52 protein-coding genes (2 of these 52 only partly in view) are annotated in these 57671 nt (G+C 63.3%); 35 read left to right on the top strand and 17 right to left on the bottom strand.

Annotation, left to right across the window (positions count from 1 at the left end; all coding sequences use genetic code 11):
• From gyrB to EYV96_RS17905, 6 genes are all read left to right on the top strand, one after another.
• Positions 1-880: the end of a DNA topoisomerase (ATP-hydrolyzing) subunit B gene (gene gyrB, locus EYV96_RS17930; RefSeq protein WP_131152965.1), read on the top strand. The gene continues 1535 nt to the left of window position 1, outside the view; 880 of the gene's 2415 nt are visible here — the last part of the coding sequence; the start codon falls outside the window, past its left edge; it ends in the stop codon at positions 878-880.
• A 368-nt stretch (positions 881-1248) separates the two neighbouring features.
• Complete coding sequence (locus EYV96_RS17925) at positions 1249-2541, top strand: tetratricopeptide repeat protein (RefSeq protein WP_205746206.1); 1293 nt, start codon at positions 1249-1251, stop codon at positions 2539-2541.
• A 328-nt stretch (positions 2542-2869) separates the two neighbouring features.
• Positions 2870-3415 carry an energy transducer TonB gene (locus tag EYV96_RS17920; protein WP_425478757.1) on the top strand — a complete coding sequence of 182 codons (546 nt, stop codon included), beginning with the start codon at positions 2870-2872 and terminating at the stop codon, positions 3413-3415.
• 47 nt (positions 3416-3462) lie between these two features.
• Positions 3463-4215, top strand: coding sequence for a MotA/TolQ/ExbB proton channel family protein (locus EYV96_RS17915; RefSeq protein WP_131152963.1), 753 nt, complete (start codon positions 3463-3465; stop codon positions 4213-4215).
• Between the two features lie 11 nt (positions 4216-4226).
• Positions 4227-4640, top strand: coding sequence for an ExbD/TolR family protein (locus tag EYV96_RS17910; RefSeq protein WP_131152962.1), 414 nt, complete (start codon positions 4227-4229; stop codon positions 4638-4640).
• Between the two features lie 6 nt (positions 4641-4646).
• Positions 4647-5054, top strand: coding sequence for an ExbD/TolR family protein (locus EYV96_RS17905; protein ID WP_131152961.1), 408 nt, complete (start codon positions 4647-4649; stop codon positions 5052-5054).
• A gap of 1033 nt (positions 5055-6087) precedes the next feature.
• On the opposite strand, the gene EYV96_RS17895 is transcribed toward EYV96_RS17905, so the two are convergent.
• Both EYV96_RS17895 and EYV96_RS17890 read right to left on the bottom strand, forming a co-directional pair.
• On the bottom strand, positions 6088-6831 hold the full coding sequence (locus tag EYV96_RS17895; protein WP_131152959.1) for a pyridoxine 5'-phosphate synthase: 744 nt from the start codon (positions 6829-6831) through the stop codon (positions 6088-6090).
• 79 nt (positions 6832-6910) lie between these two features.
• Positions 6911-7558 (bottom strand): 4'-phosphopantetheinyl transferase family protein, encoded by a 648-nt coding sequence (locus tag EYV96_RS17890; protein ID WP_131152958.1) that lies wholly within the window; start codon positions 7556-7558, stop codon positions 6911-6913.
• 97 nt (positions 7559-7655) lie between these two features.
• Between EYV96_RS17890 and EYV96_RS17885 the strand changes: the two genes are divergently transcribed.
• Positions 7656-11114 carry a hybrid sensor histidine kinase/response regulator gene (locus EYV96_RS17885; RefSeq protein ID WP_131153087.1) on the top strand — a complete coding sequence of 1153 codons (3459 nt, stop codon included), beginning with the start codon at positions 7656-7658 and terminating at the stop codon, positions 11112-11114.
• Positions 11115-11259: 145 nt separating this feature from the next.
• On the opposite strand, the gene EYV96_RS17880 is transcribed toward EYV96_RS17885, so the two are convergent.
• The gene (locus EYV96_RS17880; protein ID WP_131152957.1) at positions 11260-11931 is read right to left on the bottom strand and encodes a response regulator transcription factor; all 672 of its coding nucleotides are present in this window, start codon (positions 11929-11931) and stop codon (positions 11260-11262) included.
• Between the two features lie 172 nt (positions 11932-12103).
• A complete protein-coding gene (acs, locus tag EYV96_RS17875; RefSeq protein ID WP_131152956.1) occupies positions 12104-14044 on the bottom strand; it encodes an acetate--CoA ligase in 1941 nt (646 codons plus the stop codon).
• Between the two features lie 217 nt (positions 14045-14261).
• On the opposite strand from acs, the gene EYV96_RS17870 reads away from it, so the two are divergent.
• From EYV96_RS17870 to EYV96_RS17810, 13 genes are all read left to right on the top strand, one after another.
• The gene (locus tag EYV96_RS17870) at positions 14262-15728 is read left to right on the top strand and encodes a hypothetical protein (RefSeq protein WP_240732649.1); all 1467 of its coding nucleotides are present in this window, start codon (positions 14262-14264) and stop codon (positions 15726-15728) included.
• A 125-nt stretch (positions 15729-15853) separates the two neighbouring features.
• Positions 15854-17515 (top strand): MFS transporter, encoded by a 1662-nt coding sequence (locus EYV96_RS17865; protein WP_131152955.1) that lies wholly within the window; start codon positions 15854-15856, stop codon positions 17513-17515.
• A gap of 757 nt (positions 17516-18272) precedes the next feature.
• The gene (locus EYV96_RS17860; protein ID WP_131152954.1) at positions 18273-20474 is read left to right on the top strand and encodes a hypothetical protein; all 2202 of its coding nucleotides are present in this window, start codon (positions 18273-18275) and stop codon (positions 20472-20474) included.
• A 44-nt stretch (positions 20475-20518) separates the two neighbouring features.
• On the top strand, positions 20519-21598 hold the full coding sequence (locus EYV96_RS17855) for a PA0069 family radical SAM protein (RefSeq protein ID WP_131152953.1): 1080 nt from the start codon (positions 20519-20521) through the stop codon (positions 21596-21598).
• A gap of 353 nt (positions 21599-21951) precedes the next feature.
• Entirely contained in the window at positions 21952-22290 is a 339-nt protein-coding gene (locus tag EYV96_RS17850) for a toxin-antitoxin system YwqK family antitoxin (RefSeq protein WP_165488730.1), read from the top strand.
• A 72-nt stretch (positions 22291-22362) separates the two neighbouring features.
• A complete protein-coding gene (locus tag EYV96_RS18830; RefSeq protein ID WP_165488729.1) occupies positions 22363-22539 on the top strand; it encodes a hypothetical protein in 177 nt (58 codons plus the stop codon).
• Between the two features lie 506 nt (positions 22540-23045).
• Positions 23046-24113, top strand: a complete 1068-nt coding sequence (locus EYV96_RS17840; protein ID WP_131152951.1) for an NHL repeat-containing protein — start codon at positions 23046-23048, stop codon at positions 24111-24113.
• Between the two features lie 273 nt (positions 24114-24386).
• Positions 24387-24665, top strand: coding sequence for a hypothetical protein (locus EYV96_RS17835; RefSeq protein ID WP_131152950.1), 279 nt, complete (start codon positions 24387-24389; stop codon positions 24663-24665).
• Between the two features lie 155 nt (positions 24666-24820).
• Positions 24821-25435 carry a hypothetical protein gene (locus EYV96_RS17830; RefSeq protein ID WP_165488728.1) on the top strand — a complete coding sequence of 205 codons (615 nt, stop codon included), beginning with the start codon at positions 24821-24823 and terminating at the stop codon, positions 25433-25435.
• 61 nt (positions 25436-25496) lie between these two features.
• Positions 25497-26297: a hypothetical protein gene (locus EYV96_RS17825; RefSeq protein WP_131152948.1), complete on the top strand. Its 801-nt coding sequence runs from the start codon at positions 25497-25499 to the stop codon at positions 26295-26297.
• 145 nt (positions 26298-26442) lie between these two features.
• Positions 26443-26739 (top strand): hypothetical protein, encoded by a 297-nt coding sequence (locus EYV96_RS17820; protein ID WP_131152947.1) that lies wholly within the window; start codon positions 26443-26445, stop codon positions 26737-26739.
• An 847-nt stretch (positions 26740-27586) separates the two neighbouring features.
• Positions 27587-27766 carry a hypothetical protein gene (locus tag EYV96_RS17815; protein WP_131152946.1) on the top strand — a complete coding sequence of 60 codons (180 nt, stop codon included), beginning with the start codon at positions 27587-27589 and terminating at the stop codon, positions 27764-27766.
• Positions 27767-27843: 77 nt separating this feature from the next.
• Complete coding sequence (locus tag EYV96_RS17810; protein WP_131152945.1) at positions 27844-28752, top strand: DUF2167 domain-containing protein; 909 nt, start codon at positions 27844-27846, stop codon at positions 28750-28752.
• A gap of 41 nt (positions 28753-28793) precedes the next feature.
• Here the strand turns inward: EYV96_RS17810 and EYV96_RS17805 are convergent, their stop codons facing one another.
• The 5 genes from EYV96_RS17805 to EYV96_RS17785 all read right to left on the bottom strand — a co-directional run bounded on the left by EYV96_RS17805 (position 28794) and on the right by EYV96_RS17785 (position 39725).
• Positions 28794-30011, bottom strand: a complete 1218-nt coding sequence (locus EYV96_RS17805) for an SGNH/GDSL hydrolase family protein (RefSeq protein WP_131152944.1) — start codon at positions 30009-30011, stop codon at positions 28794-28796.
• Between the two features lie 462 nt (positions 30012-30473).
• The gene (locus EYV96_RS17800) at positions 30474-32507 is read right to left on the bottom strand and encodes a S9 family peptidase (protein ID WP_131152943.1); all 2034 of its coding nucleotides are present in this window, start codon (positions 32505-32507) and stop codon (positions 30474-30476) included.
• Between the two features lie 264 nt (positions 32508-32771).
• Positions 32772-33677: a patatin-like phospholipase family protein gene (locus tag EYV96_RS17795; protein WP_131152942.1), complete on the bottom strand. Its 906-nt coding sequence runs from the start codon at positions 33675-33677 to the stop codon at positions 32772-32774.
• Between the two features lie 135 nt (positions 33678-33812).
• Positions 33813-38555 carry a dermonecrotic toxin domain-containing protein gene (locus EYV96_RS17790; RefSeq protein WP_131152941.1) on the bottom strand — a complete coding sequence of 1581 codons (4743 nt, stop codon included), beginning with the start codon at positions 38553-38555 and terminating at the stop codon, positions 33813-33815.
• Positions 38556-38708: 153 nt separating this feature from the next.
• On the bottom strand, positions 38709-39725 hold the full coding sequence (locus tag EYV96_RS17785; protein WP_131152940.1) for a class 1 fructose-bisphosphatase: 1017 nt from the start codon (positions 39723-39725) through the stop codon (positions 38709-38711).
• A 191-nt stretch (positions 39726-39916) separates the two neighbouring features.
• Between EYV96_RS17785 and EYV96_RS17780 the strand changes: the two genes are divergently transcribed.
• The 6 genes from EYV96_RS17780 (at position 39917) to EYV96_RS17755 (ending at position 43260) form a co-directional block, all read left to right on the top strand.
• Complete coding sequence (locus EYV96_RS17780) at positions 39917-40291, top strand: VOC family protein (RefSeq protein WP_131152939.1); 375 nt, start codon at positions 39917-39919, stop codon at positions 40289-40291.
• Between the two features lie 310 nt (positions 40292-40601).
• Positions 40602-41213, top strand: coding sequence for a DJ-1/PfpI family protein (locus EYV96_RS17775; protein ID WP_131152938.1), 612 nt, complete (start codon positions 40602-40604; stop codon positions 41211-41213).
• A 31-nt stretch (positions 41214-41244) separates the two neighbouring features.
• On the top strand, positions 41245-41457 hold the full coding sequence (locus EYV96_RS17770; protein ID WP_131152937.1) for a hypothetical protein: 213 nt from the start codon (positions 41245-41247) through the stop codon (positions 41455-41457).
• Positions 41454-41858 (top strand): GFA family protein, encoded by a 405-nt coding sequence (locus EYV96_RS17765; protein ID WP_131152936.1) that lies wholly within the window; start codon positions 41454-41456, stop codon positions 41856-41858. The genes EYV96_RS17770 and EYV96_RS17765 overlap by 4 nt, the downstream gene beginning before the upstream one ends.
• A 7-nt stretch (positions 41859-41865) precedes the next feature.
• Positions 41866-42495: a glutathione S-transferase family protein gene (locus EYV96_RS17760; protein ID WP_205746210.1), complete on the top strand. Its 630-nt coding sequence runs from the start codon at positions 41866-41868 to the stop codon at positions 42493-42495.
• Between the two features lie 60 nt (positions 42496-42555).
• A complete protein-coding gene (locus tag EYV96_RS17755) occupies positions 42556-43260 on the top strand; it encodes a helix-turn-helix transcriptional regulator (protein WP_131152934.1) in 705 nt (234 codons plus the stop codon).
• A gap of 2 nt (positions 43261-43262) precedes the next feature.
• On the opposite strand, the gene EYV96_RS17750 is transcribed toward EYV96_RS17755, so the two are convergent.
• From EYV96_RS17750 to EYV96_RS17740, 3 genes are all read right to left on the bottom strand, one after another.
• Entirely contained in the window at positions 43263-44258 is a 996-nt protein-coding gene (locus tag EYV96_RS17750) for a YheT family hydrolase (protein ID WP_131152933.1), read from the bottom strand.
• Entirely contained in the window at positions 44255-45055 is an 801-nt protein-coding gene (locus tag EYV96_RS17745) for a lysophospholipid acyltransferase family protein (RefSeq protein ID WP_131152932.1), read from the bottom strand. The genes EYV96_RS17750 and EYV96_RS17745 overlap by 4 nt, the downstream gene beginning before the upstream one ends.
• Positions 45056-45238: 183 nt before the next feature.
• A complete protein-coding gene (locus tag EYV96_RS17740) occupies positions 45239-45829 on the bottom strand; it encodes a TetR/AcrR family transcriptional regulator (protein WP_131152931.1) in 591 nt (196 codons plus the stop codon).
• A 68-nt stretch (positions 45830-45897) separates the two neighbouring features.
• On the opposite strand from EYV96_RS17740, the gene EYV96_RS17735 reads away from it, so the two are divergent.
• Positions 45898-47181 carry an MFS transporter gene (locus EYV96_RS17735; RefSeq protein WP_131152930.1) on the top strand — a complete coding sequence of 428 codons (1284 nt, stop codon included), beginning with the start codon at positions 45898-45900 and terminating at the stop codon, positions 47179-47181.
• 13 nt (positions 47182-47194) lie between these two features.
• Here the strand turns inward: EYV96_RS17735 and EYV96_RS17730 are convergent, their stop codons facing one another.
• The gene (locus EYV96_RS17730) at positions 47195-47671 is read right to left on the bottom strand and encodes an Lrp/AsnC family transcriptional regulator (RefSeq protein WP_131152929.1); all 477 of its coding nucleotides are present in this window, start codon (positions 47669-47671) and stop codon (positions 47195-47197) included.
• A gap of 153 nt (positions 47672-47824) precedes the next feature.
• Between EYV96_RS17730 and phhA the strand changes: the two genes are divergently transcribed.
• The 3 genes from phhA to EYV96_RS17715 all read left to right on the top strand — a co-directional run bounded on the left by phhA (position 47825) and on the right by EYV96_RS17715 (position 50378).
• Entirely contained in the window at positions 47825-48718 is an 894-nt protein-coding gene (phhA, locus tag EYV96_RS17725) for a phenylalanine 4-monooxygenase (RefSeq protein WP_131152928.1), read from the top strand.
• A gap of 76 nt (positions 48719-48794) precedes the next feature.
• On the top strand, positions 48795-49607 hold the full coding sequence (locus EYV96_RS17720) for a hypothetical protein (RefSeq protein ID WP_131152927.1): 813 nt from the start codon (positions 48795-48797) through the stop codon (positions 49605-49607).
• A 162-nt stretch (positions 49608-49769) separates the two neighbouring features.
• On the top strand, positions 49770-50378 hold the full coding sequence (locus tag EYV96_RS17715) for an OmpW/AlkL family protein (protein ID WP_131152926.1): 609 nt from the start codon (positions 49770-49772) through the stop codon (positions 50376-50378).
• A 180-nt stretch (positions 50379-50558) separates the two neighbouring features.
• Here EYV96_RS17715 and EYV96_RS17710 read toward each other — a convergent pair whose 3' ends face one another.
• The 4 genes from EYV96_RS17710 to EYV96_RS17695 all read right to left on the bottom strand — a co-directional run bounded on the left by EYV96_RS17710 (position 50559) and on the right by EYV96_RS17695 (position 54840).
• Entirely contained in the window at positions 50559-51248 is a 690-nt protein-coding gene (locus tag EYV96_RS17710; protein WP_131152925.1) for an RES family NAD+ phosphorylase, read from the bottom strand.
• Positions 51249-51363: 115 nt separating this feature from the next.
• Positions 51364-51762, bottom strand: coding sequence for an MbcA/ParS/Xre antitoxin family protein (locus EYV96_RS17705; RefSeq protein ID WP_131152924.1), 399 nt, complete (start codon positions 51760-51762; stop codon positions 51364-51366).
• 78 nt (positions 51763-51840) lie between these two features.
• Positions 51841-53082, bottom strand: a complete 1242-nt coding sequence (locus EYV96_RS17700; protein ID WP_131152923.1) for a hypothetical protein — start codon at positions 53080-53082, stop codon at positions 51841-51843.
• A 39-nt stretch (positions 53083-53121) separates the two neighbouring features.
• Positions 53122-54840 carry a DUF885 domain-containing protein gene (locus EYV96_RS17695; RefSeq protein WP_131153085.1) on the bottom strand — a complete coding sequence of 573 codons (1719 nt, stop codon included), beginning with the start codon at positions 54838-54840 and terminating at the stop codon, positions 53122-53124.
• A gap of 207 nt (positions 54841-55047) precedes the next feature.
• On the opposite strand from EYV96_RS17695, the gene EYV96_RS17690 reads away from it, so the two are divergent.
• The 5 genes from EYV96_RS17690 to EYV96_RS17670 form a co-directional block, all read left to right on the top strand.
• Positions 55048-56139 carry a PQQ-dependent sugar dehydrogenase gene (locus EYV96_RS17690; RefSeq protein ID WP_131152922.1) on the top strand — a complete coding sequence of 364 codons (1092 nt, stop codon included), beginning with the start codon at positions 55048-55050 and terminating at the stop codon, positions 56137-56139.
• A gap of 11 nt (positions 56140-56150) precedes the next feature.
• Entirely contained in the window at positions 56151-56777 is a 627-nt protein-coding gene (locus tag EYV96_RS17685; RefSeq protein WP_131152921.1) for a YbhB/YbcL family Raf kinase inhibitor-like protein, read from the top strand.
• 177 nt (positions 56778-56954) lie between these two features.
• Positions 56955-57110 carry a DUF1328 domain-containing protein gene (locus EYV96_RS17680; RefSeq protein ID WP_114240942.1) on the top strand — a complete coding sequence of 52 codons (156 nt, stop codon included), beginning with the start codon at positions 56955-56957 and terminating at the stop codon, positions 57108-57110.
• A gap of 67 nt (positions 57111-57177) precedes the next feature.
• Complete coding sequence (locus EYV96_RS17675) at positions 57178-57540, top strand: ElaB/YgaM/YqjD family protein (protein WP_131152920.1); 363 nt, start codon at positions 57178-57180, stop codon at positions 57538-57540.
• A 21-nt stretch (positions 57541-57561) separates the two neighbouring features.
• On the top strand, positions 57562-57671 hold the 5' portion of the coding sequence (locus EYV96_RS17670) for an ABC transporter ATP-binding protein (protein WP_131152919.1). The gene runs 367 nt beyond the window's last position; 110 of the gene's 477 nt are visible here — the first part of the coding sequence; it begins with the start codon at positions 57562-57564; its stop codon lies beyond the right edge, outside the window.

Genomic DNA, 57671 nt, shown 5'->3' with positions numbered 1-57671 from the left:
CTTCTTCTACCGCCAGATGCCCGAACTCATCGAGCGTGGTCACGTCTACATCGGCCTCCCGCCGTTGTACAAGGTGAAGCAGGGCAAGCAGGAGCTGTATCTGAAGGACGATGCCGCGCTCAACGGCTATCTGATCTCCAGCGCCGTCGATAACGCTGAGCTGATCTACAGCCCGAGTGCACCGCCGATCAATGGCGAGGCGCTTGAGAAGCTGCTGCGTGACTATCAGGTCGCGCTCGATCAGATCGAGCGTCTGGGCCATCGATTTGATGCCAACGTGCTGACGGCCCTGCTCGAGCACACGCCCGTTGAGCCTTCGCTCTGGACCGATGAAGCGGCCATGCAGGCATGGCTGCAGGGCGCGGAAAAGCGCCTCGCTGCCAGCGGTCTCGGCAAGCCGCGCTATCGCCTCGCGTTGCGTCCGGCCCACGACGAACAACCCGCAGCCGTCGAAGTCGTGCGCGATCAACACGGTCTGAGCCACACCTGGCTGCTGCCCCAGCCGTTCTTCACAGGTTCGGAATTCCGACCCATCCTGCAGATCAGCCAGCAAGTGGCGGGCCTGGTCCAGGCGGATGCGGTCGCCCGTCGCGGCAATGCTTCGCGTGGAGTACTCAGTTTTGCTGAAGCCCGCAGCTGGCTCCTCGACGAAGCCAAGAAGGGGCGCACGATTCAGCGATTCAAGGGCCTGGGCGAAATGAACCCGGAACAGCTGTGGGAAACCACCGTCAATCCGGAAACGCGCCGCATGCTGCAGGTGGGCATCGAAGACGCCTTCGCCGCTGACCAGATGTTCTCGATGCTGATGGGCGAGGCCGTGGAACCTCGTCGCGACTTCATCGAAGCCAATGCGCTGAAGGTCGCCAACCTGGACATCTGATCGACCCGGGTGCGTGCTGCTGGTGTCCTGCGACGCCGGCGCCACGCACCCTTTTATTTCCGGGGCTGTACCAACGCATTAGTGCATTAGCTCAACCAGAGGCTGAATCAAGGCTTCGCCACATCCGCCGATATGCTTGCGGCCCGGTGTTCCCGTGAGGCAAATCAGACTAATCCATGGGATGTCCGAACATCCCTACATGGCATCCGTGACAGCCATTAGTCGTAGGATCAAGGGTCTTTGATGCAACTTATTGATTTTTAACAATCTTTAATGTCGCGCTGCGACTTGTTATCTGGGGCGCTATCAGGTTACGCTCATTGATCCCCCACGCACCCATGTGCGTGAAACCTTACACGAGGACTGCCATGAAGCACGCTCCCCTGGTCAAGATGCTTGCCGGTGCAACGCTTGCGTTGACGTTGGCCAGCAGCCCGGTCATCGCGCGCGACAGCGCCCCTTCGAAAGAAAAGAAGGAAGTGCTGTACCCGAATGCAACGCGTACCGAGCCGAAGCTGGACCTCACCAGCGAGAAAGATCAGAAGGCCCTGAACGACGGTCTGGACGCGGTCAACGCGCAGGACAAGGCCAAGGCTGAGCAGATCCTCCAGCCGATCATCGACAGCAGCAAGAGCAAGTACGCCCAGGCGCTCGCCCTCCAGGGCCTGGCCAACCTTCACTACAACGAAGGTGACGTGAAGGGTGCGATCGACCTGCTCAAGCGCTCGCTCGACAACGGCATCCTCCCGAACGACACGTACTTCCAGCTGCAGTACATGCTCGCCCAGTTCTATCTGAACGACGAGCAGTACCAGCAGTCGATCGACACCATCAACAAGTGGCGCGCCGACGGCAAGAAGGAAACCGCCGAGTCGTACGCGCTGCAGGGCAATGCCTACTATCGCCTCGAGAAGTACCCGGAGGCGATCCAGGCCATCCAGAAGGCTCAGTCGCTCACCGACAAGCCGCAGGATTCCTGGAACCAGATCCTGATGGCCAGCTACTCCGAGTCCGGCCAGGGTGAAAAGGCCGCCGAGCTCGCCCAGAAGCAGCTCGCCGCCAACCCGAACGACACCACTGCCATGAACAACGCCGTGGCCGTGCTGATGCAGTCGCAGAAGTATCCGGAAGCGATCAAGCTGATGGAGAGCGCGAAGGCCAGCGGTGCGTTCAAGACCGAAAAAGACTACGTCAACCTTGCCAAGCTCTACCTGGTCACCGGCCAGGACAGCAACGATCCGAAGCCGAACGCCGCCAAAGCCGTCGCGGTTCTGGACGAAGGCATGAGCAAGGGCGCGGTCCCGGCCAGCTACGACAACTACAAGCTCCTCGGCGACGCCGCCTATGTGGCGGAGCAGCCCAGCAAGGCGCTCGACGCCTACAAGAAGGCCATGCCGCTCGGAAAGGATGGCGAAGTCGCCGTTCGTGCCGGCCAGCTGATGCTGAGCGAAAACAAGTTTGGTGAAGCAAAGACGCTGATCCAGCAGGGCATCGACAAGGGCGTGCAGCGTAAGGGCACCGCCTACATGTTGTTGGCCGAAGCCTGCCGCGGGCTCAAGGACAAGCCGGGCGCCATTGCAGCGATGCAGAAGGCTGCTCAACAGCCCGAGACTGCCGACAAAGCCAAGGCTTGGCTGAAGCAGGCAAACGCGGGCAAGTAAGGCTCGCCTAAGGCGATTGCAAGCCTCCTGGGGTGAGCAGATAGACGTCCATTTATCTGCCCCTCAGGTGCTATACAAACGCCATAGGCTGTTGTACCGTTGAAACCTTTCCGTGTTCGTGTCCAGTGGCAAATGTCATCCCAAAGTGGATGGGGTTCGCCGCTCCGTGTCGTGACCACGTCATATCGATTGTCTAGCTCCAGATTAGTGACAGATGGCCTCAAGTAACGAAGCAACCGGCCAAGGGCCGTTCAATTGGAGGCGTACCTGGGCGCTGGCTGTTGCCATCGCGCTGCATGCGTTCGCGTTCCTGTTGCTGGTGGCGCCTATGGCCCCGCCGAAGCAGGAGCAGAAGCAGAAGGAACGCATTGTCCAGGTGAATTTCATCGAGCCGCCGCCGCCGCCACCGCCGCCGCCGCCGCCGCCGCCGGAACCGCCGAAGGCACCGCCGCCGAAGATCATTCAGCAGGTGAAGCCGCCGCCGACCCCGCCGCCGCCGGCACCGCCGCCGGCTGTGGAGGAAGCGTCGACCAACGCGATCCCGGCACCGCCGCCCGCGCCGCCTGCTCCTCCGGCTCCGCCTGCGGACATCACCGCCAGCTCCGATCTCAGCTATAACAGCCGTATTCAGCCCAAGTATCCGCCGCAGGCTATCCGCCAGCGTCACGAGGGCACGGTCACGCTGATGATCCTTGTTGGTGTCGATGGTTCGCCTAAGGACATCAAGGTGGAAACGTCCAGCGGTTACCGTGAGCTGGATCAGGCCGCGATCGAGACAGCGCGCAAGTGGCGCTTCAACCCGACGATGAGAAATGGTCAGAAGGTTGAGGGCTATGCCCGCGTCCCAGTTAACTTCAATCTCTCTCAGCTGTAATTTCGATTACAGACCCAGTTCACGCTTGACTTTCCAAGGGTAGCGTTATGTTCCAACAGACTCCTTCTCCGACCCCGGGCGCGGGTGGCACCACCAACGCCGAAGCCATGAAGTCGATGGGCTTCGACCATCTGATCCACAACTTCGATCCGCTCGGCTGGATCGTGTTCGTGGTGCTGGTGGTGATGTCCTTCGCCTCCTGGTACTTCATCATTGCCAACACCATCCGCAACGCCATGGTTCGTGGCCGCGCCGACAAGGTGATCAACGGCTTCTGGACCAACGGTTCGACGCAGGATGCCATCCGTGAGCTGGAAGCCCAGCCCAAGGGCGAACCCTTCTCGAAGATCGCGCTCGACGCCGCTTCGGCCGTGGCTCACCACCAGCAGGCTTCGGCCGGCGGCGGTCGCCTCGCTGAGTCGCTGAGCCGTTCGGAGTTCATCGACCGCGCCCTGCGCCAGGCCGTGGCTCGCGAGAGCCTGCGCCTCGAAGGCGGCCTGACCCTGCTCGCCACGGTCGGTTCGTCGGCACCGTTCATCGGTCTGCTTGGTACGGTGTGGGGCATCTACCACGCGCTGATCAAGATCTCCGCTTCGGGCAACGCTTCGATGGAAGCTGTGGCCGGTCCGGTGGGTGAAGCTCTGATCATGACCGCCTTCGGTCTGTTCACCGCTATCCCGGCCGTGCTTGCTTACAACTTCTTCAACCGCTCGAACCGTCTGACCTACGCTCAGTTCGACGAGTTTGCGCACGACCTGCACGACTTCTTCGCCACCGGCGCTCGCGTCGAAGGCAAGTGAGGGATTGACCCATGGCGATGAGCACTGGAGATAGTTCCGGCGGACCGATGTCGGAAATCAACGTCACGCCGCTCGTCGACGTGATGCTGGTGCTGCTGATCATCTTCATGATCACCGCGCCTCTGATGTCCCACCGTATTACCGTCGACCTCCCGACTGCCAACCCCAAGACGGCAGACAACGAGTTTGTCGAACCCATGGATCTGGCCGTGAAGCCCGATGGCACGATGTACCTCAATGACGTTGAGGTGACGGAAGCCGAGCTGAAGGCCCAGTTTGCGGTTGCGGCGGCCAAGTCGCCGCAGCCCGAACTGCAGATCCGTGCCGACAAGACGACGGAATACAAGGTCGTCAAGAAGATCCTGGCTAGCGCCAAGGAACAAGGCATGGTCCATGTCGGTTTCATTACGACCGGCAAGGAGTAAGCAGAGATGGCATTCAGTTCTGGAAGTGGCAAGGGCCCGATGGCTGACATCAACGTCACGCCGCTGGTCGACGTGATGCTGGTGCTGCTGATCATCTTCATGATCACGGCCCCGATGCTTACGCACAAAGTGAAAATCGATCTTCCGCAGCCGAATCCGAATGTGATTCAGCCGGAAAATCCGCCGGACCCGATTCGTCTGAAGATCGACCAGTCGGGCGCGTTGTACTGGAACGATACGCCGGTCGACGAGCTGGGCCTCAAGGCTCAGATCGCGGTGATCGCCAGCCAGGCCAACCAGCCCGAACTGCAGATCAATGCCGATGACGGCGTGGCTTACGAGCATGTGGCCCGCGTCCTGGCCGATGCAAAGAGCTACGGTCTGACGAAGATCGGCTTTACGGAAAGTCAGTGATCCGGTAACGGATCAATGCAACACTACCCGGAGAAACCCCCGCGCAAGCGGGGGTTTCTTTTTGCGCGAAAGGAAAGTCCTGGGCCAGCCCCGCGTTTCCGCCAACCCGTTCCATGATGGCTGACCCGCACGGTCGCCCATGAAAGAGCGTGCCGAGGTCCGATCACGTGGCCGCCGCTCCCCTTACCGCCCCGGCAAATCAGTGCGCCCATGACGAACCCGGGATGGGGCGCCGTCGGGTTGCTCCCCATTTTCGCGCAGCCCTCACTGGTCAACATTCCGCCTTTGGAATCGGCACCCACGGGCACTCCTCGTTCTCAGCTCGCAGCCTTGTCCGGCCCACTCCCGTCCCGGGACGCATAGGGGGCTCTCCCCACTTTCCAAACCCAGCGCTCCTGGCTCTCCCCTATTTCTGCCACGGCACTTGCAGACCTCCTCCCCATTTTTGAGCCTTTCCCCGCTTTCCCCGCTTTCCCCGCTTTCCCCGCTTTCCCCGCTTTCCCCGCTTTCCCCGCTTTCCCCGCTTTCCCCGCTTTCCCCGCTTTCCCCGCTTTCCCCGCTTTCCCCGCTTTCCCCGCTTTCCCCGCTTCTCGCCATCCCTGCCGCCCCGGGCCTCCTCGAATTTGCAGACACTTTCTGCAGCATTTTCCGGCACTTGCGCGTCCCCTCCCGACGGGTCCACGCTATGGATGCGGGTACGGGCACTCATTTGGGCGCATCGACAAGGAAGGCCATCCATACGGCTATCCGTCCATACGGATAAACGGCCAAATGCCTGGTGCGCTGCAACAGGCAATACCTGGCAGCTCCGCTCGCCAAACCGTTGGATTGGCCGTCTTTACGGCCAGTAGAAAGCGCCAGGCTGAGGCCAGGGGCTCCACGCGCGCGCGATGCCTCGTCACTCCCGCCCTTGCGAGAATGCCGGTATGAGTACCTGAGGTCATGACGCCAGCCCCGCTACTGCGGGGCGGCTCCAAGCTGTGGCGTTCGATGCTCCGACGCGTTGGGTACGCCCAACGCCAACCCACTCAATTCAGCGCAAGATCTGCAGATACTTGCGGACGGTGGTCGACATCCCCTCGTACAGCGCTTCCCCGATCAGCGCATGTCCGATGGATACCTCAGCCAACCCCGGAATCGCCGCCTTGAACGTGCCAAGGTTCGCCTGACTAAGATCGTGCCCTGCATTCACCGCCAGGCCGGCCTGTTGCGCGCGACGTGCCGTCTCAACGCACAAACCCAGTGCCTCTCGCGCGTCGCCCTCGGCAAACGCCTCCGCATAAGGCCCGGTATAGATTTCGATGCGCTCCACGCCGATGGCGATGGCGTGCTCGAAACCATTGGCGCCAGCGTCCACAAACAGACTCACGCGACAGCCGATCTCACGCAGCTGTGCCACTAGCGGACGCAGGCGCTCGGCATCCTTCTCCAGCTCAAAGCCATGATCGGAGGTGATCTGCCCGTCGCCGTCCGGCACCAGCGTCACCTGCGTGGGCTTCACCATCCGGGCCAGCTCGATCAGGCCGGGATAGCTTCCGCGCGCGGGCGCGAACGGGTTGCCTTCGATGTTGTATTCCACCCGTCCGCGCAGCACCTGCGCCAGGGCCGTCACATCATCCGGACGAATATGTCGCTGGTCGGGGCGCGGATGCACCGTGATGCCACCGCAACCTGCTTCGATGCAGGTCTGCGCAGCCTGGATAACGCTCGGTTCGGTGCCACCGCGGGAGTTGCGAAGTACGGCGATCTTGTTGAGGTTGACGCTCAGCAGGGTCATGGAATCTCGAACGGGCAGCCAATGGGGAATGCTGACGCCGGCACGTGCGCGGCGACGCATGGGACCCGAAACATTGCGCCTATTGGGCTAGCGGAGCAAGTGCGCGCATCTCGATCACGCGCGGCTCACCGCGCCAGGCCAGGCTCGCCACGTGGCCGTCATCCAGCGGAAGCCGATGCAGCTGCCACTCGGCCACATCCTCACCTTCCAAAAGGCGCAGCGCCAGGTGTCGATGCCCCCACTCGATGCTCAGACGATGCAAGCCGAAGGCCAGCCCGCGCCCGGTCGCCTTAAGCACGGCCTCCTTGGCCGTCCATAGCTGGAGAAACACGGCATCCCTCTCGCTCTCGGGGACCGCCGCAAGCACCTGCGCCTCGTCCGGACTGAAATAACGGTCCGCAATCGCCATGGCGCGCGGTCGCGGCCGCAGCTTCTCCAGATCCACGCCGGGCTCGATGCCGCGGGCGACCGCGAACAGGGCCTGGTCGATGCTGTGTGACCAGTTGAAGTGCAGGTCACCCACGTGGACCGACGACAACCGCGGCTTGCCGAACTCGCCCAGCTCCAGTTGCACCTCGGCCGGACTCAGCCCCAGATAACAGCCCAGCAAGGCCTGGAACGGCTCGCGTCCCTCCTGGTGCTGATACGCCAGCCGCCACACGTGCACCTCGTCATCGCGCAGGTGCTCTGCTACTTTCGTGGGGTCCTGGTCGTACGTCGTCGTCATCCGCGCATGGTGCCGGCCAGAAGGGGAGCGACACAAGCCATGGCGGCTGTGGCTGCTGCGTTCCGGCGATGGATCGCACGAATGGGAGACCTTTGCGTTGATCGCCGGCTGGCTACTGCTACTCGTTTCACTGCTCTATGTCGGCCTGCTTTTCGTGGTCGCCTACGCGGGCGACCGCCGCCCGCTCTATCCGCGCCAACCGCGCCTGCGCCCCATCGTCTACAGCCTCGCGCTGGCGGTCTATTGCTCGTCGTGGACGTTCTATGGCGCGGTCGGCACCGCCGCCCGCGATGGGCTGGGCTATCTGCCCATCTACCTCGGCCCGGCCATGCTCTTCGTGTTCGGCTTCGGGCTGATGCGTCGCCTCGCCATCGTCGCCAGGCAACGCAACATCACCTCGATCGCCGACTTCATCGGCGCGCGCTTCGGCAAATCGCATGGACTGGCCGCCGCCGTCGCACTGATCGCCGTCATCGCGATCGTTCCTTACCTCGCGCTCCAGTTCAAAGCCGTGTCGATGTCGTACGCCGCGCTCGGCGGCGGTGCCGGGCAATTCGGTGACAGCGCGATGTGGTGCGCGATCCTGCTCGCCACCTTCGCCATCCTGTTCGGCACGCGCACCATTGATGCGACCGAGCATCACCACGGCATGATGCTCGCGATCGCACTCGAATCGCTGATCAAGCTGGTCGCCTTCGCTCTGCTCGCGGCCTATGCGCTATGGCGAGGTCCCGGCCTCGAAGCCACCGTGCAACTGCCGGTGAAGCAGTTCGAAGCCGGCATCTCCCCCGGCTTCCTCGCCCAGACGCTGCTCGCCTTCTGCGCCATGTTCTGCCTGCCGCGCCAGTTCCAGATTGGCGTAGTGGAATGCGAAGACCCGAAGGATCTCTACCGCGCGCGCTGGATGTTCCCGCTGTACATGATGATCATCAGCGTCGCCGTGATCCCCATCGTCGCCGCCGGCCTGCATCTGCCCGGCGTGCAGAACGGCAATGCGGATGCCTGGGTGCTGAACCTGCCCATGGCGCACGACGATCGCGGCGTTGCGCTGATCGCCTTCATCGGCGGCTTCTCCGCCGCGACCGGCATGGTGATCGTCTCCTCCGTCGCGCTCTCCACCATGATCAGCAACGACCTGGTCATGCCGGCCTTGCTGCGCATCCGGCGCCTGCGCCTGGAGCAACGCGCCGATCTCTCGCAACTCGTCCTGCTCGTCCGGCGCATCGCCATCGTCGCCCTGGCCTGCATGGCCTACGCGTACTACCGCCTCGTTGCCGACACGGCCAACCTCGCGTCCACCGGTTTGCTCGCCTTCGCCGCCGTGGCACAGTTCGCGCCGGCCATCGTGTCCGCACTGTACTGGCGTGGCGCAAGCCGGCGTGGCGTGGCCACCGGCCTGGTCGCCGGCTTCGCCGTGTGGGCATACACCTTGCTCTTCCCCGCGATGCGGCCGGACGCGCACTGGTTGAACGACGGCCCGCTGGGCATGAGCTGGCTGCAGCCGCAGGCGCTGTTCCACCTCAGTGGCTGGGACCCGGTGATGCACGGCACTTTCTGGTCGTTGCTGGTCAACGTCGGGTGCCTGATCTTCATCTCGCTGCGCTTCCGTCCGAGCCTCGAGGAACGCCTGCACGCGGCGATGTTCATCGAGCCATCTTCGGTGGACTACGGCGGCGCCGGCGACTGGCGTGGTCGCGTGTCAGTGGCTGACCTGCGCACCATCGCCGAGCGCATCGTCGGTGAACGCAGCAGCCAGCGCGCCTTCGAAGACTACGGCGACCGCCGCGGACGCGCGCTGCAACCGGGCGAATCCGCCGATCGCGCGCTCATCCAGCACACCGAACGCCTCCTCGCCTCGGCGGTCGGCGCCGCCAGTGCACGCCGCATCCTGATGGGCGTGCTCTCCGGTTCCGGCCTCGACATCGCCGAAGCCATGGCGCTGATGGACGAAGCCTCGCAGGAGCTGCGTTTCAACCGCGAGCTCCTTTCCACCACGCTGGAAAACGTGTCGCAGGGCATCAGCGTGGTCGACGCCGGCATGCGCCTGGTCGCGTGGAACCGTCGCTACCTCGAACTGTTCGACTACCCCGACGGCATGGTCTACGTTGGTGTCCCTGTGGCCGACCTCATCCGGTGGAACGCCGACCACGGCGAATGCGGCCCCGGTGAAGTCGAAGCCCACGTCGCCAAGCGTATCGGCTATATGCGCGCGGGCTCGCCGCATCTGTTCCAGCGCATCCGCCCCGACGGCACGGTCATCGAAATGCGCGGTCGCGCGCTGCCCGGCGGAGGTTATGTCACCACCTACACGGATGTGACCGCCTACAAGCACGCCGAACACGCCCTGATGGAGGCAAACGAAAACCTGGAGCAACGCGTCGAGCAACGCACGGCCGAGCTCAGCGAAGCCCTTGTCGCTACGGCCAACGCGCGCCGCGACGCCGAAGCGGCCAACGTCTCCAAGACCCGCTTCCTCGCCGCTGCCAGTCACGACCTGCTGCAACCACTCAACGCCGCGCGCCTGTTCACCTCAGCCCTGCGCCAACATCCCGGCCTCGACCAGGAAGCCGGCCAGCTCGCCGAGCGCATCGACGCCTCGTTCCGCGCAGCGGAAGACCTTCTCGACGCCTTGCTCGACACGTCCCGCCTCGATGCCGGCAGCTACCGTCCCGATATCGGCCACTTCGCGCTCTCCGACTTGTTCGACTCGCTCAAGGCGCAATACGCCGTGGTCGCCGAAAAGCGCGGCCTGAGTTTCCGCGTCGCCAGTACCAAACTGGCCGTGCGCAGCGACCCGCAGTTGCTTCGCCGCATCCTGCAGAACTTCGTCTCCAATGCCCTGCGCTACACGCGCCAGGGCGGTGTCCTGCTCGGCGCGCGTCGCGTCGGCGATGACGTGCGCATCGAAGTCTGGGATACCGGCCCCGGCATCGCCGACGAGCAGCGCGCACGCATCTTTGACGAATTCCAGCGCCTCGACCGACCGTCGCCCTGGGGCGAAAAAGGCCTGGGGCTCGGGTTGTCGATCTGCGATCGCATTGCGCACATCCTCGATCACCGCCTCACGCTCGATTCGCGCGACGGACACGGGAGCCGTTTCGGTGTCGTGGTGCCGCGCGTCGACGCCGTCGCACCTCGCCGCCGCGCACCAACCCAACCGTCCAGCAACGCCGAACAACTGCCGCTCACCGTGCTTTGCCTCGACAACGACGCATCGATCCTCGACGGCATGCGCGCCTTGCTCCAGCGCTGGGGCGTGGACTGCCGCACCGCCCTCGATATCGAGCAGGCCGCGGAAGAACTGCAAAAGGGCGGCATCGACATGATCCTCGCCGATTACCATCTGACCGAAGACATGAACGGCCTGCAGGCGATCCAGCACCTGCGCGGACGTCTGGGCGATCTGCCGCCGGTGGCGATGATCACGGCCGATGGCAGCAGCGAACTGAAACAACGCGCCCGCGCGCTGGGCTACCCGCTGCTGCACAAACCGGTGCGGCCTGCGGCTTTGCGAGCGTTGCTCAGTGCGCGGTTAAGAAGGCAGACGCCAGCGTGAGGCGAGGGGTCGGGCCGCTAGCGCGGCCCTGTGAGGTCGCCCGCTGCGCGGAGCTGTAAACGGTAAACAGTAAGAGCGGCTTACGCGCATCGTGCGACGCTCTTACCGTTTACCGTTCACCGTTCACAGCGCCAACGGCGCCACCTCACTCCTCCTCCGGCATCGGCTGCATCACACTCGGATCCACCGCCAGCTGACTCGCCGCCAGCGCTACCTGTGTGCGATTGTTCACACCCAGCTTGCGCATGATCGAGGTCATGTGCGCTTTCACCGTCGCTTCGGACACGCCAAGGTCGTAGGCGATCTGTTTGTTGAGCAGGCCTTCGGCGATCATGGTCAGCACGCGGAACTGTTGCGGCGTGAGTGATGCCACGCGGCTGGCGATTTCCGCTTCGTCCGGCTTCAGTTCGGTGTTGCCGTCGCCCAGCAGTTGATGCGGCAGCCACACGTCGCCGTCGAGCACGGTGCGTATGGCCTGTACGATTTCCTCGCCCGAACTCGACTTGGGGATATACGCCAGCGCGCCGTGGGCCAGGGCGCGACGCGCGACATGGGCCTCCTCGTGCCCCGACACCACGATCGTTGGCAGCCCCGGATACTGGCCGCGAATATGCGCAAGCGCCGAATATCCGCGCGCCCCCGGCATATGCAGATCCAGCAACAACAGATCCGCTTCCGGAAACTGCTCCACCATGCCCAGCAGACTGTGCACGCTATCCGCGCAATGCACCGTCGCTCCCGGCAAGGCCGTGAGCACAGCGCGCTCAAGCGCGTCACGGAACAGCGGATGGTCGTCGGCGATCAGTACGTCAGGCATGGCAGCTTTCAGGTTGAGGTGATCTGGAGCGGTGAAGCGGGCGCTTCGCGCCCTGTGAAGTCGCCCGCTGTGCGGAGCTGTAAACGGTGAACGGGCAAAGCGGACAGCGGTGACCATGCATGGCTCTTCTCCGTTTACCGTTCACCGTTCCCAGGCGACGCAGTCGCCGACTTCACTTCACAATGCGTTCGTCCACCAGGTTCTTCACCACGCTCGGATCCGCCAGCGTCGAAATATCGCCCAGCTGATCCGGCTGGTTCTCGCCGATCTTGCGCAGGATGCGGCGCATGATCTTGCCCGAGCGCGTCTTCGGCAGGCCGGGTGCCCATTGCAGGAAGTCCGGCGTCGCGATGGGGCCGATCTCCTTGCGCACCCAGGCAATCAGTTCCTTGCGCAGTTCGTCGCTGCCCTGTTCGCCGGCGATCAGCGTGACGAAGGCATAGATGCCCTGGCCCTTGATGTCGTGCGGCGCGCCGACCACGGCGGCCTCGGCCACCTTCGGATGCGAGACCAGCGCGCTTTCCACTTCGGCGGTGCCGATGCGGTGGCCGCTGACGTTGATCACATCGTCGACGCGGCCGGTGATCCAGTAGTAACCGTCTTCATCGCGACGCACGCCGTCGCCGGTGAAGTAGTTGCCCGGATAGGCGGTGAAATAGGTTTCGATGAAGCGCTGATGGTCGCCATAGACCGTGCGCATCTGGCCGGGCCAGGAATCGGTGATCACCAGGTTGCCTTCGGTCGCGCCTTCGAGCACGGTGCCGGTGGCGTCGACCACCGCCGGCGTGATGCCGAAGAACGGCAGCGTGGCTGAGCCGGGCTTGGCGTCGATCGCACCGGCCAGCGGCGTGATCAAAATGCCGCCGGTTTCGGTCTGCCACCAGGTATCGACGATCGGGCAACGCTCGTCGCCAACCACGCGGTAGTACCACTCCCAGGCTTCCGGATTGATCGGCTCACCGACGGAACCGAGCAGGCGCAGGCTGGCGCGCGAGGCCTTCTTCACCGGCGCTTCGCCTTCGCGCATCAGCGCGCGGATGGCGGTGGGTGCGGTGTAGAACAGCGTGACCTGGTGTTTGTCGATCACGTTCCAGAAGCGGCTGGTGTCCGGGTAGTTCGGCACGCCGTCGAACATCACCGTGGTGGCGCCATTGGCCAGCGGGCCATACACCACATAGCTGTGGCCGGTGACCCAGCCCACGTCGGCCGTGCACCAGTAAACATCGTCGTCGCGCAGGTCGAACACGAGCTCATGCGTGTAGCTGGCGTACACCAGGTAACCGCCGGAGGTGTGCAGCACGCCCTTGGGCTTGCCGGTGGAGCCGGAGGTGTAAAGGATGAACAGCGGATGCTCGGCCTCAACCGGGGTCGCCGGGCAGTCGGCGCTCTGGCCTTCCATCAGCACGTGGTAGTAGCGATCGCGCGGTGACTGCATCGGCACGCCCGCGCCGGTGCGACGCACGACGATCACCGTTTCCACGCTGTTGGTGCCGGGGCGCTCGAGCGCGGCATCCACGTTGGCCTTCAGGCCGATCTTCTTGCCGCCGCGCACGCCTTCATCAGCGGTGACCACCAGCTTGCAGGTGGAATCGGCGATGCGGCCCGCCAGCGAATCGGGCGAGAACCCGCCGAACACCACCGAGTGGATCGCGCCGATGCGCGCGCAGGCGAGCATGGCCACGGCCGCTTCGGGAATCATCGGCAGATAGATGGCGACGCGGTCGCCTTTGGACACGCCCAGGTTCTTCAGCGTGTTGGCAAACTTGCACACTTCCGCGTGCAGCTCGCGATAGGTGATGTGGCGCGACTCGGACGGGTCGTCGCCTTCAAAGATGATGGCGGTCTTGTCGCCGCGCTGGGCCAAGTGGCGATCCAGGCAGTTGGCGCTGACGTTGAGTTCGCCATCTTCGTACCAGCGGATGTGCAGGTTGTGCGGGTCGTACGAGACATTCTTGATCTTGGTCGGCGCCTTGAACCAGTCCACGCGCTTGCCGACCTCACCCCAGAAGCCTTCCGGATTGTCCACGGACTCGGCGTACATCCGGTCGTAATCGTCCTTGCGCACGCGTGCCTTGGCCGCGAATTCGGGCTTGACGGGGTAGATCTTGCTCATGTCGTACTCCCGCGACCGGTGGCGCCGGCCGCCTCTGTCAGGTGGCTGCCGCAGGCACCCTTTGTCTGCGGTATTGCCCGAGTGTAGCCAATGGGGGGCAAAACGGATGTTGGCGGGATGGTTCGACTTTGGTCGAGGTTCGACCATTGGCGAATAGGCGTCCGCAATGCAGCATCACCATGCTCGGCCCGACCATTGCCTGGGGAGGCACGAGACCATGGTTTTCCATCGAATGAACGGGCGGCACACCGCCCTCGCGCTGGGCATCGCCGCAGCGTTGTTGTTGCCCCTCGGGGCACACGCCGATCCGCAAAGCTCGGGCAAGACCAAGTCATCCAGCAGTAGCAGCGCCAAAGAGCAGGCGCTGGAAAACCGCGTATCCCAGCTGGAAAGCGAGCTGGCCGAGCTGAAGGACATGCTGCGTCAACAGCAGAGCCAGCAGCAGCAACAGGCCCAGCAAGTCCAGCAGGTCCAGCAGCAGCAACAGGTGCAGCAGGCCCAGGCCGAAAAGGTCGTCGCCGCGGCACCGAAGTCCACGTTCGAATCGGCACCCGGCCTGTCGGTGGCCCTGCACGGCTTCATCAGTGCCAGCGCCTTCAGCCAGACCAAGAACATGTCGTTCGGCAACGGCCAGAACGCCGAGTACCCGATCCCGAAGTCGGCCGCCGCGCCGTACTCCGGTTCGCTCAGCGGCGTGGACATTCGCAACACCCGCTTCTGGCTCGACTTCAAGGGCGCCAAGTTCAATGACAGCTGGACCGGTGGCGGCCGCATCGAGATGGACTTCTTCGGTGGCTTCAACGGCACCGGTCCGTACAGCGAACAGCAGCCGGTGCCGCGCCTGCGCCAGGCCTACATGGACATCACCAACAAGGAATCGGGCACGACGTTCCGCGTGGGCGAACAGTGGAACCTGATGTTCCCGCTGGACATCATTCCCACCTCGCTCTCGCACATCGCGTTCCCGCTGGGCTTCGGCAACGGCATGATCGGCTGGCGCTTCCCGGGCGTGGTGTGGATGCAGGACCTCAACTCGGGCGATGGCCCGCGCTGGCGCGTGGACGTGGGTGCGTTCTCGGGCAACTGGAACGGCCCGGGCGACAACGTCAATTACCTGACCGCCGGCAATGCGGGCTTCCGTCCGCAGATCGAAGCGCGCGTCAGCGTGAAGGACAAGGCGTGGATGGCATTCTTCGCCGCGCACTGGAGCCAGATCGATCTGCGTGGCGTGGGGCAGGCGGTCAATCCGCCGATCAAGGACTCCATCACCAGCACCGCGTATGAACTGGGCGGCCAGTGGAAGCCGGGTTCGTGGACCTTCAAGGGCTTCATCTACACCGGCAACGGCATCGGCCAGATCTTCGGCGACCTGTCGCAATTCGGCGACATCTCCGACAAGGGCGGCTACTTCCAGGTGGGCTACAACTTCACGCCCAAGTGGAGCGTCAACGCCTACTACGGCCAGAGTCGACCGGACCAGGGCGATGTCCGTCGCTGGGTGGCGCTCAGCGCCTTCCCGCGCCTGAACAACCGCCAGAGCGCGATGAGCCTGCAGTACGCCACGGGTGCCTACGAGCTGGGCATCGAGTACCTGTACAGCAAGCTCAAGTACGCCACGACCGCCACCGAGGACAAGAGCCTCAGCGGCAGCCAGGTCAGCCTGAACGCGATGTACAAGTTCTGAGCAATGCCATGACGGCGGGCCCGCAAAGCCCGCCGTTGTTTCAAGGTCGCCGCGGGGGACGCGGGCGGCCCTCGCTTGGGGCCGGTCTGGGGCCGGCCCTTCTCATCTTCATGTAGGGGAGCAGCATGGCTACGACTGCAAACGAGGCGCGCGGCGCCGCCCTCGATACCGGTCATCGACGCGTCATTCTTGCGTCGAGTCTCGGTACCGTCTTCGAGTGGTACGACTTTTATCTTTACGGATCGCTCGCCGCCCTGATCGGCAAGCACTTCTTCAGCGGCCTCAATGAAACCAGCCAGTTCATCTTCGCGCTGCTGGCGTTTGCCGCGGGCTTCGCGGTGCGTCCGTTCGGCGCGATTGTGTTCGGCCGACTCGGTGATTTGATCGGCCGCAAATACACCTTCCTCATCACCATCATCATCATGGGCTTGTCCACCTTCCTGGTTGGCGTGCTGCCCAGTTACGGACAGATCGGCATTGTTGCGCCGACACTGTTGATCATCCTTCGCCTGCTGCAGGGCCTCGCGCTCGGCGGCGAATACGGCGGTGCCGCCACCTATGTGGCCGAACATGCACCCGACGGCAAGCGTGGCCTGTACACCAGCTTCATCCAGATCACCGCGACCTTCGGCCTGTTCCTGTCGCTGCTGGTGATCCTGGGCACGCGTCTTGGCCTGGGTACCGAAACCTTTGAAGCCTGGGGCTGGCGCGTGCCGTTCCTGATTTCCGCGGTGCTGGTGGCCGTGTCGGTCTATATCCGCATGCAGCTGCAGGAATCGCCGGTCTTCCAGCAGATGAAGGCCGAGGGCAAGCACTCCAAGGCACCGCTGACCGAAGCCTTCGGCCAGTGGAGCAACCTTAAGCTCGTCATCCTCGCGCTGCTCGGCGCCACCGCCGGCCAGGCTGTCGTGTGGTACACGGGCCAGTTCTACTCGCTGTACTTCCTGACGCAGAGCCTGAAGATCGACGGCACCACGGCGAATCTGCTGATTGCCGCCGCGCTGCTCATCGGCACGCCGTTCTTCGTGTTCTTCGGCTGGCTGTCCGATCGCATCGGCCGCAAGAGCATCGTGCTCGCCGGTTGCCTGATTGCAGCGCTTACGTTCTTCCCGATCTTCAAGGGCCTCACGCATTTCGGTAACCCCGACATCGAAGCCGCCGCCGCATCCTCGCCGGTCGTCGTCGTCGCCGATCCGGGCCGCTGCAGCTTCCAGTTCGATCCGGTCGGCAAGGCGAAATTCACCAGCTCCTGCGACGTGGCCAAAAGCGCACTCGCCAAGAAGGGCGTGCCGTATCGCAATGAAGCGGCCGTTGGCGGTGCGCTGGCCCAGGTGAAGATTGGCGACAAGGTGATCGACTCCTTCGAAGGCGGCAGCCTCGACAGCGCCTCCTTCGCTGCACAGAGCAAGGACTTCGGTGCCAAGCTCGGCGCTGCGATCAAGGAAGCGGGTTATCCGGAGAAGGCCGATCCGGCCAAGGCCAACTACCCGATGCTGATCGTGCTGCTGGCGATCCTCGTCATCTACGTCACCATGGTCTACGGCCCCATCGCCGCGTGGCTGGTGGAAATGTTCCCCACCCGCATCCGCTACACCTCGATGAGCCTCCCGTACCACATCGGCAACGGCTGGTTCGGCGGCTTCGTCCCCACCATCGGCTTCATGCTCGTGGCGTGGAAGGGCGATATCTACTACGGCCTGTGGTATCCGATCATCGTGGCCATCGTGACGTTCTTTATCGGCCTGCTGTTCCTGAAGGAAACGAAGGATGTGGATATCAGGAAGTGAGGGGTTGGTTGGATGATTGAGAAAGGGCGCGGCTTCGGTCGCGCCCTTTTTTGTGGGCATTGCTTTCGGATCACGCAAACACACAAAAGAACCATCATTCCTGCGCAGGCAGGACGGAGCCCGAAGGGCGGAGCGCAGCGAATCACCCAGTGGCGATCAAATTCGGTTGTAGCGTTTCACTCCCAGGTCGTCATTCCGGCGAAAGCCGGACGGAGCCCGAAGGGCGGAGAACGACCGAAGGTCGGCCCCGCAGGGGTGAGCTATGCGAATAATCCACGTGCGACCACGCCAATAATTTTCGGGACGCCGGATATGCCCACTGTTCATCCTTTCGGTCGAACGCCTGACTCGTTGAAGTTGAATGCAACACCCAACGTGGTCGCACGTGGATTATTCGCATAGCTCACCCCTGCGGGGCCGACCTTCGGTCGTTCTCCGCCCTTCGGGCTCCGTCCGGCTTTCGCCGGAATGACGGCATTGAAAGGGAAGGCGCAAACCTATGTGATCGCCACTGGTTGATTCGCTGCGCTCACCCCTACGGGGCCGACCTTCGGTCGTTCTCCGCCCTTCGGGCTCCGTCCTGCCTACGCAGGAATGACGACTTTGAGAGGAAAGGCGAACACCCAACACCATCGCCACTGGGTTACTGCCTACGTCGAAATGACCAAGGTGAAGGCAAAGAAACACCCTCCCTCACATCCCCACCATCCCCCCACCCACTACCATCCCCGTCGCCCATCCCCCGAGCCACCCCCACATGGCCACCGACAGCGACGCCCCCGCCACCTTCACCGCACGCTTCGGCGCCGCGCTGAACGGCATCGGCTGGAGCATCGCCCTCGTCATCGACAACCTCAAACCCCTGCGCGTCACGCTCCTCGTGCTGATCTTCGGCACCTTCATCGCCACCAGCGTCGACCAGGTCACCGAGCTGTTCCTCATCGCGCTGTGGGTCGACGACAGCCCCTGGCGCTTCCTCGCCCTGATCGCCACCAGCACCATCGCCGGCCTGGCGCTGTGGTACGCCGCGCGCAACGCCTATCGCCTCGACTACCCCCGCTGGCCAGCACTGCAGGATCCGCGTGGCGCCTGGCTGCGCGACTGGCTACCTCGCGTCATCGGTGCCGCTGTCCCCGCACTGGTCGTCATCGCCTACTTCGTCGCCCTGCACAAACTCCCCAACACCCACTGCGACGAGGCCACCGACTGCACGCGCCGTGCGTCGCGCGCGATCTGGCTTGTCGTTGAATCCGCCGCACTGATCACCTTCTTCATCGCGCGTCGCCACGTGCTCAACGCGATGCCGGCCGCGCGGCGAGGCCATCGCGTGGCGCCCAGGCCTTCACTCGAGACGCGCGTGCTCCAGCTTCGCCATTTAGGTCGTCCAGCGCTTGCCGTTTACGCGATGACCATCGCCCTCAATCTTGCAGCCACCGCCCTTATCGCCAGCAAACCCGAACTCCTCGACGGCGTCGGTCCACTTGCGATCCTGCTGATATCCGCCTCGTTCCTGTGCCTGAGTGGTGGCTTCCTGTGCATGATCGCCGACCAGCGCGGTTTTCCTTTGCTCACCCTCCTTGCGCTGGTCAGCGGCCTGCTTCACGCCGCGCATCTCAACGACAACCACCTCGTGCGCCAGTACCCGTCCATGAGCACGCACGACGCGCCCGTGGCGGCACCCGTCAGCGCCCGCCCCACGTTCGACAGTTACGCCAACACCTGGCTTACGCAACGGTGCGCGGGTCGTCGCATCTGTCCGGTCGTGGTGGTGTCCGCCGAAGGTGGCGGCATTCGCGGCGCAGCGTGGACGGCGATGGTGCTGGCGCGACTGACGTCCATGGTTGATGCCCGACATCCCGTCCCGGGTGAGCCGTTGCTCCCGCGCTATCTGTTCGCCGGCAGTGGTGTCTCCGGTGGCAGCCTCGGCCTGGCCACCTACGTCGCGCTCCTGGGCCAACGTCCTGGCGCCATGGAAACCCGCGCCGATGCCATGCTCGGCGGCGACTTCCTCGCGCCCATGCTCGCCAATCTGTTCTTCGTCGACTTCACCCAGCGCTGGTTGCCCGGCGCGTGGTTCGACGATCGCTCGCGCGCACTCACGCGCGCCTGGGAACAAGCGGCGCGCCGGCAAGGTATTGACGCCTTCAACCGCCCCTTCAGCGATCTCTATCGACTGCCCACGGGCGCCGTCGACATCAGCCGCCCCGCGCTCTTTCTCAACAGCACCACGGTCGCCGAAGGCATGCGCTTTATCCAGCATCCCTTCTATCCGCTCACCGCGAAGGAGCCTGAGCCGTGGACGGCGGGTTACGACGGCTCCGACTGGCTCGACCCTCGCACGCCCTTGAGCGAAGTCGTGCTCAACAGTGCGCGCTTCACCTACGTCAGCCCGGCCGGCACGCTCTTGCCCACCGACACGCATCGCGCGCTGACGCCGGCACGGCTCCAGCTGGTTGACGGCGGTTACTACGAAAATTCAGGCACCACGACCTTGCTCGAAGTGATGGATCGCCTGCGCACGCTCGCAACGCAGCGTCAGCAGACGTTGCGCTTCATCGTCATCCACATCAGCAACGATCCCAGCCTGGACGACTTCGTCCACCAGCACGACCGCGACAACCTTTCGGCCTACTCGGTCTACTGCTCGCCCAACCCTGCCGAAGCCGCATCGCCGAGCGGCGAAGTCACCGCACCCGCCAAAGCGCTGCTCAAGACCCGCAGCGCGCGTGGCGCTTACGCCCGGACGCAATTGCTGCAAAGCCTGGACCTCAACCGGGAGCAACCCGACCAGGGCGACATGCTCTGGCATTTCCGCCTCTGCGAAGGCCACTACCCGATCCCCCTGGGTTGGACCATTTCCACCCCGGTTTTTGACGAACTCAAACGCCAGCTCAACGCCTATCCCCTGGACGCCATGGCCACCACGCTGGATCAGCAGCTTTCCGACGATAGCCGCTAGGACGTGTCTCTCCACCTGAGACCTTTCCAGCGCACACTAAGCCGATGGACCAACCCCACGCCTTCAAAGGTCGCGGCGCCGCCTCCAATCCCGAGGGGCGCTTCGAGAGCATCCGCAAGTACGCTGAGGACGACGGCTGGCAACACGCCGTCCTCGACGAAGAGCGCCCCCGCCCCAAAACCGAAGTCACCGAAGAACGCGCCCGCAGCGTCATCACGCGCAACGACTCACCGGACATCTTCTTCAACCAGGCGCTGAATCCGTACCGTGGCTGCGAACACGGCTGCATTTACTGCTTCGCCCGCCCCTCGCACAGCTACCTCAACCTCTCGCCCGGCCTCGACTTCGAAACCAAGCTGCGCGCGAAAACCAATCTCGCCGAAGTCCTTCGTCACGAACTCGGCAAACCCAGCTACAAACCCAGCCCCATCAACCTCGGCAGCAACACCGATCCCTACCAGCCTATCGAAAAGCGCTTCCGCATCACCCGTGCCGCGCTCGAAGTGCTCGCCGAATGTCGCCACCCGCTCACCATCGTCACCAAGAACGCCCTCGTCGAACGCGATCTTGATCTGCTGGCGCCGATGGCCCGCGACGGCCTGGTGCAGGTGTTCGTCTCCATCAACTCCCTCGACAACCACCTCGCCGCCAAGCTCGAACCGCGCGCCACCGCACCGCATCGTCGTATCCAGACGGTAAAGAACCTCACCGACGCCGGCGTCCCTGTCGGCATCCTCGTCGCGCCCATCATTCCGGCCGTCAACGATCGCGACATGGAAGCCGTGATGGAACAAGCGGCGGACGCTGGCGCCACCAGCGCGGGCTACACCACCTTGCGCCTGCCCTACGAGTTGAAACTGCTCTTTCGCGAATGGCTCGCCATCCACATGCCCGACCGCGCCGAGCACGTCATGAGCCTTGTGCAGCAGATGAACAACGGCCGCGACTACGACAGCGACTTCTCCACGCGCATGCACGGGCAGGGTGTGTTCGCCGATCTGATCCGCAAGCGGTTTGAAGTGGCGTCGCGCCGGCATGGCTTTGCACGCGCAAGGGAATGGCAGCCGGATATGTCGAAGTTTCAGGCGCCGCGTGAGGCGTCGCCGCAGGGGCAGTTGTTCTAGCGGCGGGTGCACGCGGTTGCCATGACGGCCTGAAGGGGCTCGACCCAATGGGTCAGCACAGCCAACCTTCGAAGGAAACGTCTTGACCTCGGCAGCGCTACCCGCGCAAAGCGAGCTAAGGGAAAATCATACGTGGAATCCACCACAAGAACAGTGGGTGTGCGCGCGCGAAGACTAAGCCGCGTGCTGCAGTGGGTCTCCGGGTCTGCGGACGGCTAAGTGAACCTGGCCCCGTTAGTTAGCCCCGTTAGTTAACCTCCAGCTTGGTCAGACGCTGACCTGAAATAAAAGGTGTAAATATGACGGATAGCGAACTGCAGGTGCATCGTCGGCTTTTCCCTGGCGGAAGAATCATGACCGAGTGGACCGAATTGAATGGAAAGCTCCACGGATTTCGCCGCCACTGGTTCGCAGATGGGCGGCTATTCTCAGAGGCCGAGTATCGCGACGGTTTGGCACACGGCCTGATTCGAGAGTGGACCGAGGAAGGCAAGCTAACGCTGCAAGCGAACTACCAGAGTGGAAAGTTGGAAGGCCTCTATCAGACTTGGTGGGATGATGGAGAGAAGAAAGAGGATGGCGTCTATGTTCAGGGAAAAAGACTGAAGGGCTATCGTTGGTATCGACCCGATGGCGAACTCTGGCGGGAGTCGAGTGCTGACGGAGCGGATCCGATGGACTCCTGCCATTAGGGCATTGTGAGTGCAGCAGTAGGGTGTCCTCTGGAGGCCCCTTTCCGCTCTACGCGACGTTGCGATTGCCGGATGGCCCTGAGCTTTCTGGCCAGCGAACGGCTCGCCATCCACATGCATGACCGCGTCGAGCGCGTGATGAGCCTGCTGCAGCAGATGAACAACGTCCGCGACTACGACAGCGACTGGTCCACGTGCATGCACGGGCAGGGCGTCTTTGCGGATTTGATTTGCAAGCGGTTCGAGTAACGGGGCGAGCAACGGGGCCAGGTTCACATCCTTGCGTGATTCGCCCATCACCCTGCGTGAGCCATCGGCAATTGATGGTCGCGCCACTGATGTGGTGGTGCACATTGCGTCGATGGCTCGCCAACCTCGCCTTGATCTCCCCAGCATTCCGCAGCACATCGTCCAACGCGGAAACAACCGGAATCCACGTTTTCTAGACGACGAAGACTGACAGCGATACGTGCGGCTGCTCAGTGAAAGGCTCTTGGCTACAAGGTAAGGCCGGCGCACCGGCCGCGTTGTAAGTGAATCTGGCCCCGTTACTCCCACCGACGATTGCCTGACGCACCAACGAAATCTCTACCATGCGCAAAGCGCACACGCTCGCGATTCATCGCAGCAAATCACGGCACTTCCCGCAATTGGCTACGCGGCGTTTTGACGTCGCCAGTGACAGCGGAATGCAAGCGAATCGGCACATACCTGTACTGCGTGAATCGCCAATACCCTCACAGGAGGGGCGTGCCATGACAAATCGTCTGCGTCAAAAGAAGTTCGCTCGCACCACACTCGCCACCGCCCTCATGGCTGGCGCCTTGCTCACCCAAATGGTGCACGCACAAACCAACGAAGGGCCCATCCTTATCGCCGATCAGTTCAACAACCGCGTGATCGAGGTCGATCCCGGCAGCCACCGTGTGTTGTGGCATTTCGGGAATGGCTCGGATCTTCCCGGGCCCAGGAGCGTCGTCGGTGTCAACGATGCCGAACGTGTAGGCGCACTGACGCTGATCTCCGGTACCGGCACGCCACCCGGCCTGCCCGGATGCTCGGATACCGTCAATGGCTGTCCCGATAACCGCGTGTTCCTGGTCAACCAGGCCGGCATCATCGTCTGGCAATACGGCCAGGCCGGTGTCAGCGGTGATGGCCCCAACCAGCTGAACACCCCTGTGCAGGCACTGTTCCTCACCACCTTCCCGCATCACCCCGGCCCCATGGTGCTGATCGCCGATCAGGCCAATCAGCGCATCATCGTGGTGAATCTCAATCACCAGATCGTCTGGCAATACGGCACGACAGGCGTGAGCGGCAATGGACCCAACCAGCTCAATAACCCCAATAGCGGCGAGGTGCTTACCAACGGGCACATTTTGATTGCCGACGAAAGCAACGACCGCGTCATCGAAGTCACCACCGATATGAAGATAGTCAAGCAGTTCACGGCCGGCGGTACCGTCAGCGGCGCAGCCTTCGCCAGCCGGTTACCCAATGGCAATACACTGATCTCGGACTCGAACAACAACCGCATTGTCGAGGTCAACGGCAATGACGACGTGGTCTGGCAGTACTTCACCAACACGCAGCCAGGAAGCAACCCATCCCCGGCGCCGACACGTGCCGTGCGGCTGCATAACGGCAATACGCTGATCAGTGATCAGTTCAACAACCGGGTGATCGAAGTGACCCCGGCCGGGAAGATCGTGTTTCAGCAGGGCGAGCTGAACGTAGCGGGTGACAGTTTCAACCAGCTCAACGGGCCGTACGACGCCAAGGTGATTGGGGATTACACCGGGCTGACGCTTCCGTTCTGAGTGTTCGAACAGGAAGACGCGGAAGCCCCGTCATCGGCGGGGCTTCCTTTGCCGCTTGGCTCGACGGGCGCAACAACTTGCCGTTGAGCGCGAGATCTTGCCCATTGTGCGCGCGATGGTGGCGCGATAGCGTGCTATGCAGCGCGCGCGCAAGGCACGAGCTCAGGGGAACCATGGAATGAACAGCCGCATACGATCATCGTGGCATGGCTTGCGTTCTAGGCGTTCGCCCGGGCGTTTAACCATCGGCCGGTCGATGACGAACGCCATCCCATGAACGCCAACGTTTCCATCTCCATCGGCGCGGTGTATGCGCTTGGAACCATCCTTTTCAATCGATGGCTGTACGCCAAACTGCACCTGGTCGATCCGGAGATCACCCGCGAACCACCCGCGTACTTCGATCGGCCGGTTGTATCGCGCATGCTCCTCGACTTCGATCTTCCTAAAGATTTCTATCCTGCGTGGTTCAGGCGAAGCCTCTATGCATCAAGAGCCTTGCTCCTGTTCTATCCCGTGGTGCTCATGTGGGCGGTGCTGATTCCTGATTAGAGGCCCCATGCGGTAACGTGGCTGAAGAAGCGCATCACTTGAGAAGACATGCATGCCGGCCCCATGAGTCGATACGGAATGGAGATCCTTAAGATGTCGGTGCCAGAAATCGAACGAAGCGATACGCCATGATGACGTTGCCGCGACGAGCCTGCTTGCTTCTTCCCTTTCTACTGTCGCTGCCGGCACTGGCCATCCCGGGTAACCCCACGTTACCCCCGCCTGCCGGAGCGAACGTGGACGCCATCGTGTCGACCATGACCACGCCGCCGGCCCTCGACGTCTCCATGGGCGAACGGCACGTGGAGCTCGAACACACGACCCTGGCCGATGTCACGCATCAGGCCGGCATCGGCACAATTCACCATCGAGGTGACGCCGCCGACAGCCAGTACTGGCTCTGTTACACCACCACGCTTCATGGAAGGCCTGCGCGCATCTGGCTTTCATCGGGCGAGCTTGGTGGCGAGCAACACACGGTTGGTTCGGTCGCAGCGTCTGTTGTTGATAGCGTCGCTGACTCCGACGATTGTCCGGCGCTGCCTTCTCACGCTGGAATCGTGCGCATGGCCGGCGACGCTTCGCTGGGCTCGACGTCGGCGCAACTAGGCGAAAGGCTCGGCAAACCGTCCATGACCGTCGATGACTGGTGGATCTATTCGTACAGCGGAACCGTGAAACCCGGACTGGAACGGATATCGACACTTGAGGTTCGCATTCGCGGTGGCGTTGTCGTAGCCCTGGTCATGTCGCAAGCCACGACGGAATAGCCAGGGTGCGTCTTCTCACGACTGCTGGCAGCAAGCTGTTCGGATTCAAAGCCGAAGCTCCATGATCTCTAGCGCCCAACCCAACATCAGGCGATTCATCGAGGCCGAGCTTGAGAGCTCGGATCTCTTTGCCCACCGTGTCTTCCAGGAAGAAGTCGAGCAATACGCTTCCGAAGGTACGGATGAACTGGACGTCCAGAGGCGTTGCTGGGACGAGGTGGCAAACGAGTACGCCTGCAATCTGGGACATATGTCGATCGTGAAACGCGAGTTCTTTGATCAACCTGTGTATCGATCCGACTATCTTGACGAGTTGGTGAAGACCGGGCGGACGCGCGCGTGCAACGGACACTGGCCCATGCAGGCCTGCGAGACCCGGTTCGCGCATCGACTTGAGGCAGATTCTACGTACGGATTCAGTTTGACTGAGCGCGCATCAGCCATGAAAGCGGCATACGCCAGCAGGTTCGGCTTCGATGTGAGCACGGACGTCAGTCATGCTGATCTCGTGAACATCGTTGCCGCGCGTGCTGAAAGATTCGGCATGCTGGCCGACAGCCAGGGAGGCATCCGAGCAGACCTTGGAGGGCGTGGATCCGTACGCGTGGCGATTGAAAAGGGCTATTCCCGTCCCATCTTTCAGGTCCCGCTGTTCGTCCAGGTGGAGTTGGACGGACGCCATGCCGACAAAAGTTTCCGCGACTGCCTTAGGCATATCGTTCCGGGTTTCAGCTACTTCAAACTGGTTCGCTCGAATCGGGAACTCGCGTACGGAATCGATGCGTACCTCGTCTTTGCCAAAGCATTGTCAAAGTGCCTCGTGGCGTCTTCGGCCTTCCAGATGCCGGGAGAGTCAAGCTAGTCGAACTTAGTGGACTGAGAACCAGGGTGTCATCGCGCTTACGACTTATGGAGACAGAACACATGTCCTCGCCGCGTCGTGGAGACCGCTGTTGCAACGGGACAGGGCTGATAAACGCGCAACAAAAGCAAACGGAGGACAAGTGATGTTCGACGGATTTTGGTCGGGGATCATTGGCGGGATCTTTGGTCCACCCGTGTTGCATTTTCTAGGGCGGTTCCGGTATCCGGCGATCTTCGCGGTCACCTTTTTTGTGACCGGAATTTCGTTTGTCGTCTTCTGCGTCTTCAAACTCGGAGTTGCGCGGACAGTTCAAGGGCTGGAGTCCCAAGGAGGATGGTCCGTTCTTATTGTTCCAGGCATGTCAGCTACGCTAATTACATTTGGCGCATGGTTCGTTGCGATCCTTAACCCGCGAGAGAAGCGCGACGATGACAAATAAGATTTCATCAGAGTGGTGGCCACTCTATTGACGAGGTCATGGACCGGCCAGGCTTTCGTAGACACATCTGAGGCCATGACAGGAGTGCGTAACGCAACTCAGGCAGATGTCGTGGTGTTCGCCGTCATCTTCCCGGACAGCTTGTTTTCCACTGCGGCCCCGTTTTGGATACTGACGAGGCACCAGACAACGTCGGGAAAGTAGAGCAGCCCGAAGCCTTAGCAGGCGAATGCAGCAAGAGTGATATGCATCAGACAAACCACGAGACGTTGCCTGACAGACACGCAACGCAAAGTTTTGCTAGTGTCCCCTTCGCTGCCTGCGACTCCACACAGAGGACCTACACAGGCAGCGCATCGCTCACATCATGAAGCGAAAAAGCGCGGGCCTTGGGTGTTTCGACCACCACAAGACCCGCTGACCACCACCAATACGAGAACTATTGAAGATGGCTACGCCAAATAGTACGGCAATACCCCCCGCGCCGCGCCCACAAAGCGGCCACCTCACCGATCCCCGGGACGTCCGCACTCTGCGCAGACGCGGTTGACGAACGGCGGCAGCTCGCCGCGCCCGGATCGTTCCAGCGCTCTCGTGACACTCGGTCCTGATGGAAGGACTGAGGGCGGGCGGCCGCACCTCCTCGTAACCAAGCCTTCCGGCGCCCGGTCACGGGCAGGCCGGTGAGCCTTTATGACCTGAGCGGTGCTTTGCACCACGCGCGGCGCGTCAGTGCCTGCACGGCGTGCCGCGTTTATGGGAGAGACACGAGATGGATCAGGGGAAATGCCCGGTTTCGGGTGATACGAAACATCGGAACTCGGCGGAAGACGAGTGGCGGGAGCACATGTTCGACGTGCTGGAGTGCTGTTCGATGGCGCGCGATACAGCGTATGCCGTGTACGAGTTGATGGCGCCGGTTAGCCAGGCGGACGACGAGGCCTGGCGTCGGGAGTTGAGGGCGCTGCGTCGCTGTCTGGAGGGTGCGAAAAAGTCGGCCTTGCTCGCGTTGGAAAAGCTGCCATGAGCGGCCCCTACCCCATCGCAATTCCCTTCGATACACTCCCGCCACGTCCAGGGGGACGCTCAACAAGGGAAGTTGCCATGTCTCGCAAGAAGCTCTTGCCGGCACTCGTGCTGGCCGGTTTGCTCGTGTTCGCGCCCGTGATGGCGGATGACGCCTCGGATGCGGAATCGAAGGTCGAAGCGTTTATCTCGTCGATCCACCCGATCACCGGCAAGGTCGATGTCGCCCAGGCGGGCGCCACGCTCGATATCGCGCCCGGTTACAGCTACCTGCAGGCCAAGGACGCGCAGCGCGTGCTGGAACAACTGTGGGGCAATCCGCCGGACAGCGATGTGCTGGGCATGATCATTCCCAGCACCGATCCGCACGCGTTGATCAGCGACAAGAACTGGGCGGTGGTGGTGACGTTCGTCGATGACGGCTACGTGTCCGATGCGGACGCGACCAAGATCGACTACAGCAGCATGCTCAAGGACATGCAGGAAGACGCTGAAGACAGCAACGAAGAACGCGTCAAGCAGGGCTTCGACGAAGTGCACATTATGGGCTGGGCTGAGCAACCGTCGTACGACGCCTCGTCGCACAAGCTGTACTGGGCGCGTGATCTGCAGTTCAAGTCACCGGACGGCAAGGGCGATTCGCGCACGTTGAACTACGGCATCCGCGTGCTGGGCCGCAAGGGCTATCTCTCGCTCAATGCCATTGCACCGATCGACCAGCTGGGCCAGGTGAAGGCCGACATGCCGGCGGTGCTGGACATGGCCGACTTCAACGAAGGCCAGCGTTACGCCGACTACAACGCGGCGACGGACAAAGCGGCCGAATACGGTATCGCCGCGCTGGTGGCCGGCGGCATCGCGGCGAAGGCGGGACTGTTCACCAAGATCGGCGCGCTGTTGCTGGCGTTCAAGAAGGTAATCCTGGTGGGCCTCGCCGCTGTCGGTGGCGCGATCGGCAAGTTCTTCAAGGGCAAGAAGGCCCAGTAATGCCTGGGAAGCGCAGCACTCCGGCGCTGCGCTTCCTTCGGTCAGGGTGTATCGGCGTGAGGCCATGCATGGCTGAAGCGCTTTCTCAGAACCGCCCGCACCTTTTCCGCGATGATGCGATGCGCATGCGTCGTCGGATGCGTCAGATCCCAGAACAGGAAACGATGTGCGTCGTGGCACGTCGTGCGCGGATGCCATGAGGCCAGGTAGTTCCGGAAGGTGTCGGTGTTGATGTTCAGGCAGGACTGCGTGACGTTTTCCAGGCCATAGTCTCGCGGCGACGCCAGCAAGGCGTTGAACATGCCATGGGCATCGACGAGCGCGACATCGATGCCGGTGACGGCGCGTATGCCGGCCACGGCTTCCTGCAGCAAGCGGTTGTAGCGTTGCGTGTCACGGGCGACGTCGCCTTGCCGCGCGTTGCCATGCATCGAAGGCACGCGTGCGAGATCGGGCAGGTTGATGACGGCGATGTGGCGCCCGCCGCGATCAATGATGCGTTCGACGGCGGATTCCACGATGCGCGCGATGTCGGCGACGGGACGCTCGTAGTTGATGATGTCGTTGGCGCCGATCCAGACGAGAAACAAGGTGCGCGAAGGATCGTAGCCTTGCGCCCGGTCCATGTACTGGGCCCATGAGGCCACCTGTTCCATCAGGCCGGGCACGACGATATACGGCTCGGCGGCGGCCCCGGCAATGGCCCAGTTGTAGAGGGGAAGGCGCGTGCTTTCGGCGAGGTATTCCGGCCAGACGGGACCGTTGCTGAAGCGGCCGAGCAACCAGCTCGACGCATTCGGAAAGCGCCATTGCGACGCGTTGAAGAGGTTGGACGTGTCCGAGAGGCTGTCGCCGAAGACGATCAGGCGATCCAGGCGATGGCCGGGCGTCGCGGCCTCGGACCAGAAGGTGTAATTGAAGGAGAGCGCGTTGTCGGCGGCGTGCACGTCGATCCAGGCCGTGTCGATGCCTTTGGCGGCGAGGGTGCGTTCGCAATGGGCGCGCAGGGTGGCCGCAGAGGTGGGTGTGTAGAACATGTTGCGCCAGGCGAGTGGGTGATCGCTCCACCAGCGGCCGGGGATTTCGAGCCAGTGGCCTTGAGGGTCACGCGCCCATTCGAAGGAGGTCTTCGGGGTGAGGGCTGGAGAGGGGAGGCGGTACCAGCAGCGGGCGTAGGTGTGGGTGCTGCTGGCCTGATGCGCGAGGGCTGGGAAGGTACTGGCGAGAAGGGCGAGGATGAGGGCGAAGCGGGTTGGCACGTGCGCGACTTCCGGGTGAATCGGGAGGTGCGCATGGTGGGTGGTGAGAGTGAAGGGATTCGGTGGTGAGGGTGAAGGGGGGGCGAGCGCTCGCGCCTGCGGCGCTGTAAACGGTAAACGGTCAGAGCAAGGTTCGGCGTCTCCGAGCCCCCTCTTCTCCGTTCACCGTTTACAAGCCCGCGCAGCGGGCGCCCTCTCTGGGGTTCGCGCCTGCGGCGCTGTGAACGGCAAACGGAAAACGGTCAGAGCGAGGTTCGGTGTTTCCCGAGCCCGCTCTTCTCCGTTCACCGTTTACAAGCCCGCGCAGCGGGCGCCCTCTCTGGGGTTCGCGCCTGCGGCGCTGTGAACGGTAAACGGAAAACGGTCAGAGCGAGGTTCGGTGTTTCCCGAGCCCGCTCTTCCCCGTTCACCGTTCACAAGCCCGCGCGGCGGGCGACCCCCCCCGTTAACCACACAAGCCCATCAGTTCGCCGGCAGATACTTCCCGAACCACTCCAGCGCACGCTGCAGCACATCCTTCTGGTGTGCCGGATTGACGAAGTGATGGCCTTCGTTGGGATAAATCACCAGCGACGTCGGCACGCCCTGCGCGCGCAGGGCATGCCAGAACTCCAGCGACTGGGCCGCCGGGCATTCCGCGTCACGATCACCCACGACAACGAGCGTCGGCGCGGTGGTCTTCTTGATGAAGTTGATGGCCGAGCTCTTGGCGTACACCGCCGGATCGTCGTATACCGACGCGCCGAAGAACGGGATCATCCACTGGTCGATCAGGTTCTGGCCGTAGTAGCTCTGCCAGTTGGCGATGCCGGCACCGGCCACCACCGCGCGGAAGCGCTGCGTCTGCGTGGGTGCGAACATGCTCATGAAGCCGCCGTAGCTCCAGCCGGTGAGGCCCAGGCGCTTGTCGTCGACAGGCAGGCGCTTCTCGATGGCGTCGATGCCGGCCAGCGTGTCGCGCAGGTCGCCGTAGCCGAAATCCTTGCGGTTGGCCTGGACGAAGGCTTCGCCCTGGCCGTGGCTGCCGCGCGGGTTGGGCATGAAGACGAAGTAGCCCAGCGCCGAGAACGGCACGCCGCCAAAGCCCACGCCCGGCCAACGCGGCATCACGGCGCTGGCGGGACCGCCGTGCACGGTGACGATCATCGGATAGCGCTTGCTCGGATCGTAATTGGCCGGGTACAGCAGCCAGCCCTGCACGTGCTTGCCTTCGTTATCCCACTCGATCGACTCGGCCTTGCCCCACTGCGGCTTCAGGCCGGCGTTGATCTTGGTGATGGCCGACGGTGGCGTGTTGCCCAGCGCACCGGCATGCACTTCGGGTGCGGCTTCGTAGGAAGACTTCACGAAGGCCACCGACTTGCGATCATCCGACAGTGACAGGGCCATCGCGTCGCCACCCGCGCCGATGCTGGCCGGCACGGTGAACAGCGTACGCGTCGGCTTGGCGGACTGTGCGGTGACGGCGTATTCGGCCACCTGGGCCTGGCCGTTGCTGACCTGGCTGACGATCATCTGGTTGTTGCCGTTCCAGGCCAGCCACACCGGCGAGACCTTGGTATCCGGCGTGAGATTGACCGGCTCGCCGCCCTGCGACGACACGCTGTAGATGTCACCGCCGGTGGCACCCTGGTCGCTCATCAGGCCACCGATGAACGCGATGCGCGAGCCGTCCGGCGACCAGCGCGGCAAGGCCATCTGCAGGCCGCGCAGCGACGACTTGGTCGTGGCCGGATCGACGGCGACGCTCGGCTGCGCGCCGGCCTGCGTACCCTGCACCCACAGCTTGGACACCCACCAGTTGTTGTCACCCGGCGGCGGTGCGGAGACGAAGGCGATGCGCGAACCATCCGGCGACCAGCTGAACTCGTACACGTGCTGGTTGGCGCCGGTGAGGAAACGCAGTTCACTGCCATTGGCATCGACGGCAGCCACGCGCTGCACTTCCACGCCATCCACACCGATCTCGCCGATCTGCGGCTTGGCGGCGGCGGTGGCGCTGGAGCGACGCGTGGCATTTTCGACAAAGAGGAAACCGATGCTGCGCCCGTCGTTGGTCCAGGCAAGGTTCGCGGCCAGGCCACGCAGCGGCGCGATCTGCCTGGGATTGTCCAGGTCCTTGGTGTCGACCACGAACAGGTTGCGACGCTTGTCCTTGTCACCGCAGTCGGAGAGGAAGGCGATGCGATGCGAATCTGGAGCCCAGGTCACGTCCGTCTGGCTGCACACGCCCGGACCCGCACGCCCGATGTGGCGTACGTTGTGGCCATCGATATCCGCGATCTCGATCAGCGTGCGACCTTCGCCGGACAAGGTCCAAGCGACAGCCTTGCCATCGGGTGACAACTGCGCACGGGCGATCGAACGCGATTTACCCAGCTCGGTCAGCAGCTGCTCGATGCGCGGATCGACCGTGGGACTGGCCGTGTCGGCGTGGACCACGGGAATGAGGGCCGCTGACAACAGCGTCAGCGAGAGCCGGGATGCGAGGGACATGCGGATGGAATTCCTAACGCGACAGGAATCCGCACGCTAGCAGCTCGATTTGGCCCGGGCAGTAGGTCATTCGTCACGGGTGGGAGAGGGCGCTGGCGCGCCCTGTGAATTCGCCCGCTGCGCGGGCTGTGAACGGTGAACAGGTAAGAGCGGGTTGGGTCAGCGGCGAGCTCTGCTTTTCTCCGTTCACCGTTTACAGCGCCGAAGGCGCGGCCTCACAGCGAGCAACGCGAGCGGATTCACAGGGCGCGTCAGCGCCCGGCCTCACTTTGCGGGTACGGGTGTCCGGCGCGCCGCTTCCAACGCGGCCAGCTTGGCCTTGATCTGCGGCATCACTGCCATCGCGGCGCGTTCGCCTTCGAGGATCGCCTGATTCTTCGCCTGGAAATCCGCGGCGCCGATCTGGTTCACGCGGGGGCGGATGACGATGTCGGCGCGGGCCAGTTCCTGCTCGCCGAGCTTCTGGCCCATGATGCTGATCGACTGGCCGACGATGTTGAGCATGCCGTTCGGATTGTTGCCGTCGGCCTTGCTGGAGATATCCACCGCGATGACGAAATCGGCGCCCAGCTGGCGCGCGGCGTCGGCGGGGACGGGGCTGACCACGCCGCCGTCGACGTAGTGCTTGCCGTTGATCTCCACCGGTTCGAAGACGCCGGGGATGCTGCTCGATGCGCGCACGGCCTGGCCGGTGTTGCCGCGCACGAAGACGGTGCGCTGGCCGGTTTCCAGCTGGGTGGCGACGGCAGCGAAGGGAAGCTTGAGCTTCTCCATCGAGCGGCCACCGACGAGCTGGTTGATGTAGTCCTGGAGTTTCTGGCCCTGCACGAGGCCGCCGGAGAAGAGGCGAACGTCGCGGATCTTGCTTTCATCGAGCGCAAAGGCCTGTTCCTGCAGCTGGAACGGATCCATGCCGCTGGCGTACAGCGCACCCACCACGCTGCCGGCGCTGGTGCCGGCGACGACATCGGGATGAATGCCGTTGGCTTCCAGCATTTTGATGACGCCGATATGCGCGAAACCCTTGGCGGCACCGCCGCCGAGCGCCAGACCGATACGCGCCGGCGGCACCACCACGACAGGCGGCGGCGGGGGCGTGGGCCTGGTGGTTTCGAAGCAGGCGCTGAGCGCGAGAGTGGACAGCACGACCAGCAGGCGAAGGCGGCGCATGGATGCAACGTAAGAGTGGGTTGGCGCGGAGTGTACGTGGGGAATGGGGCGGCGCGGTGGCCGGGCCAGGGGCGGGGTGAGGTGGCAGTCAGCTTGGCGGTGCCGGCGCGCCCGGGTGGACGCGCCGACGTGGCGTTACCGCCTGGCGAGTATGTCGAACGCCGCATCGTCCGGATCGCGCACATGCAGGCCATGCATTGCGTCGGGATCCTCGATCAGATGCGGGATGGGCGCTTTCAGGGCCGGCACGGCGTGGGAGTGCTGGTGCGGCGCAGGGGGATGCTCGGGATATCGGGCCGGGTCACGGAACGGAAGGACCGGGAAGTACATCCGGGTCGACAGCTCCAGCCACTTGGGGTCGGTGGGAGAAATCCATCCCGAAAGCCCAAGGTCTTCCCGGTTGACGAAGATCTGCATGCCCTCGCCCTCCCAGAACCGCATCCGGTTGGCAAAAGCGGCCGGATACTCGGACGCCGGGCCCTCCCAGCCGATCCAGCCATCCACGATCCGGATGCCGTTCCAGCCCGGTTCGGTGAAGTCTTTGGTCGGCCAGCGGCGTCCTGGTTTGCCCACGACGGTGAAGCGATGGATGGGCACCATGGCGTAGGTTTCGGCGTAGCCACCGGCCTCGTTGATGAGGTGCGCGGTCAGCAGGGCCATCTCGTCGCAGTTGCCGGCGCCCGTGCGCAGGATGGCATCGTAGTAGTGCGGGTAGTGAGTCTGGTCGAGGAAGGCGTTCTGCACGAACTCCACCATGGGGGCCGTCGCCCGTAGTCGAAGGGTATCGTCGGCCGCACGCTGGTTGGCCATGCGCAAACCGGTGGCCTGGAAGTGCTCCTTCAGGATCGTTGCCGCTTCCGTCGCGTAGTACGCGTTGGCTCCTCCCGCGGTATCGATGTCCGCTTTGGTCGGTCGCGCTATCGACGTGGCGGGTTGGGGCAGGAGCGATACCTTGCCTGCATCGTGCCCTTCGTTTTCCAGGCGATACAGCAACTGGGTCCGGGCCGCTTCGTCGGTGAAGTAGGCCTGGTGTTGCAGGAACAGCTTATCGATCTGGTATTTGGCGTACCCATGGGCGGTCATGAGTTCGCGGATCTGCTGCATCTTCGGAAGGTGCGTGAGGATGCGCGGCATGGGAAGCTTCGCCCCATCCTGCAGCAGCTTCCATGCGCCGATGTGATGCTCGATGTACGCCTGGTCCACCGGCTTCAGGTTGTCCAGCTTGTCGAAGCTCAAGGCCAGATCCTTGATCTGTTCGACGCCGCCTTGTTCCATCATCTTCAAGGTGTCGATGGTGGCGCGGTAGAAAACGCCCGGCATGGGTTCCACGGTGATGGCAATGACGTTTTCCGATGCCACGAAGATGGCGCGGAGCAGGCGGCGGTCCCTGACGCCCTGGACGATCGAGCCCAGGTCCACGACGAAGGTATGTGCCTGCAGGGCCACCAGGGCAGGGTCGAGAGGGGTCGTGGGATGGATGCCGAAGGTGCCATCGAGGTTCATGCGGCCGATGACGCGGTTCTCGGCACGCAGGGGAAAGGCGATGGCGCCGTACTCCTGCGGGCTCAACAAGGCCAGCTTTTCCATGTCGACGTCGGCGCGATACAACCGGTGATCGTGCGCGATCAGCCCCTGCTCGCCCTCCTGGGTCATAAGCACCTGGTGGTTCAATGCCTGGGCGCGCACGGCGAGGGGATCCTTCAGGTCGGCGTTGATGACCGTTTGCCACGCGCCGCAACCGGGAGACCGGCGAACGCGCACGCCGCAATCGTCATCGCTGCGAACGAAGAGGCGTCGGGTCTCCGGTGCCGTGATGGGATAACTTTCGTGGATTCGTGGTCCTGGCGCCATGACCGCCGCATCCGGCGCATGGCTGTAAAGCAACGCGTGCTCGGTCTGCGTCAGTGGGCGTGGCATGACGACGTGACGCACGATGAAATTGTGCTGTTCGGCCGCTTCCGTCAGCACCTGCATGGATGAGGCGCGCGGATCGATCGTCACTACATGATTAAACGGCTTGAGCCGGGGATCGCGTCCGACATGCGGCGGCACGACGACGACAATGCTGTGCTTCTTGTCGTCGGGATGTTCCACCAAGGCCGAAAGCACGTCCTCACCGGGAAACTGCGTGGCGACCTGCAGCATGCTTTGTTCATTGGCTTGTTTGAAATTCGCCATCGAGTCGTTGGGGTCGAGCATGTGACTGACGGCACGGATGCTGCCTTTGACCCGGTTGAGGCGAACCGGCAAGGTGCGAGGTGCATTGAGCCAGGCGGCGAGATCCGCCACCGTGCCGCGAAAGCCCGTGTTGACCATGGTCACCAAAAAGGAAAAGGCATCGGAAGGGCGCGTCGTTGCCATCCCTTTGACTTGCGTCTCCAGGCCATTCGCGGGCGTCATGTCCAGGCCATTCGAGGGAGTCATGTCCAGGCCATTCGCGGTCGTCATGCGTTGCCCCGACGCGTCGAAGGCCAGCGCCAGGTACCTGACATCGTCCAGTGACGGTAGTTGTGCCTTGAAATCCGTATCCGGCACGCGCCTCTTCCACGATCCCTCCGGCGTAAAACTGATCGGCGGTCCGCCATCGGCGATGCGCAGTCCGCCATCCGGTCCCGTCTCGATGGGCAGGAAGCCGTCGCCATAGGGCAGGTAGCGCTGACCGTACGGTCCGGTGAACGTGCGTCGGCTGGCGTCGGGCACCATGTGCGTCACATCCAGCATCTGCGGCCTGGCATTGGCCATCCACGCGGCCTCCGCCGAACCGGGCCTATGGCCCCAGTCGACGGGCAGTTCCGGTGCAAGCCGGACGGCGATGTATCGGTTGCCGTCGCGCTGGAGTGGGGCGCCGATGGGGGCGCCTCCGGGTGCATCGCTCAGATAGACGTTGCCATCGACCGTCGTGACGACGACGTTGGCGATGTCGTTGACGGTCTGTAACTGGCCCCGGCGTCGGAAGAGGACGGTCTGTGGAAGGGTGTCATCGAAGACGCGCAGACCATGTCGTGGCGTCATCGGTGAGGGCCGGACTGTCCATTGCTGACCGGAACCGGCGATCAATGCAAGCCATTCGCCGTCATCCATCGACACGGCGTATGCATCGAATTCCTCTGACCACACGAAATGATTCTGTCCCGGATTGAGTCCTTCGGCCGCGATCATGCCGTGGGCTTCCCAGACCGCCCGTCCCGCGGCTGCCCTGGACTCGTACGAAGTCGACAGGAGTTTGGCGAACGTCGAGCCGCTCACGACGTCTTCCAACGTCACCTTGTCCAGGTCGGAGCCCTGCGAACGCACCGACCACTGATTGCGACGCGCGTCGAAGTGCACGCTTTGCATATCGTCGACATCGATCGCCAGACTGCCTTCCAGAACGGGCTGGACGGCCATGATCAGCAAGTTCGTGACATCGCCCACGAGGTGCCAGCTGGCCTGCAGTCGCTGCTCCGAGGTGTCGCTGTTGATGGCCTGATCGATATGGACACCCGCTTCGGCGATGGTCGTCAGGGGCTGCAGAAGGGGCAGTACGGTGTCGATGGCACTGAAATAGGAAAGGGCAAGCTGTTCGCTGATTTCACCCTTGGAAGTAATCAGTGTTTGTGTGTCATCGCGCATGCGCGCCTGCGTCTGGGCAATGCGGTGCGAGGACCAGCTGTCGAGCGGAATCGCCTGCGGATTGGCATGGATGTAGCCCAGCGATGCTTCCGGCTCGTGTGCCTTGAAATACTGCAGCATGCTGTCGACGCCAGAATAGAAGTGGCCATCCTGGCGCCTGTAGAGCGAAAAACCCTGGGCAATGGAGCCTTCGTCGCCTCGCTTGGCTTTGGCGATGATCCAGCGCTTGAGTTCATCCAGCGACGAGAACTCCATGAGTCGCTCTTCCGTACTCGGTGCCACCAGCACCCATCGATCGCGGGCGTGCAGCACATACATATTCGACGAGGTATAGCCGTAAATATCGAAGGTCGATACCGATACCTTCGTATCGCCCAGGGTGTACTTCGCCTCCGGATAGCCCAGGGCGGCCAGCACCATGTTCTCAGCCAGGTCCGACAGAAGCGACGAACCGTCGGGTAGCGGTTGCCGTTGCACGCCCAGATCGTGGATGGTACGCAGCACGAGAAACTGATAATAATCCGTGCCGTGTTCGCGCCAGAATTCGGCCATGATGCCGTTGAAGCGCTGCAGGAAATCCTCGTTCCAGACATCATTGATCAGTCGGGAGGGAAGGATGCGCGCTTCGTTGGTCTCGTCGTAGCGGTCTGCGGTGTTGCTGGTATAGATGCCGGCAAGCGTATTCATCGCATCGGGATCGAGATATTCCTTCGCGGAAAAATTGGTAATCAGCAATGTCGCGAGATTGACCGACCGGGTTGGCCGTTCACGCAGGTGTTGCCAACCGGTGTAGCTGCGATCACTGGTTTGCGCGCTTTTGAAAACATTGAAGTACAACTGGCTGGGATCGACTTTCAGGCCGTAACGCCTCTGGATGATTTCGGCCATGGTGCGTTTGGCCGACTCGCGGATGTTTGGCATCAGCGGCGACAGATGCGCCCACTTCCTCTCGTAGTCCCTGTTGGTTTCCGTTCTATCCCTGGAATACGGCGGCAGGGGCGCCGTGATCGGAGCGGCAAGTGCGCCGTTTTGTCGGGGTTCCAGGTGCGAGGCAAGCTCGCCGAGCGCGCCAACCGCCAGACGTTCGAGCATGGGTAATTCAAACGTGACCTGAGGCAGATCGCCGGGATAGGCCGGGTTAGGCAGATAGCCGGGATAGACCGTGTTTTGTGCCCGCGCGATGCGCCGACAGCCGTTGCCAGGTGAGAGATGCGGGCCATTGCCGACGATAGGAGGCGATGAAGCGACGCGGGTGAGGAGGGTCATGGGCCAGGTTCCAGGGGAAAGCCCTAGATGAACCTGCCTGCGGGCGGGCAGCTACAAGGAAAGGCCCGGTCTCCCTGCATGGACACCGGGCCTTCATGAGACCTGCATGCGAGTGACAGGGAGCAGACGACTCGTCTCGCTCCCTCATGCGGATTACGCCGACGCGCCGTCCGCTTCCACGTGGTAATGCGTCGCCAGTTCGATTTCCTTCTTCGAACCGAGGAACACCGGCACGCGCTGGTGCAGGCCCGTGGGCTGCAATTCCATGATGCGTTCGCGGCCCGTGGTGGCGGCACCGCCGGCCTGTTCGATGATGAAGGACATCGGGTTGGCTTCGTACATCAGGCGCAGCTTGCCGCCCTTGGACTTGATCTTGGCGTCGAGCGGGTAATAGAACACGCCGCCGCGCGTGATGATGCGATGCACGTCGGCCACCATGGACGCGACCCAGCGCATATTGAAGTCACGACCGCGCGGGCCTTCCTTGCCGGCCAGCAGCTCGCCGATATAGCGCTGCATCGGCACTTCCCAGTGGCGCTGGTTCGACATGTTGATGGCGAACTCACCGGTTTCTTCCGGGATGCGGATGTCGCGACGGCTCAGCACGAAGCTGCCGACTTCGCGATCGAGCGTGAACTCGTGCGTGCCATGGCCAAACGTGAGCACCATCAGCGTGCACGGGCCATACACCACGTAACCGGCGGCCAGCTGCGTGGTGCCCGGCTGCAGAAAGTGCTCGGCCTTCGGCTGGCTGATGCCATCGGGACAACGCAGGATCGAGAAGATCGTGCCGACGGAGATGTTCACGTCGATGTTCGAGCTGCCATCGAGCGGATCGAACAACAACAGGTGGTTGCCCTTGGGGTACATGTCCGGGATCTGCTGCGGATCTTCCATTTCCTCCGACGCGCACGCGGCGAGCTGGCCACCCCAGGCGTTGGCTTCGAGCAGGATCTCGTTGGAAATGACGTCGAGCTTCTTCTGCGCCTCGCCCTGCACGTTGTCGCTGCCGGCATTACCCAGTACGCCACCGAGCGCGCCCTTGTTGGTGGCCACGGCGATGCGCTTGCAGGCGCGCGCCACTACTTCGATCAACAGGGACAGTTCGGCGTTGACGCGGCCGGCGCGGCGCTCCTCGATCAGGAACTGGATCAATGAAACGGGCTTCATGGCGGGTCCGTGGCATGAGGGAACGCGCATTTTCCCGGGTGTTACTGAATGGGGCTAGAGGGGCATACCAGTTGGGCCCGCTTTCGGCGGCTGACAAAAGTGAAAGCGGGCCGACCCTGCTGACAATACGTTGTCAGCAGCACCCCCTCAGACTCTCCTTCACGCCAAGCGCACTGGAGGGAGTCAAGGACATGCTGAACCCGGTCGTCACCCATTGGTTTGAGATCCCCGTCCGTCAGATGGGGCGTGCCGTCAGCTTCTATGACGCCGTGCTGGGCACGACGCTGGAGCCTGAGCCCCACGGCGGTATGGAGCTGGCCGTGTTTCCGTACGACCCCGCACAGCACGTCACGGGGGCACTGATGAAGCTCGAGCACTGCGAGCCGTCGATGCATGGAAGCACGGTTTATCTGAGTGTTGAAGACGTGGCGCAGACGCTGGCGCGGATCGTTGCGGCCGGTGGCGCGGTGATCGTGCCGCGAACCGAGTTGCCGGAAGGGCGCGGGGCATTTGCGCAATTTCGGGACAGCGAGGGGAATCGGGTGGGGTTATGGTCGCGGGGGTGAGGGGTGCCGCTACCTCACAGGGTCGTCATTCCGGCGAAAGCCGGAATCCAGTGGCGACCACGTTGGGTCAAGCGACGAACCGCACGAATTGACTCTCGAGCAACACAAGGCCGTCAACTACTTCGCTCGCAGGTGGCGTTGTCGCCGCTGGATTCCGGCTTTCGCCGGAATGACGACAGCAAAGGGCGCGCTGGCCTGCGCCGGCATGACGATTTCTTGTTGAGGTTGGCCTCCGTGTCGAACCCCCGCTTCCCCATTCGTCGAGATGACGACACCGCAGTTCGCAGACGTATCAAAGGAGGGATGACCCATGCGTGACACCGTTTATTTCCTGGCTTTCGACGGCTTTGCCGATTGGGAAGCCGCGCTCGCCTTATGTGAGATCCGCCGCCCGGGTGACTGGCGCGTGGTGACCGTGGGTTTCTCGCACCAGCCGGTACTGTCGATGGCCGGGTTGCGCGTGCTGCCTGAAATCACGCTTGACCAGATGGATCTGGCGCGCGCCGCGCTGTTCGTGATTCCCGGCGGTCATATGTGGGAACACGGGTATGGCGACGAAGCCATCGAGATGGCCGTGCGTGTTCATTCGGCTGGCGCACCCGTGGCTGCGATCAGCAGCGGCGTGCTGGCGCTGGCGCGTGCGGGCCTGCTGGAACGCTGCCGTCACACCGGCAATCTCAGCGGTTTCATCGGCCGTCACGTGCCGGACTACGCCGGTGTCGAACAATACGACCCGGATGTGCTGGCCGTCAGCGACGGTGGCGTGATCACCGCCAGTGGCCTGGGCAGCGTCGAGTTCGCCCGCGAAATCATCCGCACGCTGGATCTCTACAGCGCCAGCGACCGTGAGCATTGGTACCGGCTGTTCAAGCACGCCGTGCCGCCGCCGTGGTTTGCCGGCGAGAAGGCTGTCGCAGCCTGACGCTGCGCCGCATGCATCGGAGGAACCCCTGATGTCGAACTATCTGAACCGCATTCTCATGGCCTATCGCCCGCTGGCGCTTCGCGGGATGTTGCTCGATGGGCAGTACCGTTTTCCCGCGGAAGACAAGCCTTCCGGCGGTCATCGCGTACCCGGGGCGCAGCGGCCTCGAAGCGGACTGGTGGCAGGACACGCCATCGCCGTCGCCGCGCGTCATTTCCAACCTCATGGAGTTCGCTCGTGATCAAGACCTACCACGGAAGTTGCCACTGCGGCCGCGTGCGCTTTGAAGCCGATCTCGACCTGGCCGCTGGCACCGGTCGCTGCAACTGTTCGATCTGCGGCAAGTTGCGCATGTGGGGTGTCACGGTGAAGCCCGACGCCTTCCGTTTGCTCGAAGGCGAAAGCGAACTGACCGACTACCAGTTCAACACGAACAGCACGCACAACCAGTTCTGCAAGCACTGCGGCGTGCATGCGTTCCATCCTGGTTACGTGGAAGAAGTCGGTGGCGCTTTCGTCGGCGTCAACATCGCCTGCCTGGACGATGCCTCCGTCGAGGAACTGGCCGCCGCCCCCGTGAGCTATTCCGACGGCCTCAACAACAACTGGTGGAATCCACCCGCCGTTACCAGCTACCTGTAAGGAGGTCATCATGAGCGACCGTCTGACGTTCTACTACGCACCGTACAGCCGCGCCGGCGGCACCATGGCGTTGCTCGAGGAACTGGGAGTCGATTACGACCTGAAGGTGCTCAACCTGTCCAAACAGGAATCGCGCGATGCGTCGTATCTCGCGGTCAACCCGATGGGCAAGGTGCCGGCGATCGTCCATCGTGGTGAGCTCGTTTCCGAGCAGCCTGCGGTCTACATCTACCTGGCCGACGAGTTCAGCGAGAAGGGGCTGGCGCCGGCGATCGGCGACCCGTTGCGCGGTCCCTACCTGCGCTGGATGGTGTTTTACGGTTCCTGCTTCGAGCCGGCGCTGACGGATATGTCCATGCAGCGCGAACCCGCGCCGCCATCGCGTTGCCCGTATGGCGACACCGAGACCATGTTCCGCACGCTGATCGACCAGGTGTCGAAAGGCCCGTACCTGCTGGGCGAGCGTTTCACCGCAGCCGATGTGCTGTGGGGCCAGGCGCTGGCGTGGACCGTCAGCTTCAAGCTGGTGCCTGAAACGCCGGAGATCCGCGCCTACATCGACCGCGTGATTTCCCGGCCGGCGATTGCCCGGGCCCGCGAAAAGGACGCCGCGTTCGCGGCGGCCCAGGCGGCCTGAGATGCACGGGCGTGACGGTTGGCGCTGGTTGTCCCGCGAGAGCTGGGCGATCATGCGCGCATGCGTCGCGCCGACCGTCTTTTCCTCATCATCCACGCCCTGCGCGGGCGTCGTACCGCGTTGCCGGCGCGCCAGCTCGCCGGCACGCTGGGTGTCTCGCTGCGCACGGTCTACCGTGATGTCGCGGACCTGCAGCTGTCCGGCGTACCCATCGAAGGCGAGGCCGGCGTCGGCTACATCCTCCGCAAGGGTTCGGACATCCCGCCGCTGATGTTCACCGCCGACGAACTCGAATCGCTGGTGGTCGGCACGCGCTTCGTGCGGGCCTTCGCCGGTGAAAAACTGGCGGGCAGCGCGCAGGCGGCCTTGCTGAAGATCGAGGCCGTGTTGCCGCCGGATCTGCGTGAGCGCGCCGCGCACACGCGCATCTACGCTCCGATCTGGCGCGATGCGACGCGCACCGAATTTGCGGCGTTGATCGATCGGCTCAATGGCGCCATCAGTGACGCCCAGGTGCTGCGCATCGAATACGCCGACGAGCATGGCCGGCCCAGTTCCCGCGAGGTCGAGCCGCTGTGCCTGGCCTTCTGGGGCGGCACGTGGACGCTGGGATCGTGGTGTCGCTTACGACAGGGTTTCCGCAACTTCAGGCCGGATCGCATTGCCGATTGCGCGATCACCGGGGAGCGGTTCGCAGCGGCCGAAGGACGCGACCTGGAGGCCTACCTTCAAGCCATGCGCGGCTACTACGAAGGCATGGAATAGCGTCAGAGCTGGTTGAACCGGGCGGCAATGTAGTCGTCGGTAAAGCTCGTCATGTTCAACCCGCGGATAAACCCGCAGTGGCCGCCATGCTGGGCGATGTCCAGCTCCACCGTCGAGGGAATCTCCAGTTTCTCGAAAGCCGTCACCGGAATCACCGGATCGTCGCGCGAGGTCAGGATCGTGGCGGGGATCTGCATATCCATCAGCGTGTTGCCGGCCACGGAATAGCCATCGAGATACGCTTGCAGCGAACCGAAATCCGTGTGGCGCAGTACCAGCGATTCCGTCAGGCCGCGCAGGTTCTGCTTGAGCTCCGCCAGCTCGAAATAGTGGCGATGCGGAAACGCTGCCTGCTTGGCCTGCAGCGAACGTCGCCACTTGCGCAGGAAGTACGCCTGGTAAAACCACGGCGCGGCTTCTTCCAGCGAGAACAGGCCTTCACCCGGATCAATGATCGGACAAATCGCCAGCGTGTAATCCAGCGGAATGCCGGCGGCCGGCGCGCGCAGTGCCGCGCGCAGGGCGAAATTGCCGCCCAGCGAGAAGCCGGCGATCGCCATGCGCTTTGCCGGCCAGCGCTGCGCGATGTCACCCAGCGCATGCACGACTTCGTCGATACGGCAGGAATGGAACAGGGCTTCGTTGAGCGGATGACTGTCGCCGTGGTCGCGGAAGTTCAGGCGGAACACGTCCCAGCCGTCAGCCAGCAGCCGACTGCCCGTCTGCAAAACGTAGGTGGAATCGACGCTGCCTTCCCAGCCATGGAACAGCACGGCCAGTCCGCGCGACGGCTCGCTACCGCGATGGGCTGTGTAAGCACCGGTCAGCCGTACGCCGTCGCCACCGTCCACCATCACCGCTTCGGCGCCGTCCTGCACGGCTTGTGCGGACTTCGGCAGCAGCTGGCGCCGCACGCCGCTGGAGGACAGCATGGTCTGGATGTGACCGCTGGTCAGCGGCCAGGCTGGACGGAAATCGGCACCGCTCGGAACACTCATGCCGCGCGGTCTTCCAGGGCAACGGCGATGCGCTCACGCGACACCTCGGCCATGCGGCGACGGGCTTCGGGCGTGGAGGGCACCGGATCGAGGAAATGCACTTCCGCGTCCATCGGCGCTTCACCGAGCAGGCGCAGGAAGTTCTGCATGAAATTCTCGCCGTCGCGGAAGCCGGCATCGATCACGCGGCGACCGTCGCGCGCGAAACGCAGCGCAACCGGTTGTACCGGGACCTCGGCATCGAGGGCGGCCTGGAAAATGCGGGCGTGGAACACGCGCAACACGCCGTTATGGCCCGTGCCGCCTTCCGGAAACACAGCCACCGAGCGGCCCGCGCGCAGACGATCGACCATCACCTGCATCACGGTGGCCAGCGAATGATTGTTGCCGCGACGATGGAAGATCGTGCCGCCACTGGCCGCGAGCCAGCCCACCAGCGGCCAGCTGGCGATCTCGGCCTTGGCCACGAAGCAAGCGGCGCGCTGGCTGTGCAGCAGCTCGATGTCGAGCCACGAGGTGTGATTGGCGACGAACAGCACCGGATCGGCGAGCGGCTTGCCGACGCGCACGGAGCGAAGACCGAAGATGCGCAGCAGCGCGGTCGACCACCAGCGGATCGTGCGATGGGCAAACGGCTCGCGACCGTTCTTCATCACCACGTGCTGGTTCCAGCTCAGGATCAGCGAGCACAGCAGAATGCCCAGCACCACGTGCACCAACAGCAGCGGCACACGCCACAGGTAGCGCAGGGGTCGCAGGAGGTCTCGGTCCGGGGCGGATACGGTGTCGGTGCTCATCGGTCCGGTTAGTTTAGCGTTAGTCGGGCTGACTATCGGGAAAATCCGACACACGATGCAGAGCCCGGGTTAATTCGCGTGTCAGCAAACCAACGCGCCATGCGGGCACGTGCTGACAGCGCCATCGTCGGACCGGCGAGCATAGCCCAAGCACACAAGCCGTATCACTCGCCGCGAGATTTCCTAACGCGCCGCGTCGATCAGCTGCGACGCGGCTTTCACCACGACTTTGGCGGGGCCGCCTTCGCCGAAGGTCTGGCCTGAGGCGTAACAGCCTTCGATCAGTAGCAGGAGACTGTCAGCGAGCACCGCCGGATCGCGTGCGCCCATCTGGGCACTCAACTCCCGCAGCCGCTCGCGCAGGCGTTGCTTGCTCGCCATGGCGACGAGACGCGCGGGGTGATCGGGCTCGGGGTATTCGATCGCCGCATTGGTAAGCCCGCACCCGCGATAGCCGGCCGAGCTGGCGCGCGTGGCCAGACCTGCGAGGTAGGCGAGCAGGTGGCCGCGGGCGTCGCCGGGGTGATCGGTGGCGTAGGCCTCGAAGAAGTCGCGCCAGTGCTGGTCGTAGTCGCGCAGGTAGGCGGCGGCCAGTTCGTCCTTGGATTCGAAGGCACGATACAGGCTGGGCTTGGTCACGCCGGCCCGGGTGACGATTTCCTCGACGCCGATGGCGCGGATGCCCTCGCGGTAGAACAGCTCCGCCGCCGTATCGCGGATACGGTCGGCCGCGCGGCGGGGGGCTTCAGGGCTGGTTTTTTCGGACTTGGACATGGCGGACCTGTTGACAATGTTACCGATCGGTACGTACGCTTCGCCCACCTCACGTACCGATCGGTAACATGACTATACCGCGCTCTCGTCCGTTCGGCCAAAACTACGCCTTCGTCGTGGTCGCGGTGATCTTCCTGGCCCTGCTGGTTTCGGCCGGCATGCGCGCCACGCCCGGTGTCCTCATGCTGCCGCTGGGCCGGGCCTTCGGCTGGAGCCAGGACAGCATTTCCTCTGCTGCCGCCGTGGGCATCCTGCTGTATGGCCTGATGGGGCCGTTTGCGGCGGCGCTGATGCAGCGCTTCGGCATTCGCCATGTGCTGGTGACCGCGCTGGTGGTGATGGCTATCGCGGCGGGGGCGAGTTCCTTCATGAGCCAGCCCTGGCATCTGCTGATCACCTGGGGCGTGCTCTCGGGTGCCGGGACCGGTTGCGTGGCCGTGGTGCTGGGCGCGACCGTCGTTGGTCGGTGGTTCTCCAGCCACCGTGGCCTGATGATGGGCCTGCTCACCGCGAGCACGGCCACAGGGACGCTGATCTTCCTGCCCGGACTGGCGGCGATTGCCGAGTACTCCGGCTGGCGCACCGTGGTGATCACCATCGCCATCTGCTGTGCGGTCCTGATTCCGCTGGTGCTCTGGCTGTTGCCTGAGCGTCCCGCCGACATTGGACTGCGTCGTTTCGGGGCGCCGGCTGACGAAGCGGCCGACGCGGGTGTCGTGCAGGGCAATCTCTTCGCACTCACCATCGGCACGCTCCAGCGTGCCAGCAAGCGCGGCAGCTTCTGGTTCCTGTTCGCCACGTTCTTCGTCTGCGGTTTCACCACCAATGGCCTGGTGGGCACACATTTCATCGCGCTGTGCGGAGATCACGGCATTCCGGAAGTCCGCGCCGCCGGCCTGCTGGCGCTGATGGGCATCTTCGATCTGGTCGGCACCACGGCGTCCGGCTGGCTCACCGATCGCGTCGACCCACGCAAGCTGCTGTTCGCCTACTACGGCCTGCGTGGGCTTTCGCTGATCTATCTGCCGTACTCGGACTTCTCGCTGGCCAGCCTTTCGCTCTTCGGCATTTTCTATGGCCTGGACTGGATCGCCACGGTGCCGCCGACGCTGCGCCTCACCACGGACGCCTTCGGCGAGCGCGATGCACCGATCGTGTTCGGCTGGGTGGTCGCGGGACATCAGGTCGGCGCAGCCGTTGCCGCCTTCATGGCCGGGGTACTGCGCGTGCAGCTGGGTAGCTATCTGATGCCGTTTGTCATCGCAGGCGCGACCGGCGTGGTGGCGGCGTTCCTCGCGCTGCGCATCCGTCGCGGCAGCGCGCCAAGCCGTCTCGCGGCGGAAGCGGCCTGATCCGCGGACACGCTCACCCCGCCAGATGGCTCAGCGGCAAGGCGGGTGAACGCTTTACCGTGCGCAGGACAAAACTGGAATTAACGTCGGCGACGCCCGCCGCGTTGAGCAAGCGATCGAGCAGGAAGCGCGAGAAGTGCTCCAGGTCGGCGACGAAGACATGCATCAGGTAGTCCATGTCACCGGTCAGCGCGTAACAGGCCACCACCTCGTCCCAGCCGTTGACCTGTTCGACGAAGCGCTCGATGAATTCGCTCTCGTGCTTGGTCAGCTGCACGCGCACGAAGGCCTGCAGCCCAAGGCCAACGGACTGCGGATCGACCTGGGCGGAGTAACCCACCAGCACCCCTTCCGCTTCCAGCCGCTGCATGCGCCGCAGGCAAGCCGACGGCGACAGGCTGACTCGCTCGGCCAGTTCGGCATTGGTGATGCGGCCCTCGGCCTGCAGCACGGCCAGCATCCGCAGGTCGGTCCGATCGAAGGTGATCATGCAATAAATCTCCGCTGATGGTTGCTTGCGCGACCGAATATTGCATCTTGATGTGCTGCAGGCGCAACAAAACAACCTAAGTGCGCTGAGCAGGCCGTATCCTGTTGATGAGGCTCCCTTTCCCTGGGAGCCGTCAGATCGATCGGAGCCTCCATGGACACCAGCACGCCACGCAAAGTCGAACACCAGCAGACCGACCGCGGTTACGTGCCTGTCTATGCGACCGGCGTGGTCGAGCAGCCATGGTCCAGCTACAGCCAGACTGACCACGACGTCTGGAACACCCTCTATGCCCGTCAGCGCGAGCTCCTGCCGGGGCGCGCCTGCAAGGAATTCCTGGAGGGCGTGGAGCGCTTTGGCTTGGGTGACGGTGGGATCCCGAAGTTCGCGGATCTCAACAAGGTGCTGGCCGAGGCCACCGGCTGGGAACTCGTGGCCGTCGAAGGCTTGCTGCCCGACGAAGTCTTCTTCGATCACCTGGCCAATCGCCGTTTCCCGGTGAGCTGGTGGATCCGTAAGCCCGACCAGCTCGATTACCTGTCCGAGCCGGACCTCTTCCACGATCTGTTTGGCCATGTCCCGCTGCTGCTCAATCCGGTGTTCGCCGATTACATGCAGGCCTACGGCCGCGGTGGCATGAAAGCTTTCGCCATCGGCCCCGAAGCGCTGATGAACCTCACGCGCCTGTACTGGTACACGGTGGAATTCGGCCTGATCAACACCGACGAAGGCATGCGCATTTACGGCGCCGGCATCGTCAGCTCGAAAGGCGAGTCGATCTACTGTCTCGATTCCGCGGCACCGAACCGCATCGGTTTCAAGCTGGAGCGCGTGATGGATACGCGCTACCGCATCGATACCTTCCAGCAGACGTATTTCGTGATCGATAGTTTCGAGCAGCTGTTCGAAGCGACGCATCCGGACTTCACGCCGATCTACGCCCGCCTCAAGGACAGCGATGCGCATGCGGCTGCGGACGTGCTCGAAAGCGATCGCGTGTTCACCCGAGGCACGCGCGAAGGCTTCGCGACCGACGCCGATACCTGACATCCCCAGGCTTCTCCTGCCAGGCGCCACCGATTAAAGTGGCGCCTGCGTCAAAGGGGGCGCAGGGGGAAAACGCATGACACTACGTTCAATCGCGCTGGCACTTCTGTGCCTGGTGCTGTGGGGTTGCACCGACGATGCCTTGCTGGCCAAGGTGGAACCACATCCGCAGTCCGAGCTGGCCAAATCGCTTGTCCATGAAGTGCAGGCAGGTGACTACGCGCATCTCAAGGCGCTGCTCAATCCCCAACTGACGCGCGATCCGGCAATTGACCATTCCATTGATCAATTCCGCCAGGTGCTGGCACAGCCCATCAAGTCGGTGAAGCTCGTGGGCGCTTACACCATGGCGAAGTTCTCCACGAATGAGCCCAAGGCGACGTACTACAACCTCACCTACGAGTATGAGCTCGAGAAGGGATGGGCCGTCGTCAACGTGCAGATGGTCGACAGCGAAGGCAAGACCGTGGTGAATACCTTTCACGCCGGCTGGCAGGAGCGCTCGCTTGAGGCGGTCAATGCCTTCAGCTTCCTGAGTAAGGGCGCCAAGCATCGCTTCGTGCTGGTGCTTGCCCTGGCGAATCTCGCGCTCTCGTTCTATGCGCTTGTCATCTGTATTCGTACGCCCATACCGCGCAAGAAATGGTTGTGGGCGTTGTTTACGCTGACCGGCTCATTGGCTTTGACGTTCAACTGGACGACGGGTCAATTCGGTTACAGCTTCTGGCTTCTTCACCTGCCCGTGTCGAGCTGGTCGTCATCGCTGTACTCGCCGATCTTCATCCAGGTCTACTTCCCGCTTGGCGCGGTGTGGTTCCTGATTCGCCGTCGCCGCGGATTCGAGGTGCAACCACCCGTGTCACCACCGCTGACTGCGCAAGAAACCTGATGTGCGAACAGGCCCGCCACTTGGCGGGCCTGTTCGTCATGGGTGCGGCAGATCGACGCGAATCCTCGCAGTCAGAATAGGAATTGATCCATATCAACCGTCCGTACGGGCTTGTCAGGGAGCATGAACTTGCTCCCCGAAAAGAACGTAAGGATGTGACATATGAAGCTGTGGTTGCCTTTGATTGCCATCGCAGGTCTTGGCCTCAACGCGCTGCCGGCGCATGCCGCCGATGACAGCTGGATCGTGCGCTTCGGTGCGCATGTGGTGGATCCGAAATCCGACAACGGCCATCTGGCCGGCATGAAGGCCAGCGTCGGCAGCGATCTGAAGCCGACGGCAAGTCTCGAATACAAGTTCACCCCAAACTGGGGCATGGATCTGCTGGTGGCCGCGCCCTTCAGCCACAGCATCCGCCTCAACGGCACCAACGTGGCGACGACCAAGCAGCTGCCGCCCGTGCTCGGCGTGAACTATCACTTCATGCCGGACAGCGACATCTCGCCGTTCATCGGCGTGGGCGTGAACTACACGCGCTTCTTCAACACCGACAGCACCGGTCCGCTGGAAGGCACGAAAGTGCGCATCGACAGCAGCTGGGGCGCAGCCGCGCACGCGGGCGTCGATTTCCGTCTGAACAAGCAGTGGATCGTCACCGCGGATGTCCGCTGGATCGATCTGGCGTCGGACGTGCACGTCAACGGCGTGAAGGTCGGCCGCGCCACGATCAATCCGCTCGCCTACGGGCTGAGCTTTGGTTACACGTTCTAGGCGAGAGCCTGGCTCTCTCCGATGCCGTCGTACCGTCAGGGATCGATGGCAGGGCAAGGATGGGTCGACGACAACGATGTTTGCTCGCCGGCGTCGGAGAGAGACGAGTACGTTGCAGGTGTTTACGAGGTAAGGGGTGAGGGGCGCGTCGGGCGGGAGGAGGACTCGCCCGACGCGTGCTCAATGCGAATCGCGCTTGTGCTCACTGACTACCAGCACCTGCGCGATCCGCTGGCCATCCCATCGATAGAGAAAATGCTCGGCCTGCACGCAAGGCGATACGCGATCGGGATAGAACACCGCCACGCACTCACCACCCTGATGGCGCGCGCTCTCGTAGACGATGCCGTCCGAACCATCGGCCCGCAACTTGCGCGCCAACGCCACGCTCGCGGCATAACTATCGGGCGCTTGTTCGCGCACCCAACCGCCCCGCAGATCATGCAGGCGACCATGGATGCTCATGCGATAGCAGCGCATTTCGGAATCGCAGGGCGGTTCTTTCGTGGCGGCGAGAAAGCGCTCGCGGTGATAGACGGTTTCTTCCACCGCCGTCGCCACGCTGTGCGCGGCGTAGAACACGCCCCAGGTGCCATCGGAGAAGCGGCTTCCCTCCGGATTCAAATGCGTGAAGGCCGCCATCACCGGCGTCGTGCCCGGCCCGCTGATGCGACGATCGCGCGGCACCATGGGCAACACACCCAGTTCGTCGCGGATGCGCGGATTGGTCATCGCTTCGATCGCATACAGCGCTTCGAGATCGGCCGGATCGGCGATGCGGTCGTACACCCCCACCGGCGGAAAGCGGCTGGGTACGATGCGATAGGCGTGACTCCAGCGAATCCGCTGAAGGGGAGGGATGTCAGCCATGACGGGTCAGTCCAGAACGACGAGAACCAGGCCGATAGTGTCACGCCACTTGATATCGCTGACTGCGACTGTCGGCTCAAGCTGACGTGAAGCGCGTCTCAACTCCAAGGCCGAATCAGCCCCAGCCGCGCTGGGCGTCGAGGTACTGCCTGACGACGTACAAATCCGCCACATTGCCTGACAGCATGCGATCCATGGCCGAGCGCCCGCCAAACAGCGGCGCGTCATTGGGACGATGCACCCAGCCATCGGCCTGTTCTTCGCTGGTGAACAGGATCTGCAGGTCCTTGTAGATGCCCAGCAGATAGCTGATGCGCTCGAGCACGTCGCGGCTGACCGTGCCCTGCTGTTCACGCTTCCATTTGTAGAACGTGGACTCCGGCGGATCGCCCAGCAACTTGCGCTGGTCGACCATGCGCAGGTCCCAGGCCTCCGCAATGCGGAAGAAGGCGCGCAGCGCCGCCCCGCCCATGTCGGCGGCGGGAAGTGTTTCAGGGAGGAGATGAGCTGCCATGAGGAAACTATCCCTATGAAGTTGAGGTGAAGTCTACTTCATTGGTGAAGTTTTGACCAGCAGCCCGTTCAGCCTTCCTCAGGGCGTGGCAGCCGGGCAGTTCCCCAGGTCGAGCCAGGCCATGCCCAGGGCGCCGGCATGTTCGATGGCACAAAGCGCGTCGCCCTTCCGGGCTCGCTCGTAATGGACACGCGACACCGTGAAGCGATGGCCGCGGGGATAACCCGGCCACCCCGATACATCGAGCTGATACGTCGTGTGCTTGCCACTGCTGATGTGCTTGCCGGATACCGTGACCGGCGAAACCACGGGTAGACGGTGGTCAAGCCTGACATTCATGAGGCTCAGCGCGCCGGCGCCGTAGCACGTGGCCAGGGCGATATAACCCAGGCCACCGAAGAAGCGGGCCGTCATGCGCGATGACAGCACCGTCGCACGCCACTGCACGATACCCAGTGGTACCCCCGCGATAGCCCCCCACACGAAGGCTTGACCCGGATTCACCAGATCGACGTCGAACAGGGCGCGCAGGGCGATCGCCAGGGCCGGCATCAACATCGGTACCGCCAGCACGGGCCGCGGATCGCCGACTTTGCCATCCAGCCGGATCAGTCCACGGCTGCCCAGCGCGATCGCGATGCAGATCCACGGCCAGGCGATGGTAAGCCCCACGACCAGGTCGTAAGGCCAGGGGTAGATCAGACACCACAAGACCAGTCCCAGCGACATCCACGTCAGGGCCCCGGCAAGTCGCCGCGCCTGAAGGAGTCGCGCCATGCGCTGTTCGGGATCGATGCCCAGCCGCGTGTCGGCCCTCACCTGTTCGAGCACCGCCTGCTGTTCCAGCGCCGTCAGGTTCGGCAGCTCACCCATCCACGCGGCGAAGCGATCGTCGAGCGGAATGTCACCGGGGACATCGAATGATTTCCCGTGCTTGCCGATCAGAAAACAGGTCGCTGACTGGCTGCCCGGGCGAAATCCCACGATGTCGCCACGAGCCATCCGTCGCGTGCTCAGCAAGCCGCGCAGCTCGATGGCATCGGCCGACAGCACCAGCCGGGTCTTGATCCAGGCGATGGCGATCAGGGCAAGCAAACCCAGGAAGGCAGGCATCAGCAGGTACCCGGCAAACGCGGGACCTTCCAGGCGTCCGGCGACAAAGTCGCGCAAGAACCACGCTGTCAGCCCGACCGCGGCCGTCGAGAACAACACGCCGAGTATCCACGCGTTCCGCAGCGACGCACTCGAATACCGATAGATCACCGGCGACGCACTCGCAAAACCGCCACCCGCCCCTCCGGGCGCTCCCACATTTCGCATGATGTCCCCTTGCGGGGACCCCCTGTCCCCGAAGGGATATTACGGCGCCTTCTTCCCCGCCGCGCAATCGCACCCGAAATCCGGTTCCGGCCCACCATCGGCGATGAACTTGTCCACACGCTTTTCCAGCACCGGCAGCGGCACGGAGCCGATCTGCAGGATGGTGTCGTGGAAGTGGCGGATGTCGAAGCGTTCGCCGAGGGCTTTTTCGGCCTTCTGGCGCAGTTCGAGGATTTTCAGGTAACCGAGTTCGTACGACAGCGCCTGGCCGGGCCAGCTGATGTAGCGGTCGACTTCGTTGGCGATTTCGCGCGCGGAGAGCGCGGTGTTGTCGGTGAGGTAGTCGATGGCTTGCTGGCGCGTCCAGCCGAGGTGGTGAATGCCGGTGTCGACGACGAGGCGGCAGGCGCGCCACATCTGGTAGGTGAGGTAACCGAAGCGGTCGTAGGGCGTCTTGTAGATGCCCATTTCGTTGCCGAGGTACTCGGAGTACAGGCCCCAGCCTTCGCCGTAGGCGGAGATGTAGCCTTCGCGGCGGAAGGCCGGCTGGCCTTGCTGCTCACCCGCAAGGGCCAGCTGCAGCGAATGACCCGGCGCCGATTCATGCAGCGTCAGCGCAGCGACGTTGTAGAGCGGACGCGAGGGCAGGTCGTAGGTGTTCACCAGATAAGCCGAAGCACCACCGCGACCCGACGTGTAGTACGGCGCGATCTCCGGTGCGACCGGCACGATGGCGAAGCGCTGGCGCGGCAGGCGACCGAAGTAGCGGCCCAGCTGGCCGTCGACCTGCTTGGCCACCCAGGCGCTGCGCATCAGAAGCTCATCGGGCGTCTTGGCATAGAACTGCGGGTCGGTGCGCAGGAAGGTCAGGAATTCGGGGAAGCTGCCCTTGAAACCGGTCTGCTGCATGGTTTCGAGCATTTGCGCATGGATCTTCGCCACCTGCTCCAGGCCGATCTGATGAATCGCGTCCGGATCGAGGTCGAGCGTGGTGTATTCAACGATCTGCTGGTGATACCAGGCCTTGCCGTCGGGCATGGATTCGGCGGCGAGCGTCTTGCGCGCCTTGGGCACGTATTCGGTGCGGAAGAAGGTCAGCAACTTGCCGTAAGCGGGCACGACCTGCCCGGCGATGACCTTGCTGGCCTGCGCCTGCAGGCGCTTTGCGTCCTCCGCCGGAATGTTGGCCGGCATCTTCTGGAACGGCTCGTAGAAGCTGCTCTTCGTCGGATCGCGCTGTTCGGCCACTGCCGCAATCGACACGTCGCGACCATCCAGCACTTCGCGCGGCACGGTGAAGCCGCGCGCCAGGCCAGCGCGCATGTTGTCGATCTGCTGGTCCATGTACGCCGGGATTTCGCCCAGGCGCTGCAGGTAGCGCTGGTAATCGGCCTGCGTGCGCAGGTTGTCCGCGCCGAGCATGTAACCGATGTCGCTCCAGAAGGCCGAGTCGCTGTTGAACGGCATTTCCCACTGCTTGAACTGTTGCGCGGCCAGCAGGTTCTGGATCTGGGCGCGGTACACGGCGTAGTTGATCTGGTCCTCGGCGGAGAGCTGGGCCGGCTTGATCCGGTCGAGCTGCTTCAGCACGCCCTGCCAGTAATCCTGGCGCTGCTGCTGGCTCTTGGCGTCCACATTGTCCAGCCGCCCGTTGTTCGGCTGCGCCTCGCCCGCATTGCTGATGCCGGCCTGCCCGCTGCGCCACGCCCATTCCGTCTGGTAGATCTGCCGGAACTGCGCATCGGCGTCCTGCGCCATGGCGGGGAGGCTGAGGGCCCCGAAGGCAAGGGCAAGCAGGGTCTGGCGGAAAGGAACACGGGCCACAGGGCTTCCTCGTGGGTGGGAAAGAGCCAGAGGGTAGCAGTTGGGGCGGCGATGGCCGTGTGGCTGAAGATGGGGGAGGGTGGCGCGCCGGGTTCTTCCGCTGGCGCTATGATCGCCGTCTTGAGCCCCCAGGAGATCACGATGCGTCCCTTCCTCGGTGTACTGCTCGGCATGCTGGCCCTGCCTGCCATGGCCGCGTCTCCCCAGCTGGACAAGCTCACCCTGCCCAAGGGTTTCCATATCGCGGTTTACTCGGACGCGGTGCCGAACGCGCGTGAAATCGCGCTGGGCGCGAAGGGCACGGTCTTCGTCGGCTCCAACGATGCCGGCAAGGTGTACGCGCTGACCGACAGCAACGGCAGCGGCAAGGCCGACAAGGTGCGCGTGATCGCCACCGGCCTGCAATTGCCCGTGGGCGTGGCCTTCAGGAACGGCGATCTCTATGTGTCGGCGGTCAGCAAGATCGTCGTGCTGCGCGATATCGAGAACCATCTCGACGATCCACCCAAGCCCGAAGTCGTGTACGACAAGTTTCCCACCGAGACGCATCACGGCTGGAAGTTCATCGCCTTCGGTCCCGACGGCAAGCTTTACGTGCCGATCGGCGCGCCATGCAACATCTGCGACAAGGGCAAGGACTACGCCAAGCTCACGCGCATGAACGCGGACGGCAGCGGCCTGGAAGACGTCGCCTACGGTATCCGCAACACCGTCGGTTTCACCTGGCGCCCGGGTAACAACGAGCTGTGGTTCACCGACAACGGCCGCGACATGATGGGCGACGATATCCCCAACGACGAACTCAACCGGCTCACGCGCGTGGGCGAGCACTTCGGCTACCCCTATTGCCACCAGGGTGACACGCTCGATCCGGAGTTCGGCAAGGGCAAGAATTGCAAAGATTACACCGCACCGGTGCTCAAGCTCGGTCCGCACGTGGCGGCGCTGGGCCTGCGTTTCTACGAAGGCTCGCAGTTCCCGGCCAACTACAAGGGCGCCTTGTTCATCGCCCAGCACGGTTCGTGGAACCGCACCAGGAAATCCGGTTATCGCGTGATGAGCGTGCGCTTCAACGGCGACAAGGTCGCCTCGTACGACACCTTCATCGACGGCTTCCAGCAGGACGAAAAGAGCTGGGGTCGCCCGGTCGACGTGCAGCCGCTGCCCGATGGCAGCCTGCTGATCAGCGATGACCTGGCAGGCGCCGTGTATCGCGTCACCTATAGCCCTTGAGGAGAATGACTTTGCAATTGCGTAGTGACAGTTTCCAGAACGGACAGGCTATCCCGGTCGAGTTTGCCTTCGGCAAGCCCGGCGATCCGGTGGCGTTGTCCGACAACCGCAACCCGCATCTGGCGTGGAGCGACGCACCGCGCAACGCGCGATCGTTCGTGGTGACGTGCATCGATACCGATGTTCCCAGTCGTGGTGACGACGTCAACCAGGCCGGTCGCCTCGTGCCGTTTGAGCTCCCGCGCGTGGAGTTTGCGCACTGGCTGGTGGCCAATATTCCGGCTGAATGCACGGAGCTGGCAGCAGGTGCATGCAGCGAAGGCATTGTCGCGCGGGGCAAGCGCGTGCCTTCCGGCCCGGCCGGCAGCGTCCAGGGCATCAACGACTACACCGGCTGGTTCAAGGGTGACCCGCAGATGGAAGGCGAGTACCTCGGCTACGACGGCCCGTGTCCGCCGTGGAACGACACCTTGTTGCACCACTACAACTTCCACGTCTACGCGCTGGACATGGATACGCTGAAACTGGCCGATGGCTTCACCCTGGCTGAACTGCGCAAGGCCATGGAAGGACACGTGCTGGATGAGGCACAGATTGTGGGCACCTACGCGATCTACGCCGACGCCAAGGTGCGCTGAGCGGTTCAGGCTGACCGAATGGCACAGGCATGCGTTCTGTTGCCATTCGCTCAGCCTTGTCGCGGGGGCGTGCATGTCGCTGACGCGGACCTTCACGCTGGCAAGGCGCAAGCTGTGGGTGAATGCGCTGGCAAGAGCGAATGGTTTCGCTCGCCACGTCACTTGAGGAACGTCCCCATGCTTCACTACGCCCTGGTCTTCCTGGTCATCGCCATCATCGCGGCGCTGTTCGGTTTCACCGGGATCGCCGGCACCGCAGCCGGCATCGCGAAGATCCTTTTCATCATCTTCCTGATTCTCGCGGTCATCGCCTTCTTCCGCAGGGCAAGCTGAGCACCGCACGTTGGCATGCGCTTTCATGCATGCCATCCGAATCACTGACACGCCCACGGAGAGACTCATGAGCAAGCAAGTGCAGGTTACCGAACCCACGACGAACGAACGCATCGAAGACCGCGCCGAGCGCATCAAGGAAGCGACGTCAAACGCCGTCTCCCATGCCAAGGATGGATTCGACCGCGCCGCCGACCGCGTGGAAGAAGGCCTGCATTCGGCGACCGACAAGGCTGCCGACGCCGCCACCCGCGCCAATGACAAGGCCGCGGAACTCAGTGAGCGCGGGCGCGAGGCGTATGACGAGGCGATGGATCGCGTCGACGACTGGGTGGAGCGTGCGCGCGGCTATGTGCGCGAGAAACCGGTACAGTCCGTGGCGATTGCCGTGGGTGCCGGCTGGCTGCTGGGCCGGATCCTGCGTCGTTGAAACCATTCGTGAGGGCAGGGGATGCAAGAACCCGGGCGTGATGACGAAGCCTCGTCCGATGACCGGGCCAACCCCACCCCACCGCCGGGTCTCCTCGATGACATCGGACGGTTCGGGCGTGCACTGAAGCA

The sequence above is a fragment of the Dyella terrae genome (genome assembly GCF_004322705.1).
GTDB lineage: Bacteria > Pseudomonadota > Gammaproteobacteria > Xanthomonadales > Rhodanobacteraceae > Dyella_D > Dyella_D terrae.
This window is presented reverse-complemented; position numbering and strand designations above follow the sequence as displayed.

Coding starts and splice junctions, on each gene's coding strand:
- EYV96_RS17925 (WP_205746206.1), top strand. CDS start 1,249: ATGAAGCACGCTCCCCTGGTCAAGATGCTTGCCGGTGCAACGCTTGCG.
- EYV96_RS17920 (WP_425478757.1), top strand. CDS start 2,870: ATGGCCCCGCCGAAGCAGGAGCAGAAGCAGAAGGAACGCATTGTCCAG.
- EYV96_RS17915 (WP_131152963.1), top strand. CDS start 3,463: ATGTTCCAACAGACTCCTTCTCCGACCCCGGGCGCGGGTGGCACCACC.
- EYV96_RS17910 (WP_131152962.1), top strand. CDS start 4,227: ATGGCGATGAGCACTGGAGATAGTTCCGGCGGACCGATGTCGGAAATC.
- EYV96_RS17905 (WP_131152961.1), top strand. CDS start 4,647: ATGGCATTCAGTTCTGGAAGTGGCAAGGGCCCGATGGCTGACATCAAC.
- EYV96_RS17895 (WP_131152959.1), bottom strand. CDS start 6,831: ATGACCCTGCTGAGCGTCAACCTCAACAAGATCGCCGTACTTCGCAAC.
- EYV96_RS17890 (WP_131152958.1), bottom strand. CDS start 7,558: ATGACGACGACGTACGACCAGGACCCCACGAAAGTAGCAGAGCACCTG.
- EYV96_RS17880 (WP_131152957.1), bottom strand. CDS start 11,931: ATGCCTGACGTACTGATCGCCGACGACCATCCGCTGTTCCGTGACGCG.
- acs (WP_131152956.1), bottom strand. CDS start 14,044: ATGAGCAAGATCTACCCCGTCAAGCCCGAATTCGCGGCCAAGGCACGC.
- EYV96_RS17870 (WP_240732649.1), top strand. CDS start 14,262: ATGGTTTTCCATCGAATGAACGGGCGGCACACCGCCCTCGCGCTGGGC.
- EYV96_RS17865 (WP_131152955.1), top strand. CDS start 15,854: ATGGCTACGACTGCAAACGAGGCGCGCGGCGCCGCCCTCGATACCGGT.
- EYV96_RS17860 (WP_131152954.1), top strand. CDS start 18,273: ATGGCCACCGACAGCGACGCCCCCGCCACCTTCACCGCACGCTTCGGC.
- EYV96_RS17855 (WP_131152953.1), top strand. CDS start 20,519: ATGGACCAACCCCACGCCTTCAAAGGTCGCGGCGCCGCCTCCAATCCC.
- EYV96_RS17850 (WP_165488730.1), top strand. CDS start 21,952: ATGACCGAGTGGACCGAATTGAATGGAAAGCTCCACGGATTTCGCCGC.
- EYV96_RS18830 (WP_165488729.1), top strand. CDS start 22,363: ATGGCCCTGAGCTTTCTGGCCAGCGAACGGCTCGCCATCCACATGCAT.
- EYV96_RS17840 (WP_131152951.1), top strand. CDS start 23,046: ATGACAAATCGTCTGCGTCAAAAGAAGTTCGCTCGCACCACACTCGCC.
- EYV96_RS17835 (WP_131152950.1), top strand. CDS start 24,387: ATGAACGCCAACGTTTCCATCTCCATCGGCGCGGTGTATGCGCTTGGA.
- EYV96_RS17825 (WP_131152948.1), top strand. CDS start 25,497: ATGATCTCTAGCGCCCAACCCAACATCAGGCGATTCATCGAGGCCGAG.
- EYV96_RS17820 (WP_131152947.1), top strand. CDS start 26,443: ATGTTCGACGGATTTTGGTCGGGGATCATTGGCGGGATCTTTGGTCCA.
- EYV96_RS17815 (WP_131152946.1), top strand. CDS start 27,587: ATGTTCGACGTGCTGGAGTGCTGTTCGATGGCGCGCGATACAGCGTAT.
- EYV96_RS17810 (WP_131152945.1), top strand. CDS start 27,844: ATGTCTCGCAAGAAGCTCTTGCCGGCACTCGTGCTGGCCGGTTTGCTC.
- EYV96_RS17800 (WP_131152943.1), bottom strand. CDS start 32,507: ATGTCCCTCGCATCCCGGCTCTCGCTGACGCTGTTGTCAGCGGCCCTC.
- EYV96_RS17795 (WP_131152942.1), bottom strand. CDS start 33,677: ATGCGCCGCCTTCGCCTGCTGGTCGTGCTGTCCACTCTCGCGCTCAGC.
- EYV96_RS17790 (WP_131152941.1), bottom strand. CDS start 38,555: ATGACCCTCCTCACCCGCGTCGCTTCATCGCCTCCTATCGTCGGCAAT.
- EYV96_RS17785 (WP_131152940.1), bottom strand. CDS start 39,725: ATGAAGCCCGTTTCATTGATCCAGTTCCTGATCGAGGAGCGCCGCGCC.
- EYV96_RS17780 (WP_131152939.1), top strand. CDS start 39,917: ATGCTGAACCCGGTCGTCACCCATTGGTTTGAGATCCCCGTCCGTCAG.
- EYV96_RS17775 (WP_131152938.1), top strand. CDS start 40,602: ATGCGTGACACCGTTTATTTCCTGGCTTTCGACGGCTTTGCCGATTGG.
- EYV96_RS17770 (WP_131152937.1), top strand. CDS start 41,245: ATGTCGAACTATCTGAACCGCATTCTCATGGCCTATCGCCCGCTGGCG.
- EYV96_RS17755 (WP_131152934.1), top strand. CDS start 42,556: ATGCGTCGCGCCGACCGTCTTTTCCTCATCATCCACGCCCTGCGCGGG.
- EYV96_RS17750 (WP_131152933.1), bottom strand. CDS start 44,258: ATGAGTGTTCCGAGCGGTGCCGATTTCCGTCCAGCCTGGCCGCTGACC.
- EYV96_RS17745 (WP_131152932.1), bottom strand. CDS start 45,055: ATGAGCACCGACACCGTATCCGCCCCGGACCGAGACCTCCTGCGACCC.
- EYV96_RS17740 (WP_131152931.1), bottom strand. CDS start 45,829: ATGTCCAAGTCCGAAAAAACCAGCCCTGAAGCCCCCCGCCGCGCGGCC.
- EYV96_RS17735 (WP_131152930.1), top strand. CDS start 45,898: ATGACTATACCGCGCTCTCGTCCGTTCGGCCAAAACTACGCCTTCGTC.
- EYV96_RS17730 (WP_131152929.1), bottom strand. CDS start 47,671: ATGATCACCTTCGATCGGACCGACCTGCGGATGCTGGCCGTGCTGCAG.
- phhA (WP_131152928.1), top strand. CDS start 47,825: ATGGACACCAGCACGCCACGCAAAGTCGAACACCAGCAGACCGACCGC.
- EYV96_RS17720 (WP_131152927.1), top strand. CDS start 48,795: ATGACACTACGTTCAATCGCGCTGGCACTTCTGTGCCTGGTGCTGTGG.
- EYV96_RS17715 (WP_131152926.1), top strand. CDS start 49,770: ATGAAGCTGTGGTTGCCTTTGATTGCCATCGCAGGTCTTGGCCTCAAC.
- EYV96_RS17710 (WP_131152925.1), bottom strand. CDS start 51,248: ATGGCTGACATCCCTCCCCTTCAGCGGATTCGCTGGAGTCACGCCTAT.
- EYV96_RS17705 (WP_131152924.1), bottom strand. CDS start 51,762: ATGGCAGCTCATCTCCTCCCTGAAACACTTCCCGCCGCCGACATGGGC.
- EYV96_RS17700 (WP_131152923.1), bottom strand. CDS start 53,082: ATGCGAAATGTGGGAGCGCCCGGAGGGGCGGGTGGCGGTTTTGCGAGT.
- EYV96_RS17695 (WP_131153085.1), bottom strand. CDS start 54,840: ATGGCGCAGGACGCCGATGCGCAGTTCCGGCAGATCTACCAGACGGAA.
- EYV96_RS17690 (WP_131152922.1), top strand. CDS start 55,048: ATGCGTCCCTTCCTCGGTGTACTGCTCGGCATGCTGGCCCTGCCTGCC.
- EYV96_RS17680 (WP_114240942.1), top strand. CDS start 56,955: ATGCTTCACTACGCCCTGGTCTTCCTGGTCATCGCCATCATCGCGGCG.
- EYV96_RS17675 (WP_131152920.1), top strand. CDS start 57,178: ATGAGCAAGCAAGTGCAGGTTACCGAACCCACGACGAACGAACGCATC.